At 47.2% G+C, this 57,671-nt stretch carries 57 protein-coding genes and 4 pseudogenes (1 of these 61 running past the window's edge); 27 read left to right on the top strand and 34 right to left on the bottom strand.

What is annotated here, in order from left to right; translation table 11 throughout:
* The 5 genes in view from R2Q26_RS05900 to R2Q26_RS05880 are tightly spaced (at most 15 nt apart) and all read left to right on the top strand, a layout consistent with a single transcriptional unit that may run on beyond the window.
* A protein-coding gene (locus tag R2Q26_RS05900) for a F0F1 ATP synthase subunit A (protein ID WP_090572065.1) crosses the window boundary here: on the top strand, window positions 1-112 show its 3' end. The gene continues 560 nt to the left of window position 1, outside the view; the window shows 112 of its 672 coding nt (coding positions 561-672); the start codon falls outside the window, past its left edge; the stop codon is at window positions 110-112.
* The gene (gene atpE, locus R2Q26_RS05895; protein ID WP_317535429.1) at window positions 109-378 is read left to right on the top strand and encodes an ATP synthase F0 subunit C; all 270 of its coding nucleotides are present in this window, start codon (window positions 109-111) and stop codon (window positions 376-378) included. The genes R2Q26_RS05900 and atpE overlap by 4 nt, the downstream gene beginning before the upstream one ends.
* A 15-nt stretch (window positions 379-393) precedes the next feature.
* Entirely contained in the window at window positions 394-1,155 is a 762-nt protein-coding gene (locus R2Q26_RS05890; RefSeq protein ID WP_317535428.1) for a F0F1 ATP synthase subunit delta, read from the top strand.
* Window positions 1,133-2,635, top strand: a complete 1,503-nt coding sequence (locus tag R2Q26_RS05885) for a F0F1 ATP synthase subunit alpha (protein ID WP_317535427.1) — start codon at window positions 1,133-1,135, stop codon at window positions 2,633-2,635. The genes R2Q26_RS05890 and R2Q26_RS05885 overlap by 23 nt, the downstream gene beginning before the upstream one ends.
* The gene (locus R2Q26_RS05880; protein ID WP_317535426.1) at window positions 2,632-3,492 is read left to right on the top strand and encodes a FoF1 ATP synthase subunit gamma; all 861 of its coding nucleotides are present in this window, start codon (window positions 2,632-2,634) and stop codon (window positions 3,490-3,492) included. Before R2Q26_RS05885 ends, R2Q26_RS05880 begins: the two co-directional genes overlap by 4 nt.
* A gap of 87 nt (window positions 3,493-3,579) precedes the next feature.
* Here the strand turns inward: R2Q26_RS05880 and R2Q26_RS05875 are convergent, their stop codons facing one another.
* From R2Q26_RS05875 to R2Q26_RS05815, 13 genes are all read right to left on the bottom strand, one after another.
* Window positions 3,580-4,983, bottom strand: coding sequence for an NADH-quinone oxidoreductase subunit N (locus R2Q26_RS05875; RefSeq protein WP_317535425.1), 1,404 nt, complete (start codon window positions 4,981-4,983; stop codon window positions 3,580-3,582).
* Complete coding sequence (locus tag R2Q26_RS05870) at window positions 4,970-6,469, bottom strand: NADH-quinone oxidoreductase subunit M (protein ID WP_317535424.1); 1,500 nt, start codon at window positions 6,467-6,469, stop codon at window positions 4,970-4,972. Before R2Q26_RS05870 ends, R2Q26_RS05875 begins: the two co-directional genes overlap by 14 nt.
* A 10-nt stretch (window positions 6,470-6,479) precedes the next feature.
* Window positions 6,480-8,489 carry an NADH-quinone oxidoreductase subunit L gene (gene nuoL / locus R2Q26_RS05865; RefSeq protein WP_317535423.1) on the bottom strand — a complete coding sequence of 670 codons (2,010 nt, stop codon included), beginning with the start codon at window positions 8,487-8,489 and terminating at the stop codon, window positions 6,480-6,482.
* A complete protein-coding gene (gene nuoK, locus R2Q26_RS05860) occupies window positions 8,486-8,809 on the bottom strand; it encodes an NADH-quinone oxidoreductase subunit NuoK (RefSeq protein WP_317535422.1) in 324 nt (107 codons plus the stop codon). The genes nuoL and nuoK overlap by 4 nt, the downstream gene beginning before the upstream one ends.
* Window positions 8,806-9,297, bottom strand: a complete 492-nt coding sequence (locus R2Q26_RS05855; RefSeq protein ID WP_317535421.1) for an NADH-quinone oxidoreductase subunit J — start codon at window positions 9,295-9,297, stop codon at window positions 8,806-8,808. The genes nuoK and R2Q26_RS05855 overlap by 4 nt, the downstream gene beginning before the upstream one ends.
* A 108-nt stretch (window positions 9,298-9,405) precedes the next feature.
* On the bottom strand, window positions 9,406-9,945 hold the full coding sequence (gene nuoI / locus R2Q26_RS05850; protein ID WP_317535420.1) for an NADH-quinone oxidoreductase subunit NuoI: 540 nt from the start codon (window positions 9,943-9,945) through the stop codon (window positions 9,406-9,408).
* 36 nt (window positions 9,946-9,981) lie between these two features.
* The gene (nuoH, locus tag R2Q26_RS05845; RefSeq protein WP_317535419.1) at window positions 9,982-10,944 is read right to left on the bottom strand and encodes an NADH-quinone oxidoreductase subunit NuoH; all 963 of its coding nucleotides are present in this window, start codon (window positions 10,942-10,944) and stop codon (window positions 9,982-9,984) included.
* Window positions 10,941-13,250, bottom strand: coding sequence for an NADH-quinone oxidoreductase subunit NuoG (gene nuoG, locus R2Q26_RS05840; RefSeq protein ID WP_317535418.1), 2,310 nt, complete (start codon window positions 13,248-13,250; stop codon window positions 10,941-10,943). The genes nuoH and nuoG overlap by 4 nt, the downstream gene beginning before the upstream one ends.
* Before the next feature lie 2 nt (window positions 13,251-13,252).
* Window positions 13,253-14,533, bottom strand: a complete 1,281-nt coding sequence (locus tag R2Q26_RS05835; RefSeq protein WP_317535417.1) for an NADH-quinone oxidoreductase subunit F — start codon at window positions 14,531-14,533, stop codon at window positions 13,253-13,255.
* A gap of 4 nt (window positions 14,534-14,537) precedes the next feature.
* Window positions 14,538-15,023, bottom strand: coding sequence for an NADH-quinone oxidoreductase subunit NuoE (gene nuoE / locus R2Q26_RS05830; RefSeq protein ID WP_317535416.1), 486 nt, complete (start codon window positions 15,021-15,023; stop codon window positions 14,538-14,540).
* Between the two features lie 8 nt (window positions 15,024-15,031).
* Entirely contained in the window at window positions 15,032-16,750 is a 1,719-nt protein-coding gene (gene nuoD / locus R2Q26_RS05825; RefSeq protein WP_317535415.1) for an NADH dehydrogenase (quinone) subunit D, read from the bottom strand.
* A 3-nt stretch (window positions 16,751-16,753) separates the two neighbouring features.
* The gene (locus tag R2Q26_RS05820) at window positions 16,754-17,272 is read right to left on the bottom strand and encodes an NADH-quinone oxidoreductase subunit B (RefSeq protein WP_090571824.1); all 519 of its coding nucleotides are present in this window, start codon (window positions 17,270-17,272) and stop codon (window positions 16,754-16,756) included.
* Complete coding sequence (locus R2Q26_RS05815; protein WP_317535414.1) at window positions 17,218-17,604, bottom strand: NADH-quinone oxidoreductase subunit A; 387 nt, start codon at window positions 17,602-17,604, stop codon at window positions 17,218-17,220. The genes R2Q26_RS05820 and R2Q26_RS05815 overlap by 55 nt, the downstream gene beginning before the upstream one ends.
* A 639-nt stretch (window positions 17,605-18,243) precedes the next feature.
* Here R2Q26_RS05815 and R2Q26_RS05810 point away from each other — a divergent pair.
* From R2Q26_RS05810 to R2Q26_RS05780, 7 genes and pseudogenes are all read left to right on the top strand, one after another.
* On the top strand, window positions 18,244-19,608 hold the full coding sequence (locus tag R2Q26_RS05810) for an NAD-dependent succinate-semialdehyde dehydrogenase (protein ID WP_317535413.1): 1,365 nt from the start codon (window positions 18,244-18,246) through the stop codon (window positions 19,606-19,608).
* Window positions 19,609-19,733: 125 nt separating this feature from the next.
* Entirely contained in the window at window positions 19,734-20,636 is a 903-nt protein-coding gene (locus R2Q26_RS05805) for an HlyD family efflux transporter periplasmic adaptor subunit (RefSeq protein ID WP_317535412.1), read from the top strand.
* A complete protein-coding gene (gene devC, locus R2Q26_RS05800; RefSeq protein ID WP_317535411.1) occupies window positions 20,633-21,802 on the top strand; it encodes an ABC transporter permease DevC in 1,170 nt (389 codons plus the stop codon). Before R2Q26_RS05805 ends, devC begins: the two co-directional genes overlap by 4 nt.
* Entirely contained in the window at window positions 21,802-22,479 is a 678-nt protein-coding gene (locus tag R2Q26_RS05795) for an ATP-binding cassette domain-containing protein (protein ID WP_317535410.1), read from the top strand. The genes devC and R2Q26_RS05795 overlap by 1 nt, the downstream gene beginning before the upstream one ends.
* A gap of 74 nt (window positions 22,480-22,553) precedes the next feature.
* Window positions 22,554-22,751: a hypothetical protein gene (locus R2Q26_RS05790; protein WP_317535409.1), complete on the top strand. Its 198-nt coding sequence runs from the start codon at window positions 22,554-22,556 to the stop codon at window positions 22,749-22,751.
* Between the two features lie 387 nt (window positions 22,752-23,138).
* Window positions 23,139-23,275: pseudogene (locus R2Q26_RS05785) on the top strand (IS481 family transposase); the annotation flags it as partial.
* 517 nt (window positions 23,276-23,792) lie between these two features.
* Window positions 23,793-24,005 (top strand): hypothetical protein, encoded by a 213-nt coding sequence (locus tag R2Q26_RS05780; protein WP_317535408.1) that lies wholly within the window; start codon window positions 23,793-23,795, stop codon window positions 24,003-24,005.
* Between the two features lie 375 nt (window positions 24,006-24,380).
* Here R2Q26_RS05780 and cas1 read toward each other — a convergent pair whose 3' ends face one another.
* Window positions 24,381-25,469 (bottom strand): CRISPR-associated endonuclease Cas1, encoded by a 1,089-nt coding sequence (gene cas1 / locus R2Q26_RS05775; RefSeq protein WP_317535407.1) that lies wholly within the window; start codon window positions 25,467-25,469, stop codon window positions 24,381-24,383.
* On the bottom strand, window positions 25,462-26,379 hold the full coding sequence (locus R2Q26_RS05770; protein ID WP_317535406.1) for a hypothetical protein: 918 nt from the start codon (window positions 26,377-26,379) through the stop codon (window positions 25,462-25,464). The genes cas1 and R2Q26_RS05770 overlap by 8 nt, the downstream gene beginning before the upstream one ends.
* A gap of 239 nt (window positions 26,380-26,618) precedes the next feature.
* On the opposite strand from R2Q26_RS05770, the gene R2Q26_RS05765 reads away from it, so the two are divergent.
* Both R2Q26_RS05765 and R2Q26_RS15495 read left to right on the top strand, forming a co-directional pair.
* The gene (locus R2Q26_RS05765; protein ID WP_317535405.1) at window positions 26,619-27,224 is read left to right on the top strand and encodes a TIR domain-containing protein; all 606 of its coding nucleotides are present in this window, start codon (window positions 26,619-26,621) and stop codon (window positions 27,222-27,224) included.
* Window positions 27,143-27,415: a TIR domain-containing protein gene (locus R2Q26_RS15495; protein WP_411182323.1), complete on the top strand. Its 273-nt coding sequence runs from the start codon at window positions 27,143-27,145 to the stop codon at window positions 27,413-27,415. The genes R2Q26_RS05765 and R2Q26_RS15495 overlap by 82 nt, the downstream gene beginning before the upstream one ends.
* Before the next feature lie 39 nt (window positions 27,416-27,454).
* Here R2Q26_RS15495 and R2Q26_RS05760 read toward each other — a convergent pair whose 3' ends face one another.
* The 8 genes and pseudogenes from R2Q26_RS05760 to R2Q26_RS15485 all read right to left on the bottom strand — a co-directional run.
* The gene (locus R2Q26_RS05760; RefSeq protein ID WP_317535404.1) at window positions 27,455-27,949 is read right to left on the bottom strand and encodes a hypothetical protein; all 495 of its coding nucleotides are present in this window, start codon (window positions 27,947-27,949) and stop codon (window positions 27,455-27,457) included.
* A 362-nt stretch (window positions 27,950-28,311) separates the two neighbouring features.
* A complete protein-coding gene (locus tag R2Q26_RS05755; protein WP_317535403.1) occupies window positions 28,312-30,003 on the bottom strand; it encodes a DUF262 domain-containing HNH endonuclease family protein in 1,692 nt (563 codons plus the stop codon).
* 385 nt (window positions 30,004-30,388) lie between these two features.
* The gene (locus tag R2Q26_RS05750; protein WP_317535402.1) at window positions 30,389-31,312 is read right to left on the bottom strand and encodes a phage exclusion protein Lit family protein; all 924 of its coding nucleotides are present in this window, start codon (window positions 31,310-31,312) and stop codon (window positions 30,389-30,391) included.
* 169 nt (window positions 31,313-31,481) lie between these two features.
* A complete protein-coding gene (locus tag R2Q26_RS05745; protein ID WP_317535401.1) occupies window positions 31,482-31,874 on the bottom strand; it encodes a hypothetical protein in 393 nt (130 codons plus the stop codon).
* Window positions 31,875-32,031: 157 nt separating this feature from the next.
* The gene (locus tag R2Q26_RS15490; RefSeq protein WP_411182324.1) at window positions 32,032-32,229 is read right to left on the bottom strand and encodes an HNH endonuclease; all 198 of its coding nucleotides are present in this window, start codon (window positions 32,227-32,229) and stop codon (window positions 32,032-32,034) included.
* 52 nt (window positions 32,230-32,281) lie between these two features.
* Window positions 32,282-32,563 carry a hypothetical protein gene (locus tag R2Q26_RS05740; protein WP_317535400.1) on the bottom strand — a complete coding sequence of 94 codons (282 nt, stop codon included), beginning with the start codon at window positions 32,561-32,563 and terminating at the stop codon, window positions 32,282-32,284.
* Between the two features lie 177 nt (window positions 32,564-32,740).
* The gene (locus R2Q26_RS05735; RefSeq protein WP_317535479.1) at window positions 32,741-33,070 is read right to left on the bottom strand and encodes an IS5 family transposase; all 330 of its coding nucleotides are present in this window, start codon (window positions 33,068-33,070) and stop codon (window positions 32,741-32,743) included.
* A gap of 31 nt (window positions 33,071-33,101) precedes the next feature.
* Window positions 33,102-33,413 (bottom strand): annotated as a pseudogene (locus tag R2Q26_RS15485) (IS5 family transposase); the annotation flags it as partial.
* A 565-nt stretch (window positions 33,414-33,978) separates the two neighbouring features.
* Here R2Q26_RS15485 and R2Q26_RS05730 point away from each other — a divergent pair.
* Window positions 33,979-34,221 (top strand): OST-HTH/LOTUS domain-containing protein, encoded by a 243-nt coding sequence (locus R2Q26_RS05730; protein WP_317535478.1) that lies wholly within the window; start codon window positions 33,979-33,981, stop codon window positions 34,219-34,221.
* Between the two features lie 178 nt (window positions 34,222-34,399).
* Window positions 34,400-34,699 (top strand): hypothetical protein, encoded by a 300-nt coding sequence (locus R2Q26_RS05725; protein WP_317535399.1) that lies wholly within the window; start codon window positions 34,400-34,402, stop codon window positions 34,697-34,699.
* A gap of 70 nt (window positions 34,700-34,769) precedes the next feature.
* Here R2Q26_RS05725 and R2Q26_RS05720 read toward each other — a convergent pair whose 3' ends face one another.
* The 5 genes from R2Q26_RS05720 to R2Q26_RS05700 form a co-directional block, all read right to left on the bottom strand.
* The gene (locus R2Q26_RS05720) at window positions 34,770-36,272 is read right to left on the bottom strand and encodes an aldehyde dehydrogenase family protein (protein ID WP_317535398.1); all 1,503 of its coding nucleotides are present in this window, start codon (window positions 36,270-36,272) and stop codon (window positions 34,770-34,772) included.
* 62 nt (window positions 36,273-36,334) lie between these two features.
* Window positions 36,335-37,444 (bottom strand): NAD(P)-dependent alcohol dehydrogenase, encoded by a 1,110-nt coding sequence (locus R2Q26_RS05715; protein ID WP_317535397.1) that lies wholly within the window; start codon window positions 37,442-37,444, stop codon window positions 36,335-36,337.
* Between the two features lie 50 nt (window positions 37,445-37,494).
* On the bottom strand, window positions 37,495-39,039 hold the full coding sequence (locus R2Q26_RS05710; RefSeq protein ID WP_317535396.1) for an FAD-binding oxidoreductase: 1,545 nt from the start codon (window positions 39,037-39,039) through the stop codon (window positions 37,495-37,497).
* Between the two features lie 12 nt (window positions 39,040-39,051).
* The gene (locus R2Q26_RS05705; protein WP_317535395.1) at window positions 39,052-39,999 is read right to left on the bottom strand and encodes a hypothetical protein; all 948 of its coding nucleotides are present in this window, start codon (window positions 39,997-39,999) and stop codon (window positions 39,052-39,054) included.
* 14 nt (window positions 40,000-40,013) lie between these two features.
* On the bottom strand, window positions 40,014-40,352 hold the full coding sequence (locus tag R2Q26_RS05700) for a c-type cytochrome (protein ID WP_090572081.1): 339 nt from the start codon (window positions 40,350-40,352) through the stop codon (window positions 40,014-40,016).
* Window positions 40,353-40,581: 229 nt separating this feature from the next.
* Here R2Q26_RS05700 and R2Q26_RS05695 point away from each other — a divergent pair.
* Window positions 40,582-40,689: pseudogene (locus tag R2Q26_RS05695) on the top strand (IS5/IS1182 family transposase); the annotation flags it as partial.
* A 199-nt stretch (window positions 40,690-40,888) separates the two neighbouring features.
* Here the strand turns inward: R2Q26_RS05695 and R2Q26_RS05690 are convergent.
* Together R2Q26_RS05690 and R2Q26_RS05685 are read right to left on the bottom strand one after the other, a co-directional pair.
* Window positions 40,889-41,326 (bottom strand): DUF4142 domain-containing protein, encoded by a 438-nt coding sequence (locus R2Q26_RS05690; protein WP_317535394.1) that lies wholly within the window; start codon window positions 41,324-41,326, stop codon window positions 40,889-40,891.
* A 126-nt stretch (window positions 41,327-41,452) separates the two neighbouring features.
* Window positions 41,453-42,417, bottom strand: a pseudogene (locus tag R2Q26_RS05685) (IS481 family transposase).
* A 138-nt stretch (window positions 42,418-42,555) separates the two neighbouring features.
* Here R2Q26_RS05685 and R2Q26_RS05680 point away from each other — a divergent pair.
* Entirely contained in the window at window positions 42,556-43,932 is a 1,377-nt protein-coding gene (locus R2Q26_RS05680) for an SLC13 family permease (protein ID WP_317535393.1), read from the top strand.
* Window positions 43,933-44,050: 118 nt separating this feature from the next.
* Here R2Q26_RS05680 and R2Q26_RS05675 read toward each other — a convergent pair whose 3' ends face one another.
* Entirely contained in the window at window positions 44,051-45,943 is a 1,893-nt protein-coding gene (locus R2Q26_RS05675; RefSeq protein WP_317535392.1) for a potassium transporter Kup, read from the bottom strand.
* 240 nt (window positions 45,944-46,183) lie between these two features.
* Between R2Q26_RS05675 and R2Q26_RS05670 the strand changes: the two genes are divergently transcribed.
* Both R2Q26_RS05670 and R2Q26_RS05665 read left to right on the top strand, forming a co-directional pair.
* Window positions 46,184-47,458, top strand: coding sequence for an MFS transporter (locus R2Q26_RS05670; protein ID WP_317535391.1), 1,275 nt, complete (start codon window positions 46,184-46,186; stop codon window positions 47,456-47,458).
* Window positions 47,459-47,689: 231 nt separating this feature from the next.
* Complete coding sequence (locus R2Q26_RS05665) at window positions 47,690-48,334, top strand: DUF6629 family protein (RefSeq protein WP_317535390.1); 645 nt, start codon at window positions 47,690-47,692, stop codon at window positions 48,332-48,334.
* Window positions 48,335-48,456: 122 nt separating this feature from the next.
* Here the strand turns inward: R2Q26_RS05665 and R2Q26_RS05660 are convergent, their stop codons facing one another.
* Window positions 48,457-51,123 carry a cation-transporting P-type ATPase gene (locus R2Q26_RS05660; RefSeq protein WP_317535389.1) on the bottom strand — a complete coding sequence of 889 codons (2,667 nt, stop codon included), beginning with the start codon at window positions 51,121-51,123 and terminating at the stop codon, window positions 48,457-48,459.
* Window positions 51,124-51,536: 413 nt separating this feature from the next.
* Here R2Q26_RS05660 and R2Q26_RS05655 point away from each other — a divergent pair, with 413 nt between their 5' ends.
* Window positions 51,537-52,178, top strand: a complete 642-nt coding sequence (locus R2Q26_RS05655; RefSeq protein ID WP_317535388.1) for a hypothetical protein — start codon at window positions 51,537-51,539, stop codon at window positions 52,176-52,178.
* 65 nt (window positions 52,179-52,243) lie between these two features.
* A complete protein-coding gene (locus R2Q26_RS05650; protein ID WP_317535387.1) occupies window positions 52,244-53,776 on the top strand; it encodes a hypothetical protein in 1,533 nt (510 codons plus the stop codon).
* A 15-nt stretch (window positions 53,777-53,791) separates the two neighbouring features.
* On the opposite strand, the gene R2Q26_RS05645 is transcribed toward R2Q26_RS05650, so the two are convergent.
* Both R2Q26_RS05645 and R2Q26_RS15480 read right to left on the bottom strand, forming a co-directional pair.
* Window positions 53,792-54,007: a hypothetical protein gene (locus tag R2Q26_RS05645; RefSeq protein ID WP_317535386.1), complete on the bottom strand. Its 216-nt coding sequence runs from the start codon at window positions 54,005-54,007 to the stop codon at window positions 53,792-53,794.
* A gap of 136 nt (window positions 54,008-54,143) precedes the next feature.
* A complete protein-coding gene (locus tag R2Q26_RS15480) occupies window positions 54,144-54,362 on the bottom strand; it encodes a hypothetical protein (protein WP_411182322.1) in 219 nt (72 codons plus the stop codon).
* A 306-nt stretch (window positions 54,363-54,668) separates the two neighbouring features.
* Between R2Q26_RS15480 and smbP (R2Q26_RS05640) the strand changes: the two genes are divergently transcribed.
* The 5 genes from smbP (R2Q26_RS05640) (at window position 54,669) to R2Q26_RS05620 (ending at window position 57,575) form a co-directional block, all read left to right on the top strand.
* Entirely contained in the window at window positions 54,669-55,040 is a 372-nt protein-coding gene (smbP, locus tag R2Q26_RS05640; protein ID WP_317535385.1) for a small metal-binding protein SmbP, read from the top strand.
* A 412-nt stretch (window positions 55,041-55,452) separates the two neighbouring features.
* Window positions 55,453-55,803 carry a small metal-binding protein SmbP gene (gene smbP, locus R2Q26_RS05635; RefSeq protein WP_317535384.1) on the top strand — a complete coding sequence of 117 codons (351 nt, stop codon included), beginning with the start codon at window positions 55,453-55,455 and terminating at the stop codon, window positions 55,801-55,803.
* Between the two features lie 372 nt (window positions 55,804-56,175).
* On the top strand, window positions 56,176-56,991 hold the full coding sequence (locus R2Q26_RS05630; protein WP_317535383.1) for an integrase core domain-containing protein: 816 nt from the start codon (window positions 56,176-56,178) through the stop codon (window positions 56,989-56,991).
* Entirely contained in the window at window positions 56,942-57,292 is a 351-nt protein-coding gene (smbP, locus tag R2Q26_RS05625; RefSeq protein ID WP_317535382.1) for a small metal-binding protein SmbP, read from the top strand. The genes R2Q26_RS05630 and smbP (R2Q26_RS05625) overlap by 50 nt, the downstream gene beginning before the upstream one ends.
* A 103-nt stretch (window positions 57,293-57,395) precedes the next feature.
* Entirely contained in the window at window positions 57,396-57,575 is a 180-nt protein-coding gene (locus R2Q26_RS05620) for a hypothetical protein (protein WP_317535381.1), read from the top strand.
* The last annotated feature ends 96 nt before the right edge of the window (window positions 57,576-57,671 follow it).

Below are 57,671 nucleotides of genomic sequence, written 5' to 3'. Positions count from 1 at the left end.
GTTGCATATCGTCGAGGCATTGGTTCAGGCCTATATTTTTGGTATGTTAGCCCTGATTTATGTTGCCGGCGCCATGCAATCTCAACAAAATGAAAAAGGAGCTAGCTTGTGAATGATTTGTCCTGGTTTACGATACTTTCTACTGTCAGCGCAGTATTAGGTGTCGCTATTGGCATGATGGGCCCAGCGATGGCGATGGGGCGGGCAATCAGCCAGGCGATAGATTCACTTGCTCGTCAACCGGAAGCAGAAAAATCTATTATGCGCACTTTATTTATAGGCCTGGCGATGATTGAGTCACTTGCTATTTATGTGCTGGTAATTGTGCTCATCATTCTGTTTCGTAACCCACTGCTGGAATATCTGATTAACCGATGAGTATCAGGTGAATTCGTGAATTTTGACTGGACAACCTTCATCCTTGAAATCATCAACTTTCTGGTACTTATCTGGATCTTAAAGCATTTTTTGTATCAACCTATACTGGATATTATTGCCAGACGTCGCGCCGATATCGAAAAGACTCTGGCTGATGCGCACCAAACCAAAGCTGAGGCAGATAAGCTTAAGCAGCAGCATGAAAAATTTCTGGCTGAATGGGAAAAGGAAAAAGAAGATGCCCAGGTACGCCTGATGGCTAAGCTGGCGGCAATGCGTGAAAATAAACTGGCTGAATTGAATGCCAAAATCAATGAAGAAGCAGAACGGCGCAAGGTGCTGGATGAGCGCGCCAAACGTGAATTTGAGCGCAGAATGGAAGAACAAGGAATTGCCCAAGGTATCGCATTTACTACTAAATTATTCTCCCGCCTTGCCTCACCTCAATTGGAAGCAGGTCTTTATGCATTGCTACTAGAAGATTTACACGGTCTGAGCAAAGAAAATAAACGCGTCATTACAGAAGCCACAGCAGTACCAGAGTTGCAGATAAAAGTTCAAAGTGCATTTCCACTGGATGAAAATAAACAAAATGAACTAACGCATCATTTATCAGATGTCGCTGGCAGAATGCTGCCAATCGAATTTCAGGTAAATCCTGATCTGATCGCAGGATTTCAGATAGTGATAGGCTCGTGGATCCTGCATGCTAATTTACGTGACGAATTAAAATTTTTTAGTGGATCTTTGCAGCATGCTACAGCGGGAAGCCAGTAGTGCCAATTCTTCGAGTAATTCTCTTGCTGACAGCCAGACCGACTGGTTAGCACGCTACCAATATGGTCTCCGTTTGTCAGAGCAAGGCAATGTGGTATCTGTCGGTGATGGCATTGCCTGGATTAGTGGATTGCCTTCTGCGCGTATGGAGGATGTGGTCTATCTGGAAGATGGCAGCAGTGCCTTAGTGTTTCATCTTGCCCGTGATCGGGTGGGTGCTATCCTGCTACGACAGACCAGCCAATTGACAGCGGGTGCCTCTGTTTTTCTGACAGGAAAACGTTTGACTATTGGGGTGAGTCGTGCCCTGCTTGGTCGAGTGATCGATCCGTTGGGTGTTCCGCTTGATGATGCCGGTCCGATTCAATTCGATACCTATCGTTTGCTGGATGTGCGCTCTCCCCCAATTATTGCACGTGATTTTGTGTCGCAACCGCTGTATACCGGCAACAAAATTATCGATACCATGATTCCGATTGGCAAAGGGCAGCGACAATTGATCATCGGGGATAATGGCACCGGTAAAAGCTCGCTCGCCATTGATACGGTTATTAATCAGCGTGACAAGAATGTTTATTGTGTTTATGTTTTAATCGGTCAGAAACGTTCCACCGTTGTGAATACAATCGAGATTCTGCGGCGCAATCAAGCATTGAGTAATACTGCCTTGGTAGTTGCAGAAGCAACTGCCATGCCTGGCTTAAAATATCTGGCACCTTTTGCAGGTTGTGCTGTGGCTGAGGCCTGGATGGCAGAAGGTTATGATACGCTCGTGGTTTATGATGACCTAAGCACGCATGCAAGGAGTTATCGCGAACTTTCTTTGCTGCTGCGCAGACCACCCGGCCGTGAAGCTTATCCGGGTGATATTTTCTTTTTACATTCTCGCCTGCTGGAGCGTTCTACCCGTTTGTCGGCCAAACAGGGAGGTGGCAGTATGACCGCATTGCCGATTATAGAGACAGAACAGGGTGAAATCGCCTCATATATTCCCACCAATCTGATTTCCATTACGGATGGACAGATTTATCTTGATCAACAGTTATTTGTGCGTGGTTTCCTGCCGGCAATTGATGTAACACGCTCGGTGTCGCGTATTGGGGGAAATGCGCAGCATCCCAACATTAAAAAGGAAGCCGGGCGAATGAAGCTGGATTATTTGCAGTTTCTTGAACTCGAAGTATTCACTCGCTTTGGCTCACGACTCGAACCCTCCATGGAGGCACGTATACGACGTGGTCAGATATTACGAGAGATACTCAAGCAAGAGCCGCTTACTCCGTTAACCATTGAATTCCAGATGGCCTGGCTTGTTGCCTATAACGAAGGGATGTTTGATCACCTTGAGCTGGATCAGGTAAAACCGCACCTGCAATTTCTGCAAGAGCAAATAGCACGTACCAGGTTGAGTATTGAGGAAGGTCACGATCAGTGGAAAATCCTGATTCATACCTGGCTGAATGAAATGGGTATGGAATGAGTAAGCGACGTGAGGTAAAAGAGCGGCTGGCGACGCTGGACGAGATCTGCGGCATCATGAAAACGATGAAAAACCTTGCTCTACTTGAAATCCGCAAACTGGAAATGTTTCTCGATACGCAGCGCCGTGTTACCGCTAGCATTGAAATGACGGCACAGGATTTCCTGTATTTTTACCCCCAGATCCAGGCCTATTCAGATAGTCAGCAACTATTGATTATTATTGGTTCAGAGCGGGGTTTTTGCGGTGATTATAATGATTCGTTAGTTGCGTTCCTAAACAGCCAGGAACTGCAAAGAGAAACTTTGCTGATAGCCGTTGGACGCAAGCTTGAAAGCAAATTATTTGAGAACCTTCGTATTGCCGCTTTTATTGAAAGCCATAGCGTGGCAGAAGAGGTACCGATTACGTTGCTGCGATTGATTGATGTGCTGAACAGATTGCAGCAGGCTGCGTCAGCAAAAATAGGGCGGATCAGCGTACTTTACTATGACGATGAAAGTGAGAGAATCAGGCTACGCCAATTATTACCCCTGTCATTACCTGAAACAAAATTGACTTATTCTCATCCCCCTCTGTTGAATCTGGAGCCGACACAATTTTTAACTAAACTGACTGATCAGTATCTTTATGTGCTGTTACATGAAGTATTTTATTCATCATTCATGAGGGAAAATCGTAAGCGACTGGCTCATATGGATAGCGCTATTCAACATCTGGAGAAGGATACTGCAGGATTGCGGATGAGGGCTAACAGATTGCGTCAGGAGGAGATTATCAATGAGATCGAAATTATTATGCTCAGTACAGAGGTATTATCGGATAATGACAAATTACAATCGAAATCGATTTCATAGAAGCTCTGCCGTTACGTCTATTTCCTTGTAATAATTACGATTATGCATAGATATTTCGGCGACAATTTTCTTGAAAAATCCCGTACTTCAAGGCAATTTAAGAGACCCCAATAGCCACTCCGGGAAAATGCCAAGTCCGATAATCAAGAGAATGGTAATGATTATGACAATCAATGTGCCCTGTGTCGGCGGGATGGTGTCTAAGGTTGTCTCTTGCTCACTATAAAATACCATCATTACCCGTAAGTAATAAAAAAAAGAGAGCGCCGTGTTGATTACTGCCACGATCGCTAACATGACATTGCCGACCTCAATAGCTGCGCCAAAGGCGAGTAGCTTGGCCATAAAGCCAGCTGTCGGCGGAAGGCCAGCGAGGGCTAGCAGGTAGATTCCCATAGCAAGTCCCAGCATCGGATATCGACGCCCCAGTCCGCGATAATCTATCAGGTTTTCGCGATCTTGATCACGGCGTGTCAACGCAACGATGACAGCAAATGCACCCACGTTCATAATTGCTAAGGTAACAGCATAATAGATAGCGGCATCGCGGCCTTGAGCAGTACCCGCTGACAGCGCTACCAGGATATAACCGAGATGGGCGACAGAGGAATAGGCGAGTAGCCTTTTCAAATTCTGCTGATTCAGCGCCAATAGGTTACCTACTACCATACTGATTAACGCAAGTCCCCACAATAACGGAAGCAGCATCTCCCATAGAGAAGGTAATTGCAAGCACAATAACCGGATCAGAAATACCATTGTCGCAGCTTTGCTGAAACTCGCGAATAGAGCTGTTATCGGTGAAGGGGCGGCCTGGTAGATATCAGGAGCCCACATATGAAACGGTACCAAGGCCACCTTGAATCCTATCCCGACTAGGATCAGGGTAATGGCGACTGGCAGTAAGGATTCATCGCTAGCAACTGTATTCAGCTCAGTCAGGTCCAATGTGCCGCTGCTGGCATAGGCCAGGGCAACGCCATAAAGAAAAAATGCAGTTGCAAAGCCAGCGAGCACAGCATATTTTATCCCGCCTTCGATCGCGCCATATCTTGTTGGTTGCCAGGCGATAAGGGCATAGAGCGGTACAGCCAGGATTTCTAGGCCGACAAAAGCGCTGATAAGATTGTTTGAGCTTACAAGCAATGCCATTCCTAATGTGGCAAAGAGGATTAGGCTCAAGTATTCCTCTTGGAGTTCATTGCGGATGGGAGCGTGGCCAAAGGATAGCATGACGATGGCTGCAGCACCGAATATAAAAAATAGAGTAAACAGGCGGCTTATGTCGTCGATTACCAGCATACTACCTACTGCACCAGGTATTTGCCACAGTGAGGTAGCGGCAGCACCTAGCAGTAGGAAAGCCAGCGTAGCAGTCGATAATAATCGGATCGAAACACGCTTTGGCCAGATACCCAGCGTTAATATGGCTAGGCCGCCCGTTGTTAGCAACAAGTAAGGGATGAGGTTGATCAGGTCAGCGGAGGGCATCAATCGATCCGGTAGGCACAGAGCTTTTCGATTCGATGATAGCAGCCACGGGGATTTGCAGACTGTCAAGGAAGGGGGCAGGATACAGACCCAGCCATAGTACCGCAAATGCTAAAAGTCCCAGCGACACAGTTTCGCGACGGTTGAGGTCGGTCCATGCTCGTTTAATGGTTATCTCCCCCAGCATGGCGCGCTGGTACATCCACAGCAGGTAAACGACTCCAGCAATAATGCCCAGGGCACCTGCTACGGCAAGCCCAGCTGAGACCTGGAATACGCCGGCAAGGACCAGGAATTCACCGACGAAGTTGGCCAGCCCTGGCATACTCATCGCAGAGAGTGTAAAGAGCAGCAACAGGGAAGCCAGACGGGGTAGTGGCGATAATAGTCCCCCCAGTTGCGCTAGTAAACGGGTGCCGGAACGTTCTTCCAACATGCCGACCATGGCAAACATCGCGCCCGTTGTCACTCCGTGGGCTAGCATCAAGAGCACAGCGCCGTTCAAACTTTCCTCATTCCAGGCATAGATGCCAAACACCACAAAACCCAGGTGGCTGATAGAAGAATAAGCAATGAGTCGCTTCATATCCTCCTGGACCAAGGCCAACAAAGCACCATAGAGGATACCGATCATCCCTAGAGTCATACCAACGGGCGCAAAGTCTGCGGAGGCCTCAGGAAACAGTGGCAGACAGAAACGCAACAAGCCGTAAGCACCGGTTTTCAGTAATAAGCCTGCGAGGAAGATGCTGCCTGCTGTGGGTGCTTCGGTGTGAGCGTCAGGCAGCCAACTGTGTATTGGAAACAGCGGAATCTTGACAGCGAAAGCCACAAAAAAGCCGAGCATCAGCCACATCTCGCTGTTGCCTGGCAGATTGATCTGTAACAACTCGAAGTAATCGAACGTGTAAATACCGGTTTGCTTGCCATGAGTGAAGTACAATCCGAGGATTGCTACTAGCATCAACAGTGAACCGGTAATCGTGAAAAGGAAAAACTTGTAGGCGGCATAGAGCCTCCGCTCGTGCCCCCACAACCCAATCAGAAAATACATCGGCACTAACATCAGCTCCCAGAACACATAGAACAACACCAGATCCAGCGACAGGAAGACCCCCATGATTCCTGCTTCGGTAGCGAGGAGGAGGGCGGCAAAAGCGGGCCAATTGCGTTGTACTGCATTCCACGAGACAAGGACTACCACAGGGCCCAGCAGTGCGGTCAGAAGTACCAGCAACAGACTGATACCATCCATACCCAATAAAAATTGAATCCCCATGGCGGGTACCCAGGGAGCACGCATGATGTAAAAATAACCCTCTTCATTGGGGACTGCACCCCACCACAGGCAAAGCGAGATCAACAGCTCTGTACTGGTAACCGCTAGCGCAGCCCAACGTGCAAAAGCTGTTTTGTTACGCCCTGTCAAACTGATCCAGAGTCCGCCAAACAGGGGTAGAAATATCAGCACGCTCAACCAGTCCATAATACTCTCCTCACCATAACCAATATCCCAGGAAGAACACGGCCCCTGTGCTTATCACCAGGGCATAGCGGCTCAGAAAACCGTTTTGGGTAGTGCTCAGTATCGTATAGCTGAAGCGCAGCGCCGCCACCAGGCTAGTGATGCCGGCTTCTAACGTCTTATATTCCACACCTTTGCGGCAGAAGGTGGCAAAGGCCAAAAATCCACGCGTTATTCTGGTTAGTGCTCCCTCAATCAGAAGAGTTTCCACAGCATCTGACACTCCTCTGGCAAGAGCGCGGTAAGGACGTACCACGATATATGTGATGCCTTCCTTACTTTCACCAGCTTGCAGTATCCTTGCCAGAGCAAGGTAGGGACGTACCAGCGTGGCATGGTAGAAAGCATCAAAACCCCAACCGCTGCGCAAAAAATTTGCCAAAGGAAGTGATTGATATGCTTGCTCGCGCTGGATCAACCACAAGGCCAAGCCAAAACCTGCTAATGGCAACAACGCAGTAATGAATTGGAGAGTATAAGTAATGGTTGGCGGAGGGAAGGTTGCTACAGCAAGCTCATCTGCCAGCCATAGACTCCAAAGATGAGGACCAGGCCAGCCTTCCGGTAATTCAATGAAGCCACTAACGATGCTGAGCAACGCCAAAATGAGTAACGGTAATGACATGAAATAGGGAAGGGATATAGTCGAGGTTCTGGGGCCTGAACCATGGAAGACAAGAAAATAGACGCGAAAGATATAGATCGCAGTCAGCAGGGCGCCGAAAGCAGCGAAGGCCCACAATAGCGGGCCAGCAGGTGCCGACCATGCAGTGACAAGAATGGCATCTTTGCTATAAAAGCCAGCGGTGATGAAAGGCACACCAGCCAGTGAGGCAGCGCCAATCAGGAATGTCCAGCGAGCTATGGATGGATGGTTACCTATTTTGCCTAGACTGTTTATATCGTGTTCATCTCCACTGGCACGGATCACTGCTCCTGCAGATAGGAACAGCAAAGCCTTGAAGAAAGCATGAGTGGTAAGATGAAAGAGCGCTATGGTATAGGCTCCGCAGCCAAGGGCTAGAAACATGTAGCCTATCTGACTGATGGTCGAGTAAGCTAATACTTTCTTGAAATCGCTTTGCGCCACTGCAGCGCTGGCGCCATAGACGATGGTCAGCGCACCGATGGCTGCCACGAGCCATTGCGTATGGGGTGCCAACTCAAATAAGGGGTGAGTGCGCGCGATTAAATAAACTCCTGCCGTGACCATGGTGGCGGCGTGGATCAATGCAGAAACAGGACTGGGGCCGAGCATGGCATCAGGTAGCCAGACTTGTAATGGTAATTGTGCTGACTTACCCACAGCTCCGCCCAGGATTAACAGCGTCGCCAGAGTAGCCAATGTTGAGCCTTTTTCCCACTGGACGGTAGCACTCGTGAGCAGCGCGGATAGCGATAATTCGTGAAATTGGCTGAATAGGAGGAAGATGCCGAGTGCCAGCGCTGTATCGCCAATGCGGGTGACAATAAAGGCCTTGCGCCCAGCATTGCTTGGTAGCGGGTCTCGGTACCAGAAACCAATCAGGGCATAGGAGCACAGTCCGACCAGTTCCCACCCCAGATAGAGAAACAGCAGATTGTCAGCTAGCACCAGTAACAGCATGCCGGCTAAAAACAGGTTGAGAAAAAAATAATAACGACGCTGATCGGCCTCTTCAGCCATAAAGGGTACCGAGTAAAGATGGACCAATAAACCCACACTGCTGACTATGCTCACCATTACCAAAGCAAGGCGATCAAGTGTGAAACCGAACATCGGTCGCCACTCGCCCACTGCTACCCAGGTATAGAGGGTTTGCTGTAACGGCTGGCTGGTGGCTTCGGTCAGCCATGCGAGCACCACCACCAAAAAAGCAGCAGCTGAGGCACAACAAGCTACCATGGCAAGGTGTTTTCGTCGCAGCAGACTCCCCAGGAAGAGGATGATGAGCGATCCAAGCAAGGGGGTGCCGGGAATCAGCCATAGCCACTGGCTCACGATGTACTCCTGTCAGTATCATCCCTGAGGTGGGTGAGCGTTTCCACGCGGACTGCCTTGTAGTGATCAAAAGCTAGCCATACCAGGATCAGTGCCACCACTACTTCTGCAGCAGTTACCGTCAACAGCATGATAACCAGTACCTGGCCATCGGCATTGCCCCAGTATTGGCCTGCTGCTATTGCCGTTAAGGCAACGCCATTGAGCATCACTTCCAGTCCTATCAATATGAACAACAGCTCTCGCCGTAATAACACTACGGCGAGACCCAGTACGAATAATAGAGCAGCGATAGCCAGGCTGTGACTAAGTGGGATCACCGTTTTCCCCTTCGACTGAGATAGAGGGCTGCCACCAATGCTGCCAGCAACAAAATCGCAGCAGCTTCGACCACCACCAGGTATGGACCAAACAAAGCGCTTCCCACTTCCTTAGGTTCGATCACCGTGATGCTGCCTGCCTCATGTAATGACGATCTACTAAGTAACAGCAAGAGTACCAACCACAGAAGTAGAGCCAGTAATGCTATTCCTCCCCAACTGCCAGGGAGTAACAGTGGCAGATTTCGTTCGGTGCGTAAATTCATCACCATCATCATGAACAGGAACAATACCATGATTGCACCAGCGTATAGCATGACCTGGAGTGCTGCCAGCAGTGGTGCACCTAGCAGGAAGAACAGCAATGCTAAAGCCAGCAATGATACGATCAGGTAAAGGGCAGCATGAACCGGATGACGCACTACCAAGATCGCGCCTGCAGCAACCACTGCAATGGCGGAAGAAAGATAAAAAATGAACTCATACATGGGCTGACCCTGTTGAACGGGTTGTTCTGTTCATCATTGTTGCTTTCCTTTATCTTTGTGCAGGGTAAATCGATGCATCCTCCCATAAGACGAACTGTTCTCCGTCTGCTAGGGCAGATTGGTATCATGATCCACCGGCGGTGTATCTCGGACACCCTCGCCAATAGCCTTGCCGAAGATTGCGATGCCAGCATGGCGGTAAAAATTGTAGCCGACGTGCTTGCCCTGACCGTCGATCAGCAGTTGCTCTTTCTCGTACACCAGCTCATTATGACTCCGCTCGCACATCTCGAAATCTGGCGTAAGCTGTATTGCCAGTGTTGGGCAGGACTCTTCACAAAAGCCACAAAAGATGCAACGGCTGAAATCGATGCGAAATGTTTCCGGATAACGCCGACCGTCGGCTCGCTGCGTAGATTGCAAGTGGATGCAGTCCACCGGGCATACCGCTGAGCATAAATAACAGGCCACACACCGTTCTTCGCCATCAGGATCGCGGGTAAGCACGATGCGGCCACGCCAGCGCCCGGGCAGGGGGCGCTTGATCTCCGGGTAAGACACTGTCTCACGCTTTGCCCAGGCATGGCGCAGGGTCGTCCACAGCGAACGCCACAGCCTGATCAGTAGAGTTGGAGTCTGTTTATTCATTTGTTTAGCTATCCTCCAGTGTTAATCTTCCAAAGTTTAATTTTCCATCCAGAACAATCCTAGCCCAGCGGTCATCAGCAGGTTAATCAAGGAGGCTGGCAGCATTACTTTCCAGCCGAAATCCATCAGCTGGTCATAGCGCAGCCGTGGCAGGCTAGTCCGCAACCAAAAGAATAGGAATATCAGTGCCAGCGTCTTAAGGGAAAACCAGACTACACCAGGCAGCCAGGGTCCATGCCAACCACCCAGAAACAGCAGCGTTACCAGTGTCGCGATGAGGAGTATCCCTAAGTATTCACCGAGATAGAAGAAGGCGAATTGGATACCGCCGTATTCAGTGTTGTAACCCGCGGCGAGCTCGTTTTCCGCCTCAGGAAGATCAAAGGGCAGGCGGTTGGTTTCGGCGATGCCGCACACCAGAAAAATGATAAATCCCAACGGTTGAAGCACGATAAAGGGCAGCGTCTGGGCGGCGACGATCTCTTTCAGGCTGAAGGAACCGCTCAACATCACCACTCCCACCAGCGCGAGTCCCATCGGTAACTCGTAACTGATCATCTGCGCAGCGGAGCGTAGGCCACCGAGCAGCGGGTATTTACTGTTAGAGGACCAGCCGCCGAGTATGAGGCCGTAAACCCGCAGCGAGGAGAGCGCCAACACATAGAGCAAAGCGATGTTGAGATCGGCCAACCACCAATCCTCGCTTACCGGTACTACGATAAAACTGAGCAACACGGTCAGCGGGACGATGATCGGGGCGATGGTATAGACCATGCGATCGGCAAAAGGGGGTACGAAGGTTTCCTTGCTTATCAGTTTCAGGATATCGGCAATAGGTTGCAGCAGACCGAAGGGACCGGCACGGTTGGGGCCGAGGCGATCCTGCAGCAGCGCAAGAATACGGCGCTCACCATAGATCATAAAGGCTGCGACAAGCACCAGCCCCAGCAGCACCAATCCCAGGCTTGCAAGGGTGAGCAGCCATTGGGCGACGTTCATGATACCTTCTCCAGTTCGAGTGGATCACCATGGCCGACCCCTAATTGAGCAAGCACCACTCGGGCGAGGGCAATCGTGCCGGCAGCCACGTTGTTATCAAGCTGAACAGGTAGCACCATGGTTTCGACTGGACCCTGCAGTCTGACCCGTTCTCCCTCCGCGATCCCTTCACTCAAGGCTGTTGCTGGATTGATAAGCGCCGCGGCTGCCGGAGCTAGCTTCAATAAAGCCGGAGCGAATCCGGCAAGAGGCTCATCACCATACCAGCTGGCCAGTGCGGCCTGCCAGCGTCCGGGATGGAGTCTCCAAGCCAGGCGGATGGTTGTATCGATCTGCACAGGTAGGGGAAGCGCAGCTAGAGGTGACCCCAGTGTGCCGGGGACGGGCGCCTGGTAGCCAGGGAAAGCATCACTCAGCACTACCGCGGCATCCGGCAAGGCGAGCGCAAGGCACTGCGCCAAATCTGCGATGACTTCTGCTGTACTGAGCAGAGGTTCTGAACGTTGGAAGACAGAGGCGAAGCCTTGGGCGCGGCCTTCGTAATTGACAAAGGTACCGCTACGCTCCGCCCACGCCGCTACTGGTAGCAAGATATCTGCTGCCTCGGCAGTGGCGGTAGCGACACAATCGAGCACGATAAGGGTGCTGAGGCGTTGGCATGCCACACGCCAGCGAGCACCTAAGCGGGCATCGCCGAGGGGATCATTGCCTGCCACGATCAGAGTTTGGATCTGACCCGACTCGATCGCCTCTAACATCGCAGTAGTGCTACTTGCCGGGGTAAGCAACGCCGCTCCGTAAGCGTTGGCCCCTGGCAAAGCATAGGCAAGTCTAGCACGAGGTCCCAACGCAGTGGCCAGTTGTGCCAGGACGACAATCTCTGGCGCGACCATGGTCTCGATTACGCCTACCAACAGCGGTTGATGGGCCGCCGTCAGGTATGTTGCAATATCCGTTAGTTCTTTCTCCTGCTTATTGTGAGCAGCAGAGGGGGCAGCTACCCGTTCATTCAAACGCAAAAGATGCGCGCCTATTTCGTGTGGTGAGATTGTCAGTGTCGTGGCCGCGAAGCGAACTAATGGGGTAGGTCCACTATGCAGCAGGGCCAGCTTGGCACCGTTCCGGTAAGCCTGACGTAAGGCCAGATCGATCATTGGCGCATGCGCGGTAAGGTCACCGACGATCAGTGCTGCGTCAGCCTGCTCCATTTCGGCCAGGGACGGCGCTCTAGTGGTGTTTTGGAGCTGGGCGACGGCGGTAGCCGTTGCTACCTCGAGCTGGGGATCGCTGAAGGTAGCGAAGACTCCACTCAGGTCATACAGCAAGGCTCGTAACATGGCATTGCCTTCCAAGTCTTCCCGTACTGAGCCGAGACCACCTATTTTATCCCTGGCAGCTTTGATTTGTTCCGCAGCGGCGGTGAGCGCCTGACGATAGCTTACCTTTACGTCCTCTACGCGGGGGGTCAGCGGTCGAGCAGGGTGTTCGCTGTACTGATGACCGTAACGGCCGCGGTCACAGATGAACCAGCGGTTGAGTTCGGCATGAAAGCGATTGCGTACCCGACGTAAGGTGCCGTCCCGTGCTCCGGGCAGGGTGTTGCAGCCGACGCTACAGTGAGGACAGACGGAAGGGGCTGTCTTCAGATCCCAGACCCGCGCAAAATGCTGTCGGAACACAGCATCGGTGAAGACGCCGGTAGGACAGACCTCGACTAGGTTGCCGGCGAAGGGACTTGCTAACGGACCGTCCTGAAAGCGCCCGAAATAGACCTCATTGCGCAGGCGCATCGCCCCGAGATCATCACCGAGGGCATACTCCTGGTAAAAGCGGGTGCAGCGATAGCAGGTGATGCAGCGGTTCATCTCATGATGAACCAACGGACCGAGATCCTGATTGGTGAAAGTGCGCTTACGGCCGCGATAGCGGCGATAGGGAGGACCGCAGGCAACAGTCATATCCTGCAGGTGACACTCTCCACCCTCGTCGCAGACCGGGCAGTCATGAGGGTGATTGATCATCAAAAATTCGATTACCCCTTGGCGAACTTGTCGTGCGGCTAACGCTGAGACGGAAACCTCAAGTCCGTCTCTGGCTGGTTCAAGACAGGCCATCACCACCTGAGGAGCTTTGGTAGGATCCTTTGGCGTAATCTCTACGGCGCATAGCCTACAGGCGCCAAGACTGCCAAGGGCAGCGTGGTAACAGAAATAGGGAATCTCTATACCAACCGCTAACGCGGCCTTGAGGACGTTGTCGCCCTCCTTAAAAGGGATTTCACAGCCGTCGATACGGATCGTCCCCATGATTAAGCTCCGCTCTTATTGGTTGCATCAAACGGGCAGCGACCTGTGGCGATATGGTTTTCATAATGCTCGCGAAAGCATTGCAGGCTGCTGACGAGTGGTTCCACTCCCCCGGGTGCGAAGGCGCAGAAGGAGTGTGAGGCGATGATACCGCACAGTTCCTCCAGCAAGATTAAGTCTTCTGCCTGACCTTCTCCGGCGGCGATAGCTGTCAGGATTTGCGCCAGATAGGGCATACCATCACGGCAGGGAGTACAGAAGCCACAGGATTCACGAGCGAAGAAGCGCGTCAGGTTCAGCGTGGCCTGCACCGGACAGGTGGTGTCATCGAGGACGATGATGCTGCCAGTGCCGAGCCGTGAACCTGCTTTGGCGACGGGATCGAAATCCATCGGAACATCGAGGTGTTCGGGCAGCAGGAAGGCCGTCGAAGCCCCACCGGGTATGAAGCCGAGCAGAGTGCGTCCTTCGGCAAGGCCGCCAGCATGTTCGAAAATCAATTCTCGTGCCGGAGTGCCGCAGGGGAGTTCGAACAGGCCAGGGCGTTGCACCATGCCACTAACACAGAATAATTTGGGTCCGCAACCGCCATTGACCCCCACATCACGAAACCAGTTGGCGCCATTTAGCAGGATATGCGGCACATTGACCAGAGTCTCGACGTTATTGCTGGTGGTGGGTTGATCCCATAGGCCCTTGACGCTTTGCCGTGGTATTTTGGGGCGCGGATTGGGGCGTCGCCCCTCAATGGCATTAGTCATGGCTGTTTCTTCGCCGCAGATGTAGCGTCCGGAACTGAGGTGTACCTTGATCTTTAGACTGAAACCGCTGCCCCTGATATTGGATCCCACCAGTCCTGCCTTCTCAGCCTCTTCGATGGCGCGCTTCAAGCCATTGCCACCCTTGGCATACTCGCCCCGGACAAAAATCACAACCTGTTCAGCCTGCAGCGCATAGGCGGAGACGATGGCCGCTTCGATGATCTGGTGAGGACCGCCATAGAGCAGATAGCGATCCTTGAAAGTGCCAGGCTCAGATTCATCCAGATTACAAAGCAGATAACGGGGATGCGGCGCGTCTGCACCCCGCAGGCGCCACTTCAGACCGCAGGGAAAACCTGCCCCACCGCGCCCGCGTAGATTGGCCGCTTCTACAATCTCAATGATTTCCTCGGGTTTGCGATCAAAGGCGGCATCCAGGCTACGGTAACCACCGACGGCTTGGTAAGCCTGCAAACCCAAGGGAGCGTTGAGATCGAGGTGGCGGGTCAGCACGGCTTCCATACGCTTAGCCCTCCACTTGTAGGCGTTGCAGCAGTGCTTGCAGAGCAGCTTCGTCCAATGGTCCCACTGCCTCACCGTCAACAAGCGCTGCGGGCGCTTGGTCGCACAGCCCCAGACAAATGCTGGGCAAGACGCTAAAGGCTCCATCCGGAGTGACTTTTCCCAATGGCACGCCACTGTATTTTTCGGCAGCTACCAGCAACTGATCCGCTCCACGTAGACTGCAACAGACACTGTCGCAGACCCGAAGGACATGCCGGCCAACCGGACGACGATAGATCAGGCTATAGAAAGTAGCTAATTCCTCAACCTCGGTAGTCGATAGACCGGTGAAATGGGCGACTTCTTCAACTGCTGCATCATCGAGGTAACCGTGTTCGATCTGTAAGGCCTGCATCATAGGCAGGATCGCCGCACGACGTTCTGGATGAGTGACGGGGAGTTGGGCCAGATGTTTTTGCAGTACTTGCCGGTTTAGCTTGTCGTTCATATTTCCTCCTATCTGTCTATATCCGCCAAGACGTAGTCGAGGGAGCCGAGGATGGGAATCAGATCCGCCAAGAGGTGGCCGCGGGCAAGTAACGCCAGAGCCTGGATATGGGGAAAAGATGGGGTGCGGATACGCAGGCGGTAGGGATTTTCCGAACCGTCGCTGACGACAAAGTAGCCGTTCATTCCCTTAGGCGCCTCGGTTACAAAGAGGCTTTCCCCGGCTGGGAAACGCATACCCCGGCTCACTGCGATGAAATGGTGGATCAGGGTTTCGATGTCTTGCAGCGTTGCCTCCTTACGTGGAAAGGCATAGCGCGCCTCTGCGGAGAGGACCGGCCCGGCCGGCATGTTCTGCATGGCCTGCTCGACGATGCGGAGACTCTGGCGCATTTCTTCCAGGCGCACCTCGGTGCGGGCCAGGGCATCGCCCTCGGTAGCGGTAGGAATCTCGAAGTCGTAGTGCTCGTAGCCGCTGTAAGGACGTCTTTTGCGCAGATCCCATTCCAGGCCGCAAGCCCGTAGATTGGGTCCGCTCACTCCCCAGTCGATAGCTTCTGCTATGGACAATACCCCGATACCACGGGTGCGGCCACGCAATATGGGGTTGTTCGGGAGCAGTGCCTGGTATTCATCGATAGCAGCCGGCATGCGCTTCAAGAAACCTTGCACCGCCTCGTGCCATCCCTCAGGCAGATCCAAGGCCACGCCGCCGATGCGGAAAAAGCTTGGATGCATGCGCCCACCCGTGATGAGTTCCATCACATCGTACAGGTATTCACGCTCACGGAAGGCATAGAAAGGTGGCGCTAACGCCCCCGTGTCATGCGCATAGCTGGCCACCCAGACCAGATGACTGGCAACACGGCAAAGTTCGCAGAGCATCACCCGGATCACCTGAGCACGTGGCGGCACGGTAATTCCGGCGAGCTGTTCCACTGCAAGCACATAGGGTAGTTCGTTTTGAACACCAGCCAGATAATCGATGCGGTCGGTGTAAGGGATGTAGCTATGGTAAGTTTGACGTTCGGCCATTTTCTCCGCGCCGCGATGATGAAAACCGATATCTGGCTTCACATCGCGTATCTCCTCACCCAGCAACCGCACTACCAAACGCAATAGACCGTGGGTACCGGGGTGTGTGGGGCCGATGTTGAGGATCATTTCTTCATTACTCATCCCCGGTTCGTGATAATCCTCGGCACGGTAACTTTCCATGATACTGCGATAGCGAGCTTCGGGCAGTTGGTAGGGTGGCATCTCGGTGGCACGATTGGGATGTGTTTTGCGCAAAGGATGACCTTCCCAGTATTCGGGCATCAGGATACGCCTCAGATCGGGATGACCGTCTATGTGGATGCCGAACATGTCATAAAGCTCGCGTTCATACCAATTGGCAGCTGACCATACGGTGCAGACGCTGGGTAATACCGGCGCTTCTGCAGACAAACTCACCTTGAGGCGCAGGTCGGCATTGCCGGAGAGGGATAGCAACTGATAAAACACGGTCAATCCACCATCTCGCTCCGTCTCGTCAATGGCGGACAGGTCGAAGAGCATCTCAAAACGGGGCTCTGCCTTGTGTTTAAGGAAGGTTAGCGTTTCGGTGAGACGTTCAGCTGGGATCAACAGGGTGTTGATTCTGTCGTGAGGCAGTTCGCTAGGAATAGCGTTGAACTGTGTCTGCAATTGGGTGGTGAGCGCTCGCTGTCTGTCTCTATCTGCCATCTGCTATCCCTCTACTCTGTGACCGAGTGGTCGACGCTCTTTGCCTACTGACTCTTGCAATAATACTAGTCCCTGCAACAGCGCCTCAGGCCGCGGCGGGCAGCCGGGCACGTAGACATCCACCGGCAGGATCTGGTCTATCCCTTGCACAACGCTGTAGATATCGTACATACCACCTGAATTGGCGCAGGACCCCATGGAAATAACCCACTTGGGTTCGAGCATCTGGTGGTAGAGACGCAGAATCATCGGCGCCATTTTAATGAATACGGTTCCCGAGATGATCAACAGATCCGCCTGACGCGGTGAGCCACGCATGATTTCGGCACCAAAGCGAGCGATATCATAGCGCGGCGTGAACGTCGCCATCATTTCGACGAAGCAGCAGGAGAGGCCAAAATTGAATGGCCAGAGTGAATACTTACGCCCCCAAGACACCGCATCTTCTAGTTTGCCGAAAACGGCTGTTAGAGGTCCCTGGTTGTTTTGTCTGGACTCCATGACAACCCTCCTTTGCACCATTCATAGGCCAAGCCAAGCAACAGAATCAATATAAAAACAATGGCACCAATTACACCTGGCAGGCCCAATTCCCAATAGGCTGCTGCCCAGACAAACAGAAACATTGCTTCAATATCGAATATCAGGAAGGATACGGCGATCACATAGAAGCGCACTGGAATCTGAGGACGTGCATCGCCGGTAGGAGGGACACCGCACTCAAAAGGTTGTTCCTTATCCCACTGCGGCCGATAGCCACCAAGCCAGCGTGATAGACTCAACAAACAGAGTAGTGCGACCAGTACGAGTAGGGCAAATAGACCAATAACGGCAGCGGATTCCGAGTCTTGCATTTGGTCCCTCCTTCAACTTTAAGGCTAGTTGTTATGATTGAGTCGTTTAGTATTTTTTCCTTTGAAAATTGAAACTCATTAGCAAAGTGCTATTCAGGCAGATAGCTGGTGCGGAAAAAATCCAGCTTAATTCGCTTTTGTTACAAAAGGATGCTAAGGGATAACAAATAGCCAAGCAATAATGCAATTGCATACATAATCCTAAAAACTGCTTTTAGGATAATTTATTCTTTGGTAGCAGGAAACTCTCAAGCTCACCCTCTGCTTGAGGATTAGTTGAAGAAAAATAGAATGAGCAGGGAGGTGGGGTAAAAGAGCGATCGACCCATACGATCGTGCTATCCAACAGAGCTGGCAAGGGGTCTAACAAGATTGTTTTTGTGTATCAGAAATTACGTCAGGGGATCATCAATTAAACCTAGTGTTTAATTGCAAAAATAAGTTATTTTATTATCTTAGTTAACCAGTTGTTTTTTATAGATATAAACCTCAGAAAGCTTGTAATGAATTAATGCAATTAAACACTAGATTCCTCATGTCCAATTGAGGAATCTAGGTTAAATTGAAATTATTATGCTCAGCGCAGAAGTATTATCTGATAATGATAAATGAAATTCATTTTTAAAGGGTGCTAACACAATGTCCATGCTTTCAATCAATCCCGTTACAGGGCAAACGATACAATCCTTTCCCGTTTGGCAGGCCGATACCATTGACACCGTTTTGAGTGAGGTTGAATCAGCGCAGGAAGGCTGGGCCTTGCTTAGCATTGAGCAGCGATCTGTTTATATGCGTAAGCTGGCACAGGTTTTTCGTCAGCGTCGCGATGACTACGCTAATCTGATCAGTGAAGAAATGGGAAAATTACTGAAAGAAGCCAGAGCCGAGATCGACAAATGCGCACTGGGTTGTGACCATTTCGCAGAGCATGCTGGAACTTATCTGGCTGATGAAATTATTGCGTCTGATGCCAGCCGCAGCCTTGTCGTTTACCAGCCCTTGGGTACTTTATTGTGCATCATGCCGTGGAATTTTCCTTTCTGGCAATTGATACGTGCTGCTGCCCCTGCGATGATGGCGGGCAATACCGTGGTACTGAAACATGCTTCCAATGTGCCCCGTTGTGCGCTTGCGCTGGAAGAGGCATTTCGCGAAGCAGGATTTCCTGCCAATACTTTTCGCACATTGATGATCACGGCAAGCCAGGTTGAAACAGTCATTACCGATAAACGCATTGTTGCTGTAACCTTGACCGGTAGCAATGCTGCCGGACGCAAAGTTGCTGCCATTGCAGGTCAGCATTTGAAAAAATGTGTACTGGAACTAGGTGGGTCGGATCCCTTTATCGTACTCGATGATGCCGATCTTGAATTTACGGTAGCACAAGCGGTTACTGCTCGTTTCCAGAATATGGGGCAAAGTTGTATTGCCGCCAAACGCTTTATTCTCGTGGATGCCATTGCGGATTCATTCGTACAACGCTTTAAAATATTGATAAATGAATTACGCAGCGGTGATCCCAAGATAGAAACGACTACTCTTGCGCCGATGGCGCGTACCGATTTACGGGATGTTCTGCATGCGCAAGTTGAGCGTAGCCTTGCCATGGGCGCTACCCTCGTGACTGGCGGAGAATTTGTCGGTACCCAAGGCGTTTATTACGCACCAACTATCCTGGATCAGGTATGTCCTGGCATGCCTGCTTTTGATGAAGAATTGTTTGGCCCGGTAGCGGTAATGGTACGGGTTAAAAATACTGAAGAAGCCATTCGCTTGGCTAATGAATCGCCATTTGGCCTGGGTGGAAGCGTATGGACACGTGATGTGGCACGAGGTGAGTTTATCACTCGCCAAATCCAGGCTGGCAGCGTTTTCGTCAATGGCATCGTTAAAAGTGATCCGCGTTTACCGATTGGCGGTATAAAAGAGTCTGGGTTTGGACGGGAGTTATCCTGTCATGGCATTCGTGAATTCGTGAACATCAAAACCATCTGGGTGAGATAGCAGCGTCGTCTATGGTGTCGGGTATCATTTAAGAGTAGGAGATAGTCAGATAACCCATCTAAATTCTCTGATTTTCCTATCTGTATCTCCTTTAGCCTCTTTAACCCAATATCGCATAATGATTCATGTTCCAGAAAGTAAGTAATTGTTTTTTTATCATCGTTGCTTTTATTCTCGCGAGCTCCAGCGTATTGGCCGAGATGCAATGTTTGCTTGGTAATAACAATCCAGGAATTGGTGCTTTAGGCCGCATCGAGCCCCGCTCCCGCGTGATCAAGGTTTCCCATAATGCCGGTCCGGAAGGTGCCAGAGTAGAGCAGCTTTTTTTTCAGGAAGCAGATCGGGTTAAGTCGGGTGACAAGCTAGCGGTGCTTTCGGATCATAGTAAGAAAAAGGCTGAAGTGGAAGCAGCCAGTGCACGCGTCAAGTCGCTGGAAGCACAACGGATCGTCGAGCAGGTCGCGTTGACTTTCAATAAGAAGGAACATCTGCGTTATCAATCGCTTGAGCAAGAATCTGCTGCCAGCGTCTCTCTTGCTGATGCCAAACGTTTGGCATTTGAGCAATCCGAAGCTAATCTTAAACGCTTGACGGCCGAAATAGCCAATGCTCAAGCCGAACAAAAAGTCTCTGAAGCAGAACTTGAAAATACGCTTATTTATGCCCCCATTTCCGGCATTATTTTAAAGATTCATACCTGGCCTACTGAACGAATCGGAGATAATGGGTTGTTGGAAATGGCGGATTTAACCCAGCTCGATGTCGTTGCAGAAGTCTATGAAACAGATCTGCTTCGTGTCCAAGTAGGACAAAAAGGCTGCATCAATGCTTCTGGTTTCAAGCGGAGTTATCACGCCCAGGTCAGAGAATTGGGTTTTCTCGTCAGAAAGAACGATTTAAATGACACGGATCCACTGGCAGACCGGGATAATCGCATCATTGAAGTGCGCCTGACACTCGAACCCGAAGCAATTGCTGAGTTACAGCATCAGATTTTCCGGCAGGTTTGGGTTCGAATTGCACGATGAATCTCGTTGCCTGGATTTATTTCCCTGCCCGTTTAGCCTGGCGGCAATTGATCTTTGATCGTACCAAATTGGTTGCAGCTACGTGTGGGGTGTTATTCGCCTGTGTGCTGGTGTTTATGCAACAGGGATTCAGGGACGCGCTTTATGCTAGCGCTGCTTCTGCACCGGTAAAGTTGAATGGCGATTTGTTTCTGATACATAAGCAAAGTGAAGCGATGTGGCGTCCAGTCCACTTCACTCGCAGTGAGCTTATGCGTACGTTGGGGAACCCAGCAGTTGCCGAGGTTTATCCACTTTATCTAGGGCTAGCTCCTTTCAAGAACATCGAAACCCGGACTAAAAGAACGTTGATGGTTTACGGCTTTGATCCGGATTCCGTAATCTTTGATATCGAAGATATTATAAATATGCGAACTGCATTGCGGCTCAAGGATACGGTGCTGTTTGACGAATATTCCCGCCCCGAATTTGGACCAGTTCGCCAATTGTTGGAAGCAGGCCGGAATGTGACAGAAATTAAGGATTATAAAATCACCGTCATCGGACTTTTTCGGTTGGGCGTATCATTTGCTGCTGATGGCAATATAATCACGAGTGATCTGAATTTTATGCGTATCTTTCCGGACAGAAATCTCGACGCTATCGATTTGGGTGTCATCAGGCTTCATCCTGACGCATCGATAAAACAGGTACAAGCCGAGCTTAGCAGTCAGCTTAATGAGTTCGTCAATATTTTTACTTACGATGAGTTACTGCAATATGAAAAAGATTACTGGGCAAATATAGCGCCCATTGGATTCATTTTTGGCTTTGGCACGGTGATGGGACTGGTGGTGGGCCTGGTAATCGTATATCAGATTTTGTTTACTGATATTACCAATCATCGTCATGAGTTCGCAACGCTAAAAGCCATGGGCTATGAACATAGTTATTTTATTCGCGTGGTATTTGCGTCTGCCTTCTTTCTGGCAATTTTGGGTTTTATTCCTGGCTATCTTTTTTCTCTCGGCCTATATCACCTGGCTGAATCACAAATATTCATGCCAATGCCGATGACTTTCAGCAAGGCCATGACTGTATTTCTGTTTATTCTTTCCATGTGCATGACAGCAGGATTTCTGGCAATACATAAGTTGAAAGCTGCCAATCCAGCCGATATGTTCTGATGTCTCTCGTCATCGATGTCAATAACCTGAATTTCAATTTCGGCAGCGGCGCGCTCACGCAGCCTGTTCTGAAAAATGTCACGATTTCAATTCATAAAGGCGAGATCGTGTTGATGACAGGTCCTTCCGGTTCAGGTAAAACCACATTCTTAACCATTATCGGTGGGCTGCGCCAGGCTCTTCACGGCAGTGTGATGGTGCTCGATCAGCAATTAATTAACAGTAGCGAGCAGGTTAAAGTTACTGTTCGTCAACAGATCGGTTATATTTTTCAGCAGCATAATCTGCTTAAATCGCTTACTGCGTTGCAAAATGTCAGCATGACTTTAGAGATGCAAGATAGGATGACTGAGCAGCAGAGACTTGATCGCGCAGCAGAAATGCTGAAAGCTGTGGGGCTGGGTGACCGACTCAATTACAAACCAGATCAGCTCTCTGCGGGGCAGTGTCAGCGTATTTCCATTGCAAGGGCTCTAGTGGGGCAACCTAAAATCGTTCTGGCCGATGAACCAACGGCCTCTCTGGATAAGCAAAGTGGTCATGAGGCTGTCACGATTCTTGAGCGATTAGCCAAGGAGTCGCAGACCACAATTCTGCTGGTGACGCATGATTATCGTATTCTGGATATTGCCGATCGGGTGGTGGAGTTAGAAGATGGAATGATCAAAGAAAGATAATAAAGCGATTCTATCAGGAAGTCATACTTAAACCTAAAAACCGCAGTTGACCGCTTGATTGGAGAGTTAAGTCCATGACATATAGAGGCATTCCTGGAATTTTCTCATTCACCAGAATGGTGAGGCCGCTACGAGGAGCATCATGTGTCGCTCCAGGCACGAATGCGGCGTTGCTCTTCGTTGCAGGGAACGGCCCTGCGGCCTCATCGCGCCTTGCCTCGCATCTGGACCACCACACGCTTCACCCCGTCCAACTGCGGTTTTTAGGTTAAATTGACCTAGCAGGCCGTTGAAAAACGTATTCAAGGTAGTCAGTAATAGGCAAAAACAGGCGAAGAAAGCGGAGTGTATACCTGATAAATGAGCATTTTGAGACTGCTTTTAATACCGCAGCGGCAACGTAGAAAGTTTTTCAATAGCTTGTGCTAGATAGGAGATAAAGAGTGTCTGGATACCCTAATGGAGAGTTGATTTAAGGATATCGACCAGGAAGGGTACGTTTCATCACTCTAGCTCAAGTAATGTGTTCTCTTTTTCCTAAAAGCTAAATGAGTACTGTGAGTATTGCAATCACTAACCTAATTATGGTTACTACAGCCTAGTTGTTTAGCCCCGCAGTATGATGTTGTAATATACAACCAGCTACTGAAGGAGGAATTATGGGACAGATACTGCATGGAAGCGCCCGTACGACAGAGGCGACCTGTCGAGCGATAAACATAGTCAAGAGAGCCTGAACGTTCTGGCGGAGTGTCACGGGATTAATCCGAAGACGGTGGCGAAGTGGAAGAAGCGGATGGCGATGCGGCGGAAGTCTTTTATTCTGCGGGGGGGAGTATAGTCGAAAGGCAAAATCACCGAACAATTTGTCACATTATACGATAAAACAATAACTTACCCACACAAACTACTTAGAAATTAGCCAAGCCCTTCAAAACTGCCCAATATACCCCTGTTAGGTATATGCACACCCAAGAAATAGTCAACCACTCCCAGAACTATTCAATATACCTATACTAGGTATATGTCCATCCTCCAAACATAGCACAACTTTTCTCTCTGCCTCGCACCTCTCCACCTAGCAAAAAAAATTTCTCTACCCAGCCCCTTACTATTGCCCAGCGTCTAATAACCGATTCTAGCCAGCTCGCTCCACACCGGCCACCCATCAAAGGCTATCCAACATTGGATCAATTACTTACATACAACATAAAAATATTTGCTGAATAGATTCAATCGCACGCTATAAGGTCATTTTCTGCAAACCCGGGTTGATATAGTCAATTTATGATCAACGCACCAGAAACCAGACCATGAACGAGAAGCAAGTGATCCTCACCTGTGACATACCCTGCGAGTTAAACAACATTCTTACCCGGTACGCATACTCAATCACCACAGACAAGACCGCCATTATTCTTGATGCACTGGCACGTAACAGCCAGCATGCTTTGGTGTGTCTAGCAATGAAGGATAGAGCCTATATGCCGACATTGAAGGGAATTAGCGCTTGGAGAGTGATATAAATGGGTGTTGCTGGCATATACCGTTATTATCAAACATCAGGCCACCCGCTAGAATATGCAACGTGCGATTGTGGCGAAAGTCGCTCTGCCGCCCTGCGTAAAAAGCTGGTGAATGGTCGGGTAAAATGTCGTAATTGCACCTCACCCAGAACAAATAAGGCGTTCTGCGTTATCTGTGAGCAAACCGCCCCCTTAGAACGACACCACGTAGCTGGACACGCCCACAAGATGACGGTAACAATCTGTATCAACTGTCACGCATGTATCAGCTTTACACAACTACAACATGATGAAAATCAAAACACTAGCCTTTTTTATGGCTGGTTATACATCATTGTTGAATTTATACGATGTGCCATATTACGAAACGATGAATTACAAACGTAATAAAAACAGCGTGTAATCTTTAACTATCCGCTCTACTGACGATTGCAACGTACTCACCTTTTCCACGACCACTCGCCGCAAATTGGTATCCAAGCTGACAACACCACGCTCAGACGTTAAAAAATCGGTACGCCTCCACTTAACTGACTTCATCCAAGTTAGAAGTAATTTATCGATATCTGCACGTATCAATTCCAACAAATCCCACACTAAGGAATCACGCCGATCATTATCAGCATGCAGGCTCCCAACAGCAGTATCTAATCCCAACAATGCACAATGTCTCTTAACTATCCCAGCTACTACTGTATAAGCGTAATTCAGAATAGCGTTAACCGGGTGTGTGGCGTGTCTGTTTCCAGTGTTACCGATTCCACTACTACGGCGGTCAAATTCACTCCACCAAGGTGGAAATTTTGCATAATGGTTTAAAGTAAAAGTGTGGTGTTTCCAGTATGCACCAGCAATCCGTCCTTCAACTAATCTGAGATCATTGACGCTGACAAGCTGACTCAGGGTATCCCCATGAAGTAACTCGTGTAATTCCTGCGCGTTTGGTAAATCCGGGAACGCGTCTAAACATGCCGCCAGCTTGCCACGCAACACCCAACGTGCAATGACTACCACATTACCCGAGTATTGCGCCCGACGTAATGAAACAATTGGTTTATCCACATGCTGCAACAATACCGAGGTATTGCCACCGGAACACATCATTAACCCTATACGCTGCGATTCTAGCCAGTGTAACGCATCAATGGTTACAAACCCATTGGGTGAATCAATCACCACCCATGCAAGCCTATGTACCCCTCTCGGATATCTAGTGGTAGGGGGTGCCATATCCGCCAAGGTTGCACCCTGCTTTATAACTAAACTATCGTTATCCACGCTAACAGATGGGCTGATACCTGTAAGCGTTATCACCGTGGATGTTCTTAAACGCTTTAACCAGTAGTTTGAAGATGCTCGCAATTCCCTCATGGGCAAGAAATGCTGAACCGATTCTCCACCATCTTCACGTGTAAATCGTTTTGGTCTGCAATCTAATGGTTCTTTAAACTGCCGTTTACTCATGATTAAAAAGGGCCTGTGTAAATTCAATACTATCCGTTTTAGACTGTGTAGTCTGTTCAATACCCATATGCGCTCCCACATACACTAAAACTTTAGGAAGCAATTCAATGATTCTTGCCCGGTGTGTAACCACAGTTAAACATCCAGCCACGCACAACAATCTAACTATGAAGTCAAACTCATGGCGGTCTATTTTTAGATTTGGCGACACATTGAAATTTATAAATTCAGCAATAGTGCGGTTTTTGTTTATCGGTGAGTATCCATTGATACTGCATAAGCCCCCTAGGATAGGGGATACCGCATCAAACACGCTTGCACTATCTTCAAATGCTGATTGCAGCGTATCATCAGAAGCCGCCGCAAGGTCTCGCTCAAATTGATAAATAGAGAATAGCTCTAACAAATCCTGTAATGGGCTTCGAGGTTGTTCTGATACAGCGATATGCTTACTAAGCAATTCGAAATACTTGTCGAAGACCGGCCTTGGAGAAACTAAGCATGTTTGTATCAGGTTTCTAACATTTTCATTGAACAACACCGAAGGTTTCCTAGAAGCGATAAACTGAGAATCTTTTACAAATCGTTTGGGGTTATTGTGGGTGTTGTGTATAGAATCGATCACATCTAACAACTCAACACGCAAACCAGCGACCCCAATAAAGAACCCAGAAGCCAGCAATGCACGCCTAGCACGCACCTTATCGATACGCTTGGTAGTAACGCTCTTCATTATGCGGATTCTATCAACGCTATCGGGTGCCCATTCGTTATTTACCCCATCTTTGAACCCCAGCCCAACACGGGTTGGGGTGGTCAAGAATCCTTCCTTAACCCAATCCCTAAGCGTTTTAGGGGTTAAGTCTGGGAACTCGCCTTTAATTGCCTGCAATAACTCGCTTGTTTGCATATTAACACCCATATCAATAGAACGTAATATAAAGTATGTTAACTATATTTTTCATATAATAATGTGTCAATCAAACGTTATTAATTTTTGCTGCATCGTTAGATATATTCTAAAAACATATATCATATTACAATTGCGTAATGCATAAACTGTGCTTGGCCACGCCCAGTTAGCTTTACATTAGGCTCTCAAACGAACACTATAAATAGGAAAGGACTTAAAATTTGAGCATTAAATTCTTGGAGAATGATTTCGATAAGGTAAGCTATTTGGTAAACCTATTGACTTCGAGAGCAACGGGGTTAGCCGCTGATTCGCGGGAATTTGAAACATTGCGCAACGAGTTATTAAGCAATTCAAATATTTCGTCTCTTCTACCGCAGTGGTTAAAACAACATCCTAATCTCGATACATTCTGGGGGTTCATCAAGCAAAAGTTCGGAACCTATGCCGAGCGAAGAACCTTTATATCTGAAGAGTTCACTCCAATCCTTGATGCTCTTGAGTTCGGACAACCTATTCAGCAACCTTTGCCGACCAACACATTCCCAAATATGGCTCAGAGTCAACCTCAGGTTGTCGCAAGAAATAAGCGAAAGGTATTTATCGTACATGGGCGTGATAATGAGGCAAAGCAAGAGGCCAGCCGCTTTATCGAAAAACTCGGTTTAGAAGCAATTATTTTGCACGAACAAGCTAGCGCTGGCATGACTATAATTGAAAAAATAGAGCACACTATTCAAATGACGCAGATTTTGCCCTTGTGCTCTATACGGCTTGTGATCATGGACGTGGAGTTCATGAATCGAAAATTCCTCCAAAAAATAGAGCACGTCAAAATGTAGTCTTTGAGCACGGCTATCTTATGGCGAAGCTAGGCAGGAAAAACGTATGCTCGTTGGTAAAAGGTGACATTGAAACACCAAATGATATCAGCGGTGTTGTGTACGTATCTCTAGATCAGTACGGCGCTTGGAAGAATGCGGTCGCTAAAGAGCTAAAGGCTTGTGGGTATGCAATTAATAGCTATTTATAATCATTAATAAAGTAATAGCTCAAACTTGATCTGGAAGCTTCAATAATTAGCCTGCATTAAATCTGACATTATAGAAGGGTTAGGCGTTGCCAGCGAGGACAGGATAAGTGACCAATCATCTGTAGATACCTCAATAGGAACAAAGACAGTAGTTCCAGTGATGTTCATTGCTGCGGAAACACCACCTGGACCAATATCTTTCAGCAGGGGCCACTGAGATTTAGCCTCATTAGAATGGACTCGACGTGCTGGAGTGCCTAAAGGATGAATCTTGAATGGAAGCCGCCACTTCTCGGGCCAGATGTCCGTCACCTCACTATCGGGATCTGGCTCTAAGTAGACCAAGAAAGGCGTAGTAAAGGAATGAATTTCGTTGCAATAGAGAAGCCCAGCCGCCCCAACCTTCATGCGTTTTGATTTTGTAATTCTTCCCTTCATGTCTTTCGATGAAGTTTCATTGACTGCCCACATCTGAGCGCCGATCCCGGCCCAAATGTTCGTCAAGTTCTTCGATGCAAAGCAGAATAATTCCACGTGACTCCTCCCAGCACTCAAACCGCCTTCAGCGGCCTTGCAAGTAAATATAAAGTATCGATATATTTTCTATGCTTTTATCATTACTGGCAATAAAATTGTTACGTTTTGTCAAGTTTAATAAATGTATATCATCCTTATAAATGGAATGATATACAGCTCTGGAGATCTTGATTGTACTGGCTACCCCATATTATGAGGCCAGCTTATCGGAAATCTGACATTAATTGATTGAAGTCGGCCCCTAGTAGACATTTAAAGTGAGTAGTATTTTTTCTGTCCTTTTTTAGAGCCCTAACTCCAACTCCGCTGAATAGCACGAAAAACATATGCCCATCTCGGTGTATGGGTTTTATTGGTAATTAGCTTAGTTGATCTTTAAAAAAACTAATGAGATTAGACTTAAAATTAGCTTCTTTCAATTCGATATCATCTTTTACCCAATCATTTTTATGATACTTACTTAAATCCAATACACAAGCAATTTTAGATGAGCTGTATTTTTGCTTTTTAATTCCAAAATATCCATTGCCAGCTTGAATATTTAGCTTCTTTTCAAAAACAATTTTATTTCCAAAACGATCAAGATATAAAGCCGCATCGCTTATATTCCACCCATTATAATTTGTATCTTGCCATTTTTTTGGGAAGATATGTTCTATATCAAAGGTATCAGGAATAAGCTCTGATTGATTAGGATGCAGGTACGCATATAATAGCAAAAGTGCTCTTGATAATTTGGATGATGAATGACTATCAATTTGTTGGTTTAATAGTTCTTCATTGAGTGTGATTTTAAACTGTAACTGATTTTGGTTTTGTAATGAAATGCAGCTTGTATAAATATCGTCTTTTATAGCATTAACTGATGGTGCTTCTATGAATTTTGCAAATAGAAAAGCAACTAATTTTTGAAGCATTTTGCAAAAATCAATATCAAATGTTTCACTATCTTTATTTTTTAGAAAAAATACACTTGTAGCATATTTCCAAAATTCATTTGGATAGCAAGTGAGGCAATGAAGATATTTTCGAGTATCTTTGGAAAACTCATATTTAACCTCATCTTCTGGTACTTTATTTACGTTAATGTAACGCCAAAAATTAGCTAATTCCATAATTTCAGAGATAAGATTTTCAACTTTAAGCCTGCTATATTTGTTTTCAGCATAAAATTTACGTAATCCAACTTCTTTTGATTTATCATTGTTTCTTGCTCTCAATATGTGAGTGTAATATCTAAACACATCATCTATAGAAATTTTGGCATCTTTACAAATTTGTGTAAGGTCTTTCCAAGTATTTGTAAACTCCTGACGCTTGTGTTCTGTTTCAAGATAACGATAAATTTGAGCTTTAAAAATATCGGAGTCAGCTAATGGCAAGCCTCTGTCATTAAGAGTTGAAAAAATTGTTAATGCAGTTTCTGTTGTGTCACACTCGATAGGCAAAATAATACATTTCTGAAGAATTGTGATACACAGTCGTTTCCACTGCATTGGGTTGGTTTCTGCATATTCATCACATTGCTTTTTAAAGAAGCGATAGTTAATAGAATAATTATCAGTAGCAGAGTCTATAGTTGACCCTGTTTCAAGAATTTTATGAAAAGTATCATTGTCTTCTTCTGTGGCTACTAATGATTCAATATGAATTTTTGTTTTCTCTGATACTTTTTGAGAAATAGGATTAATATCCCAAATACAAGGTGCTATCTGATTTTTAAGCCCTACTACATCTTCATCCTCAATCATATTTTCCAATTTTCTATAAAAGGCCCTTAACAATAAAAAAAAGGATGTGACACGTTGCTGCCCATCTATAATTTCTAAGTTTTTTTCTTTATTGATGTAAGAAACAATAGTGCCCAAAAAATAGTCTGAATTTGTCTTTGCATCAGTTACAGTGAAGTTTTCAACATCGTTCCACAGCGTTTCACATTTCTCAACATCCCATTTGTAAGGGCGTTGAAAATCAGGAATAATAAATTTTCTATCTTGCATTTCGCTGAATAGCTTACTAATACTTTTTTTACTTACGTGTAATTCCGCCATGTTTATTATTAATATGTTTGTTATTAGTTATTGATTATATATTTGTAAATTTACATTTTTTGTCGAGGACTGTAAGCTGGATTGAGTAACGCGAAACTCAGCCAAAACTTGAATTTTCTAAATTGATTTGCATTTAATTTGATCTATAGATTCCTAAACTTTATGTTGACGCTTGGGTTTTATTTTCGTCCCTGCAAAATATCAAGCGATTGTGGAAAATACAAGTCCAATGACTGAAACTGGCTGATTTTTGCCGGGTATAGCCGTCGCAGTTTGACCCAAACCAGATAGTGAGACAGTACAAAACTCAGTTTTAACGAAGATAACGCCTTGTTCACCGGAAAATTAGGAGTGTAGTGAGTAATTTTCCCAAGTACACTATTTGTTAGATGCTACTTTCTAATGCATCAATTGCTGATATTGCAAGCTGCCTATAGCTAGTTACAGGCACTGAGGGGAAATTAATCTCTTTATACTTTAAGAGCGCAATGGCAAGTGAGGCAAAATATAGCCAGTAGAAGTCATTCTCCTCCAAAGTAATACCCCCAAGAGTTGCTGACCAGCGCTCATATACCGGAGGATGAGTGTCTGTACCGGCAATCTTATCTTTAGGTGTAGCAACAGCTAAAAATGCGTTTCCAAGTGCTATACCCATAGATCGCTTCATGCGGACTTTATCTTCTGGATATCCGCTCAAAATGGAATATTTATCAATTTGGGATAACATCATTTCAGAGGCGAAAGTATCACATTTCATTTCTTCCTCTAATGGGTTTGATGGGGCATTACCCTCCGATTCAAAAATCACATGTTTCAGTTCGTGAAGAAACACATATGCGGTTGCCATGAGGATAAGATCGAATACTGCTGCCTGTTCAATATTTTTTGGCTTGCCATTTTCAGGCTTAGGAATTCCTTGAGGCCAAGTGAAGTCATGCTCACTTGCAACACCACTTAGCTCTCCAATAATCTCGATGATCTTTGAAAACCGCTCATTCTCTTCCTTCTGATCTGGGAGCCCATCAATTTCATCAAGATCAAATTTTAAGCCATAGCACTTTGCCAAGACTGCTACTGCAGAATAACAGTGCAGCGCATAAAGCCCGGAAAAACCAAAGAGCCACAATTGCTCTAAAGATCGTTGTGTAAACTGAATAGCACCAAAAGCGCCGGCATCAAGATTAAACCCTACTTTATCGCCAATTCTTCGGAATTTGGCTGAATGTGTTTCCACTAGATCTAGAACCTCATCTAGTCTCTCAGGCACAACACCTTCAAATAGCTTTTGTAACTCTTGATTCTCGTTCATATTCGGCCTTGGCATCTAATTCCACTTCAAAATCAAACATGATGCGAAGGCGAGCCGCAGATAGTATAAATAATACGGAAAGAAGTAGCCGGCAAAATCAAGTTTGATTTAGAAATGTAATAACGTTGGAATTCAGCGGCCGCCGAAGGCGGTCCGCTGGAATGACGGGTTAGACATCATCGTCGAGAATGCAGATTTCGTAGAGTTCTGGGCTAAGGGAGTCAATATCTAAGCTTTCCAGAGTAAGGTTGTCTGGAATTGTGAACCCAAGTCCACGCAAGTACTCAGCATGGTTTGCGGGAATGACGGCACCAGATGATCCATCGTGCCCTGAACCGTCTAAGTTCACGGAGTAAAGTTGCTTCCCGCCACCATTTGGCTTGGCATATACGTGTGCATGTCGCTGGGTCAATGTATTTGTGTTCTGTGAATCAACACGCAACGAATTCCGAGTGTTTGGTATGTTCTTATACGTGTGGTGTTCGAGCGCAAGAAAAAGCTCACAGAGCTTTTTCTCCCTCTCATCCCGTTTTTCCCTCAAGAAATCTTTGAATCGTTTCATCTCATTACCCAATGATGTCTAACGCCCGCGTTAACAGGCGTCTATCAGCGAAGCTGGTAGACGCCTGTTGAACAACCAGTTAGGCTGCGAGGAGCGTAGGCACGGCTTTTCGGTTGAAATGGCGCTTGCGCTATTGATGGCCGTGCCACATGAATGCTCATTTTCCGCCCTTGCCGAAAGTTGTTATTTTATTTTCCTTCTTTTTTATGTTTATACGATTATCTCTGTGAACCATTCTCTGGTGGCAGTCCAAGCACAATGAGATCATTCCTTCAATCGTGGATGGGCCGCCTTTTGCGTATTCAAATATATGGTGCGACTGGACATTTTCGGTTGATGCGCAAAACTGACACATTCCCAAGTCGACTACACGTCTCTGTGCTTGGGCCTTCCTATGGTCGGCCGGCCTATTCATCGTCATCACCATTACCATTGCAACCTTTCTCCAACTGTTTACTCTCTGCACGACTCTGAGTCAACTGCTGGGTTGAATTGGCCTGCAATGCCAAGTTTTCGTTTCTTCTTTTTAACATTAGCTGGAGAGATTCAAACGGCCCATCAATGCCAGTCAGGTCATCTATCTCGCCCTTTTGCTCAAGTTCGTCAACATAATCTAGTATCTTTAGGTGGAGAAGTGCGAAGTGGGAAGGAAATGTTGTGCTGTGTTTAGATGGTGGGGGTATACCCACTATAGGTATGTTGAGTAGTTTTAAGGGTTATTGGTTATTTTTGTGCGAGCATATACCTAGTTGGGGTATATTTGGCAGTTTTGGAAGTTTTAGCGAATTTTTAGTTGGCTTTTTGATATAACTATTTGTTATATATGTGAATGTGACAAATTGTTCGGCGATTTTGCCTTTCGACTATCACCCCCCGTCTTTTATTCTGCCGAACGTGCGCTCAATGACATTGCGCTGTTTATAGACGGCCTTGTCGTATTCGTACTGGACCTTCCTGTTTCTGCGGGGCGGGATGACAGGCGTTGTTCCCCTTTGCGCAAGCCACTCTCGTAACGCTTTGCTGTCATATCCTTTGTCGGCCAGCAACTCCTTCGACGGCGGCATGGCAGCAAGACAGGCTTGGGCAGCTTTGTGGTCGCTGACCTGGCCGGGGGTAAGAAGCATCACGCGCGGACGCCCCTTGCCGTCGGTCACGAGGTGGATTTTGGTTGTTCGTCCACCCTTGCTGCGACCAATAGCATGTAAGAAGGCCCCCTTTTCCGCTACCAGAACAACGGTGGTTCTTGATATAAGTGCTGTCGATCATCAGTCGGTCCGGCTGTCCTTCCGCTCCGGCCAGCACGGAGAATATCTTTTCCCACACGCCGCGCTCTGCCCACCGGATGAAACGATTGTAGAGAGTTTTCTTCGGACCGTATTCCCGCGGTGCATCCACCCATCTGCCACCGCTCTTCAGAATATGCACAATCCCGCTTAAAACCCTTCGGTCGTCAACGCGCTTCAGACCCCGCGTGTTCTGCGGCAATAGCGGTTCAATTCGCGCCCACTGCTCATCCGTAAACCAGAATAATCCGTCCATGATCCAATCCCTCCCTCTGAGCATTGAATTATGCTTGTCTTTCAATGGGAATCTTGAAATTATTCGTAATCAAAGAGTCTGAGCCCTAGTCTATGGTTTTGGCCAGAAAAAACACCAGAATCATTGCAAGCGGCCTACAACGAATTCAACCTAAAATCCTCAGTTGCAATTTATGATAAAAACGGCTAGAACCTAATACTGCTAACGGTTTGCGGTTAAAAATATAAGCTGTTCCTCAGTTGTCATAAACAAGCTGAAAGCAAGGTATGGCAACACTTTCAGCTGATTTTAACTGTTTTATTAAAATTTCACCCAACTGGTGATGATAAGAATCTTCCAAAACACCTTAATTTATAGGATTCTAAAGCAATTAAAAGACTTTAACCGGGGAAAATAGGTTCAAATACTCCGAAATCCTCTCGCAAAATAAGCAGGTCGACAGTGAAAACAGTCTTTCTGTAAAAATGGAAGACGCTTCCGGCAAACCTAAAGCGAGTTCGGAAAAGAAAACCCAAAAATCTGAGATACCTTCGAGCGAAGCTGCAACCATACCCGGCACTAAAAAATCTCCAAGGAACTGGCGAGAGACACCAAACTGGTTTCACTGATCCGCTCCGCAATTGAAGCACTTTCTGATGAAAATGGCTTTGCTCACATGGGCGAAGTGAAAAAACATATCGTGAAGAATTTCTCGGCGTTCGATTCACGCAATTACGGTTACGCAAAATTCAGCGAACTTATCAGGACCATTGGTTTGTTCGAAGTAGACACTCAGAATCAACGTATCAAGGATAAAAGGAAAAAATGAGCGAGGTATGTGTTCATATAGCTGACGAAATGTTATCTCGTCTTGCGGCGACAGATTAACTCCGCCAATCCTAATTCAGATCAAACGCCGTAGGGGACGTAAGTTGGTCACGTTGCCAAATGGCGAAACTGCAAAGACTCAGCCTTAGGACACGGCGACAACATTTCTGCAATTGGCTTTGGCCAGAGGTCACCGCTGGCTCGCCCTGCTGGAATCTAGTGAAGCTAAGTCACTTAGAGAGATCGCTGCCCGCAAAGGAATCGATAGCAGCTACGTAAGCCGGATACTCAATCTGACTACGCATGCGCCGGATATTGTGACAGCTATTTTGGACGATGCGCTGCCGAACCACATAGCGTTGTTTGATCTGGCGGTCGATCCACCATTGTTGTGGGAGGAGCAGAGGGCGAGGCTTAGCCACAGTCTGGACGCCAAAGCTAGAATCCCTTTAAATATCCACCTTACCTACACATATTAAAAAAATGAAAGCAAATTAAGGATAATCTCAGCCATTTTGCTGCTGAACTACCGCATTGTTTCTCAACTCATCAATCAATGGTTCGTGCATCGAAAGGATAGTGACGCGGCTTGTGTTGAATACTGATCCATTGATCAGTAGTAAAAGCTGCGACGGCCCATGCTCCATTGAAACGACCGACTCCTGAATTCTTTTCACCACCGAATGGGTTGTAAGGTAAATCGTTGATCGGTTGATCATTGATATGCGCCATGCCTGATTCGAGTTGTTGTGCGAACCGAAGGCCGCGCTCGGCGTCTTGTGTAAACACAGCGGCAGCAAGTCCAAGATCAGTGTCGTTGGCGATTTTCAGCGCATCGACTTCATCGTGTGCACGTATGAGCGGCGCAATGGGGCCGAATGATTCCGTTTGTGCCAACTGCATTCCATTGGTAACTTGGGAGAATACATGGGGTGGAAGTACCAAACCTTGTGCGTCACCACCCAACATTTGTCGGGCTCCCGATGAAATGGCATCGTGAATCCGTTGCTGCAGACCGTTTAACTGGGATTCATTGATAATGGGGCCGATCATTGTATCAGGGGCATTTGGGTCACCTGCTTTCAGTTGACGCACTCGATCCACAAAGCGTTCTACAAAATCATCGTGAATCCGATCATCAATAATGAAGCGATTAATACTCATGCAGGTTTGGCCCTGGTGTAGAAATTTACCAAACACGGCAGCTTCCACAGCTTGTGCCAAGTCGGCATCACTCAATACCACAAATGGGCCATTACCGCCTAATTCCAGTTCGAGCCTTTTTAGTATTGGTCCCTCGGCAGCCAATCTGGCTATATTGCGGCCAACCGGTGTTGACCCGGTAAATGATATGACACGAGGAATGGGGTGGGTGACAAATGCATCGCCAATCTCGCTGCCTGCACCTACGATAACGCTGAGTACACCCGGAGGCAATCCCGCCTCTTCAAGGATTTTTGCAAGCAGCAATCCGCCCGTTACGGGAGTATCACTGGCTGGCTTGACCACGACAGCATTCCCAACAGCAAGCGCGGGTGCTGCAGAACGAGCAGTGAGCTGGAATGGCCAATTCCAAGGGCTGATCACACTAACGACCCCAACGGGTTTACGATACATGCGGCTTTCCTTGCCGGGAATGTCCGCCGGAAGAATCCGACCTTCCACCAAATAAGGCAGCGTGGTTGCCTCGAGCAGCACGCCATGTACGGCATTCCATTCCAGATTGGCTTTGATGCGTGTACTACCGGACTCTTGAATAATCCATGTGACAATCTCTTCACGTCGCGCTTCCATGATCTGTGCCGCACGGCGCATGATTGCCGCCCGCTCACCCGGTAATAATGCCGCCCATTCAAGTTGCACCTTGGCGGCACCACGATAGGCTTCGTCCATGTCATCGCGATTGGCATGCGGTATTTCGACAAGAACTTTACCATCATAAGGATTAAAGTCGTTTAAAACCTTTGCTCCCTTGCCGTGGCGCCACTGGCCGTTGATCAGTAACTGATCGAAATTTGAATAGGGCTGTGGAGATTCTTTTTTCTTTTCCATAATGCATTCCTCATGCGTGTTTTCGTAGAAAATCCACTCAAAGTGTAGTACAAAAATTTGTACTACAGCCGAATGATCGGTTTAATCGTGACACCTTTCTCACTATTTTCAGCGGCCTGATTGATTTGATCGAAGGAATAAAACTTCACCAACTTGTCAAAAGGAAATTTTCCCTGTTTATATAGCTCAACGAGTGCCGGAATAAAAAGATCCGGTTTGCTGTCGCCTTCGATGATTCCGATGATACGTTTTCCTGTCGTCATCACACCGTTGACATCGAAGCTCGCTTCAGTACCCAAGGCAGGGGCGCCGACAATACCGCATGTTCCCCGGATAGCCAGTGCATCAATGGCTTGACGCAATACGGCAGGGCGTCCACTTGATTCCAATGTGAAATCTGAACCTCCTCCGGTAATTTTGCGAACTGCTTCGACCGGATCAGTTTCTCGGCTGTTAATAGTATGGGTTGCACCGAGTTCCATCGCCAAGGCTAGGCGCGAAGGAATTACGTCTGCCGAGATGATTGTAGTAGCGCCCGCAGCATGTGCTGCCATCACGGCACTGAGTCCCACTGCACCGCCACCAAAAGCTGCAAAACTGCTGCCCGGACTGACTTTGAGTGCGTTCATGACGGCTCCCGCGCCGGTCTGAATGCCGCAACCCAGCGGACCCAGTAGCTCCAAGGGCGCATCTTTGGGCACTTTGATCACGTTACGTTCATGCACGAGTGCAAAAGTACCAAACGACGATTGCCCGAAGAAATGGTCATGAATCGGTTTTTGTGCATTGCCTGTTGCAAAGGTTGACGTGCTGCCATCTTCGCGTGCGCCACCGAAATTCAATGCATAAAAATGCTCGCAGTAGGTCAGGTCGCCACGTAAACAAGGTTTGCAGTGGCCGCACCACATATAGGTCAGCACCACATGGTCACCAACAGAGACTTTCTTCACATGACTGCCAATCTGTTCGACTACTCCCGAGCCTTCATGCCCCAACACCACCGGCAAAGGCACTTTGTAGAACTGATCACGCGCAACCATATCGGTATGACACATTCCCGTTGCTACGATCCGGACGCGCACTTCATCGGAGCGTGGATCATCCTGTATCACGTCTTCAATCTCAAATGGTCCACCTTTTTGACGGACAACGGCTGCCTTGATTTTATTCACGTGTACCTCCGCTTTGGAATGGTTATTTCCTACTCAAAATCAAAATGAGACTAGCGAATGCCTGATTTCCCCGGAGCAAGAATTCCATTGGGATCCAGTGCTTTTTTAAGTGTTTTGTGAACATTTCTCTGCACCGGGCCATAGGTTTCAGCGACTTTATCCATGAATGCTGTATTGACGCGATAAGTTCCATACCCCCGCGCAGAGAATTCAGTCAGCAATTCATCAAAACACTGGTAGGCTGCTTTCGTCTGCTCCGGGTCGGTCTTATCGTACAGTACGTCGACAATATGATGCATATCACGCATCCCGACGATGAATTCACCGGAATAATCCAGGCCGTATTTGGCAAGAATCTGCTTGGTCAGGGCCATCTGCTTGAGAGTTTCGCTTCCTCGTGCCTGGGAAACAGGTGCGAACCACATCGACCCGCCACCTCCGCGCCAGTTATATAACGAAAATTCCGTAAGCGTCATTTCTCCGCGCATGAGCTTAGCGCGATAAACAAATGCGGGATCATCTGCCGCTTCCTGCTCCGTCAGGATTTTTGCCTTGCCGGATCGAGCGAATGCCTGTCTCACGATGTTCCAATTTACATCAATCTGTTCCTGCGTGCCATAGAGCGCGGCGTACACATTCCAGATTCCCAGTTTATGATCTTTCATAATTCGATACACTGCTTCATCCGGAATCGAGCCAGGTCCGCTCACGTAGTCACTACGCCGAGCCTTCACAGGCGCTTCATACAGCGCATGGGCGATGACCACCGCATTGGGAATAACACCGCTGATGCGTAGCGGGCGAATCGTTTCCACGATCTCCACGATATCTTCTTCATGCTGGTATTGGATGACAAACGGCTTGAATGCCGGTGGTTCAGGCATTAACCAGAAACCGAATTTGGTGACAATGCCATAGTTGGATTGCGTAAAAATGCCATCCAGATAAGGACCATACCCCCATTTGAATACCTGCCAGGTGTTGGAGTTCGGCATTGAACCCATGCCGGTGCGCAATACTTCGCCATTTGCAAGTACAACTTCCATGCCGCAAGCGAACAGGAATTGCTCACCATAGGGCGTATAGCCAACACCACGATCCAGTGTATTACCAACCGGTCCCGCAATGGCGGAAGGGGCGGGCATGGATAACCATAAGCCCAGTTTGTGTTCTTTGATGTAGTCATAGAGCTGCTGATAGGTTACACCCGGCTCAACCAAAGCAAAGGCTAAGTCCTTATCTACTTCGAGGATGCGATTCATACGCTTGAGATCAAGCACTACCTGACCACGCTCTGCCGGAGCTGCCGAGCCATAGCCCAGATTCTTGCCAGTGGAAATGATCCAGATCGGTACTTTGTATTGATTGCAAATTGCAACGATTTTCTGGATTTGCTCGACGGTTGTCGCGAGCAATGCGGCAGAAGGTGTATGCTCAGCATCAGGAACCGGCATCATTGTCTTGATGTAGGGTGCAAGCTGTTCCGCGCTGATGAGCACAGAGTCATCGCCCAGTACCTTGCGAAAATCGCTGATAGCTGCATCGAAGTTTTTTTCCGATACGCCTTTTGGCAATGCGATATATTTACTAGTCATGCTGTGTTCTCCCTACACGTCGATTACAAACGAGACAAAATGTTTTTCCGATAATCCATGATGATCCGGATAGCGCTGATCCAATCGATGCACGAATGCGCGACTGGAACAAGGTTCCTGATTTATCCCCATACCTAATGCGGTCGCTACCACCCCATAACCGGTAGCTTCAATCCAATTGCCAAATTGCGGATGTTCAATTGCTGTACCTGTTGCCGTTTTGTGTTGGCCAATGGAAGATTCATCGACCCGAGAGGATACGGGTTCCCAATTTTCTGATACCCTCCAGCCAATCAGTTGACTGGCTTCCTGCGGAAGTACTCCGACACAATGTAAACGAGTTGCGGACTGATCAGCCAACTGATAGGACGAAAATTCAGATAGGGATGCCTCTTTTCCTGCACTATCTCCCAGCGATGGTGCAAGAAAATTTTCGACAATAGAAAAACTGCGCCGGTTTTGAATCAGCATGGATGCCAGCAATCCCCCAGCACTGTATGCCGGTGACGCGGTAGTCCACCTATGACGCAACGGGAGGGCCGCGTTATCGCTGGATACGGAAGTGTGCGAGCCTAATGCCAGCAGGCGCCTTTCAAAATTTCTCACCAGTTCAGTAAATATGGCCGCATTGGCATCATCCATGACGGCAACCCAGCGCATATTCCGTGTTTGCGTCAATAAATCCACTATGTGTAGAGGGTTGGTTAATAGCTGATCCTCTAATTGGAATGCTGGTAATGCGCCTTGATGGTAACTGCTGTAGCTGGTGTAAGCAGTCTCAGCGCCTTTGGCAAATGCTTCGTCTATAGGTGTATTTCCCAGCAATAGTCGGCAATTTCGCGTACTACCGGCAAGCGTTTGGCTGATAGGTACTGCTTCAGCTATTCGGGGTATACCGAAGGCCAATAAGGTTCCTCCAGTAAGCATGCCCTTGATGAGGCTACGTCGGGTTTCATCCATGGAATGTGACCTCCTTAATGCTGAGATTCTTTTTGTGAAATGAAATCCACCAGTTTTGCCAGTGATTCATCGTCAATCTCGGAAGAACGAAAGGCGGGCATGGCCCGGTTACCGTTACGAACGATTGTGCGGATATAGGTTGCGGGAAGTTCACGATTGCGGATTTGCGGTCCGACATCGGCTTCATGACAATAAGCGCAAATTTTGGCATAAATTTCTGCACCATCATTCCACGCAAAACCAGTGCTGGACTTTTCTTCTTGCGCTGACCATGCGCTGTTTATAGCAATGAAGATGATTACAAACATCAAGCAGAATACTACGACTACGCTTCCCAATCTTGTTTCTTTCATACTGATCCTCCGAAGAATTTCAGTGAGATGTTTGATGGGTGGTGCTACGTATTTATTCAGAAGAGTTAATAAAGTTTTTTCTGCTACTCCCACAGAAAGCTAGTAACCTTCTTACCCATGATTTCCTGATTAAACACAACTTTAGCTATCGGTGTGCCGGTACAGGCAATACCGTAACATACATGTAACGGTAATAGGTGGTCCTCTGCGGAACATCATCTAGCGCACATTTGGCAGAATGAAAGATTTTCGACGTATCGCCATCCGCTTCGACCGCAACGTCAAAAACTTCCTTTCGGCCATCTGCATCGCGGCTACCGTCATATGGTGGATTTAAAGAGTCCAAACCATAGTACTTGCTAGCTTATTCATTGCTTACGAATAAAGAACAAGCTAGCAAATATTATTCAGGTTTTTACATTTTACCTAACCACCTAACGATTTCTGGATTATTTGAGCATGCTCAAGATGGCCTGCAACCCATGACCGTATGACTGCCAACAAATGTTTCAATTCTTCATTTTTAGCGCTCGGAATCAGCTTATTGTCGAATAAGCTAAATCGAATGCTGGACCCCGCAAACCCTTGAGCTTCTCAAGATGCTTTTCTTCATTGGTTTTTAAGCTTTCACTGGTCTCAGAGTTTTCTGGTGAAATTTTCTCCTTTTGCACCAAATCATTAATTAACCAATTGGCACCATAATGCTCTCCAACCATCCGATGACCAAATCTCCTGGTTTCGGAGTGATTTGAAGTGGATCTAGCAAGATCGCCTGCACCGATTTCAGCTTTATTGAAGGCCTGAACGATAGCAACGATTTGCTCATCATTGAACATTCCAGCAAAAGCATTAAAAGCAGGAAGAATTAGAGCAATAGCATATATATATATTTCTTCATAAGAACCCTCCATTTTATGTGAAATTAAAAGAGTTTTATGAAAATCCCAGTTTTTTTCTTTCTTGAATTCCTTCAATTTACTCTAAAAATAAAGTGTAATTTTATAAATCAATATGAATCAATGGAATGAACTTCATTGACTTATATTGATTTGTAAACCATTATTTTCTATCTTTATGGCCATTGCAATACGTGCAAATACTTAGGTGTTTAGTCCCACGGTATGCTGGAAAGGATCAACGTTAAATCGTTCTGGCTCTTTTGTCCATATTTTGCAAATGTATTCGTAAGGCGTGAGGCCCTTGAGGGTTTTCAGTCGTCTGGCGAAGTTATATGCCATCAAAAAAGTATGTAGGTGAGCCTTCAACTGGCCATGTGAATCATAGTAATAGCGTTTCACAGTCGCTTCCTTGATTGTTCTATTCATGCGCTCAACCTGTCCGTTCGTCCAGGGATGTTTTGGTTTTGTGAGCCGGTGTTCGATGCCATGTTCATGACAGCACAGATCGAACATATGCGTGATCCACTGCGCTGTCGGCCCGTTGCGGTAGCGAGGCGGATGACAAAACTGGCTGCCGTTGTCGGTCAGGATCGTATGGATCTTGTAAGGAACGACCTTGATCAGGTTGCGCAGAAAGGCCGTCGATATTTCCCTGTCCGATTTGTCGTGCAACTCGGTATAGGCGAACTTACTGGTGCGGTCGATGGCGACGAACAGATAGAGCTTGCCTTCCTCGGTTCGCACTTCAGCGATGTCGATATGAAAGTATCCAATGGGATACTTCTTGAACTTCTTTTTCGCGGGTTTATCGCCATCTACATCCGACAACCGACTGATGCCGTGGTGTTGATAGCAGCGATGCAGGGATGAGCGGGACAGGTGCGGGATCGTGGATTGCAAGGCATACAGGCTGTCATCCAAAAGAGTAGCGTATGCTGGCGGAAAGCCACGCACATGGCTTCCTGCTCCTTCGTCAGAACGGTCGACGCAGGTTCCTTCGGTCCCAGCGGCGCATCGTGAACGAAGTCCCGCTTCTTCCACTTCGCCACCGTCTTCGGATTAATCCCGTGACGCTCCGCCAGAACGTTCAGGCTCTCTTGACTATGTTGTATCGCTCGACGGGTCGCCTCTGTCGTACGGGCGCTTCCATGCAGTATCTGTCCCATAATTCCTCCTTCAGTAGCTGGTTGTATATTACAACATCATACTGCGGGACTAAACACCTGGCATACAAAAAAGTTAAGTAATAGAATTCCAGCTTTTTCCTAGATCTCTATACATCTCATCGTAGTGAATTAATCATTATGCATATATTTCGTAAATGGGCATTAATCACAGGTCCTCTGCTTGCAGCAGGGTTTGCCGCAAGCATGAGTTTCTACGGCTGGGATGTCAAAGCCTGCTGGACAGGTGCAGTGGTAATGTTTTGCGTCATCTGGTGGATTTTTGAACCTATTCCGATACCGGTTACCTCTCTCATTCCGTTAGCAGTTTTTCCACTAGTTGGCGTTTTGTCAAAAGAAGAAATCGCAAAAGCCTACGGAAACGACATGATTTTACTGATGCTCGGTGGATTCATGATTTCTGCCGCAATGGCGCATTCTGGAACACATCACCGCCTTGCCCTGGGGTTAGTAAGGCTAGTTGGGGGAAATAGCAGCCGACGTATCGTATTAGGTTTCATGTGCGCGACTGCTTTGCTGAGCATGTGGATCTCCAATACGTCAACGACATTGATGATGCTGCCACTTGCACTTGCTGTTATCGATCAGAGTAGTGATAAAAAACTCGCTTTGCCTCTTCTGCTATCCATCGCCTATGGCAGTAGCATTGGCGGTTTGGGTTCTCCCATTGGTACCGCTCCAAATCTGATTTTCATGCAGGAGTACCAGAATTTCACTGGAACAGCCGTGAGCTTTACGCAGTGGATGAGTTGGGGAGTGCCCATCGTTCTGTTAATGGCGCCGCTGGCAGGTATGTGGTTGACACGCAACCTGACTTATGTCGGTGAGCTTTCCTTGCCACAGCCTGGTCCATGGCGGCCAGAAGAGCGGCGTATTCTGATTATTTTTGGTTTTACTGTTTTAGCCTGGGTGACTCGTACCGAGCCATTTGGGGGCTGGAGTGCCTGGTTGGGTGTGAAGGGAGCAACAGATGCGACTGTTGCTCTGATTGCTATCATCACCATGTTTCTGATTCCCAATGGACGAGATGGAAAGTTGCTGGATTGGGAGACTGCGGTGAAAGTACCTTGGGGTATTCTCATTCTCTTCGCAGGAGGTATCGCCATTGCCCAAGCATTTGTTGAATCGGGATTATCCAAATCTATAGCTGAACAACTGACAGTACTATCCAATCTGCACCCGTTGGTCATCATTGCTACTATTGCACTGGCAGTAACCTTTCTTACTGAAATTACTAGCAATACAGCAATTGTTGTCTTGTTGATGCCGATTCTTGGTCCAGCAGGACTAGCCGCAGGCATCGATCCAGCGTTATTGATGGTGCCTGCCGCAATGAGTGCGAGTTATGGATTTATGTTACCAGTGGGAACTCCACCCAACGCCATTGCCTTTGGAACTGGCATGATTCCAATTGACCGTATGGTACGTGAAGGCTTGGTACTTAATTTTATAGGGATATTAGTCATTACCTTAGTATGTTATACATTGGTTACGTAGTGAGTTTTTCAGCGTATACGTTTTCTTCCAGAATTACTTTTAGTTAGTCAAATTAAATTTCATTAGTCTGGTGAGTATTGTTGTCGAGAATATACTCTAGAGAGCGAAAGTGGCTGGCTCACAACTCAACTTGTGTTCCCAGTTCAATTACACGGTTAGCTGGAATTTTGAACAGCGTCATAGCGCTGGAGGCGTTGCGAGCCATCGTAATAAAAAGCTTCTCGCGCCACGGTGCCATACCTGGAAAAGGGGTAGAAATGAGGGTTTCCCGGCTGAGAAAGAAGGAAGTCTCAAGCATATTGAATTTCAGTCCTAACAGTTCACATTGTGCCAGAGTTGCTGGAACATCAGGCTCATCCATGTAGCCGAAGTGGAAGAGTGCGCGATAGAAACCGTTCCCCAGTGATTTAATCTCAATGCGCTCATCTGCCGGTATAAATGGTACATCAGCGGTGACTACCGTCAGCAGCACTACTTGCTCATGTAGCACCTTATTGTGCGCGAGGTTATGAAGCAGGGCGTGAGGCACACCCGTGTAACTGGCGGTCAGGAATACTGCTGTACCCGGTACTCTGGTCGGTGGCCCCTTTTCAATGCTGGTAAGAAAAAAGTCGATATCTATTGCATCAGCCTGAAGGCGTTGAATCAGAATGTTGCGTCCTTTCTTCCAGGTAGTTAGAAGAGTAAGGATAACTGTGGCGATGAGCAGCGGGAACCAGCCACCGTGAATTACTTTCGTAAGATTGGCACTGACAAAAGCAAAATCAATTACTAGAAATAAGATAATGATGACGATTGCTGCTGACCAATGCCAGCGCCACAGACCATAAATCACAAAAAAGACCAGCAGTGTGTCAATGGCCATAGTGCCGGTTACAGCGATACCGTAAGCTGCCGCTAGATTACTTGAGGAGCCAAACCCAACTATCAGTGCCACCACACCCAGCATTAGAAACCAGTTTACAAACGGGATGTAAATTTGTCCTATCTCGCGCTCTGAAGTATGTAGCATCTGCATCCGAGGAATATAACCAAGCTGGATAGCCTGCCGAGTGACCGAGAAGGCGCCCGTGATGACTGCCTGCGAAGCGATTACCGTTGCAGCTGTAGCAAGAGCAATCAGAGGATAAAGTGCCCAAGAGGGAGCCATCAGATAGAACGGGCTGCGCCCTGCCGTTGGATCGCTCATCAGCAGCGCCCCTTGCCCAAAATAATTTAACAGTAGCGCTGGCCAGACAAACCCAAACCAGGCGAACTGGATCGGTCTCCGACCAAAATGCCCCATGTCGGCATAGAGCGCTTCAGCACCAGTGATCGCGAGTACCACAGTGCCTAACACCAAAAATCCAAACCATCCATGCTGTAACAGCAGATCAAGACCATAGATTGGGTTTATCGCCTTGAGCACAAAGGGATGCTGAATGATGTTGATTATCCCCAGGAGCGCTAATGCCAGAAACCAAGCTGCCATGACTGGACCAAACAATTTTCCCACTCCAGCAGTGCCGCGTGGTTGAAACAGAAACAGCAGTACCAAAATAACTACTGCAAAAGGAATGATCCAGGATTCCAGTGCTGGAGTGGTAACTGCTATCCCTTCCACAGCGCTAAGCACCGAGATGGCCGGAGTAATCATCCCGTCACCGTAAAAGAGTGCCGCTCCAAACAACCCAAGTGAAGCGAGTAGCCAGCGTAATCGTGAATTTTCTTTCCCCACCCGTTGCGTCAATGCAATCAGTGCCATGATGCCACCTTCACCCTTATTATCAGCGCGCATCATGAAAAGTACATACTTGACAGATACCACAATAGTAAGTGCCCAGAAAACCAGCGAGAGAAAACCAAGTATGTTCTGTGGCTCTGGTGAAAGAGCATGTGTCCCACTGAAAGCCTCTTTCATAGCATAAAGCGGACTGGTGCCAATGTCACCGTACACTACACCGATAGCTCCCACCATGAGTGTAAGCATTCCATTGTTGCCAGAAGTTTGAGGAGAGTGGGATATTGTCATGATAGAAATTGAATCAGTTTTTTGGGTCTCCGGTTTTATTTAACTTCTAACTTTAACCCTTGAAACGATGCTGATTTTGTCTTGTCATAGGGAATGTTATCACGGAAGTGCCGTAAACAGTTTTTATTGGGAAGAAAACACCTCACGAGTATTTAACCGAAAAAATGTAATAATAATTTTTCTAATTAATTGAGGTTGTTTTTATCATACCAAAGGTAACACCTTTCAAAAGTAACATTCATGGAAAATACTCCTCCTCTTGCAAGCCAGGAATCGATTAACAATCCTTATGTTAATCATCTTATTTTTCTCTTTGGCATTGTCTATTTCGCCCAAGGTATTGCTCAATCAGGAGGCCTCATAAGCCTGCCTCTGAACTATTATCTTAAGGAAGTAATGCAGTTGAACGAAGTAGGTGCTACTAATTACCTGACTATTCTAACTATTCCTTGGGCTATTAAGCCCCTATATGGCTTGGTTAGCGATTTTATTTCTCTGTTTGGATATCGTCGTAAGTCTTGGCTTTTAGTTTTGAACATACTTACCTGTATTGGCTATCTTTGGTTAGCTGAAATAGCAGATGGCGATCAATTAATCATGGCGCTTCTGCTAACTGCTATAGGAACAGCCGCCTCAGATGTCATTATTGATGCTTTAATGGTAGAAAATGGCCGGAAATTCAATATGATTGTTCAATTTCAGGCTGTACAGTGGTTCTGGTTTTATGTTGCTCAAATAGTTACCTCAATATTGGGTGGATGGCTAGCGGAAATGGCTGATCCTAATACAGGTTTGCGTACAGCCGCCATAATCACCATGGTCGCTCCAGCAATAATAGCAATTCTTAGCTGGCTAATAGTAAAAGAAGAAAAAACCACAATGGATCTCGTTTCATTAAAAGCCACAGTAACGGGTTTACGTGAAACTTTTCAAAGTCGATTACTCTGGGCCACTATGTTATTTTTAATCTTGTGGAATTTTAGCCCAGGCTTTGGTATTCCAATCTACTACCATATGACCGACACACTCAAATTTTCTCAATCGTTCATCGGCCATCTGGGGGCTATAGGCTCAACGGGTTCAATTCTCGGAGCCTGGCTCTATGGTAAATACATCAGTAATCGCAGTATTGATTTTCAACTTGTTTTTAGCATCATTACAAGCGCCCTGAGCACTTTCTCCTACCTAGGAGCGATTACGCCGACCCCTTATAGTGGTGAACTGTTTATTGCATTGTCCTTCTTCTTTGGCATAACCAGCATGATCGCCCTTCTAGCTATTCTTACGCTTGCCGGCAAAGCCTGCCCTGAAAGGGCAGAAGGTTTTACTTTTGCAGTATTGATGTCGGTAATAAATGGCTTTGCTCAGTTGTCCGCTGTGATGGGCTCTTGGATGTTGGTTAACTGGTTTGAGGGATATTTGCCTCCACTCATTATTCTTTCTGGTGCGGCTACTTTATTTTGTTTATTCCTTCTTCCTAATCTGAAGGTTAAAAGGGTTGAGGTAAGTCAGTGAGCATAGAGGCTGTATCACTCGAATCATTTTTGTCTCATGGCCTAAACATTAAGTTAGTTGCAAAAACAGGGGCTGCATGAGCATATTTCATCTGCCTTTCCTTTCCTTTCTTTTGCTTGCCTGATTTAAGGCATTTCCAGCTATTGCGCAGCCATATACAATAACAATACGTCTCTTCCGAGTATTTCGGTAATCTATCTACCTATTAATTTTTAGGATAGTCATTACACGATGTGTTTTTCAGCAGAAGCCAGCTTTATCGTCAGCGGCGCGCTTTCGATTGTCAGTGTGAACGCAATCAGAAAGGTTAAGAATAGCAAAGATATCTTCATCGCATTCATTCCACTGATATTTGCGCTTCAGCAGTTTACAGAAGGATTGCTATGGGTTGCGCTGGAAAATGGGGAGATGCCAGGGGCACAATTTTGGTTGGCCAATTTATACGGGATTTTTATTGGTGTGATATGGCCTTTTTATGCGCCGCTCGCCCTTTATCAAGGGGAGACAGAGAGCCGCACCGGAAAAGTAATGATTTCCATGATAGGAGTGGGCTTCGGGCTGGCAGCCTATACCATCATTGGCCTGATCAGCGAACCAATCGTAGCTTATATTGTTAATGACAATATCCGTTATGGGCATGAGGTGGAAGGCCAGCAATTTGTGCGGGCTATGTATCTGTTTGCCACCTGCGTGCCTTTCATCCTGGCAAGCGATCGGTTCTTGAACATCACCGGTATCCTGATCACGCTGGGTTTCCTGGTAGCTTTTTATGCCTATAGGGAGACGTTTGCTTCGGTATGGTGCTTCTTTGCAGCCGCAGCGAGTGCATTGATTTATGTTTATGTGATCAATCAGAATAAAAAAAGAGAGAAATGAGCTTATTCCATTTCCAAATCAAACCTGATTTTGTCGGCTCTTCTTGCCGTATTATTTATACTGTCTGCGACTCGCCTTCGCGTCAGGTTTGATTTGGAAATGGAATAAGAGCTTGGGCGGATTTAACGGTTCTGTTTGTTAAAATAGCGCAGCAAGGCCTTGCGCAGCTCTTCCAGCATCAACATGGCCAAACCAAAGGGAATGGCATATAACCAGACATCGATACTGATGGGTGCAGTACCGAACAGATTGTTACCCCATGGCGTATAAACGATCAGCAGGATCAAGCTAATCTCCACTGCTACACCCAGCAGTAGTAAGCGGTTACCAAACCACGCAAAGCGAAAGGCAGATTCCGTCGGATGACGACAGATGAAGACATTCATGACCTGCATAACGATGATAGTTGATAAACAGGCAGTGGTAGCCTGCAAGTAGAGCGGATGATCGGCAGACAGTACTTGTCCATATTGCCAACCGCCATTATTCAGAACATAAAAGAACATCGCCATGGCAGCTATCGCTTCCATCACACCCAGAAAAAGATAAGCGCGCCCCAATAAGGGCCAGTGGAGTAATCGTTCATTGCGTGCCCGCGGCGGTTTTTGCATGACGTCACTGCACGGTGCCTCCGCACCCAGCGCCAGCGCTGGAAGAATGTCGGTCCCCAGATCCACTGCAAGAATTTGCACGATGGGTAGCGGCAGCGGAATCTTGAATAGCGCAAATGCAAGATAGGGAACGAGCTCGGGAGTAATGTGGGTAAGAATATATGTCATGAATTTACGGATATTTTCGAAAACCGTCCGCCCCTCCTCGATAGCCGACACGATATGGGCAAAATTATCATCGAGCAAAATGATATCGGCAGATTCCTTGGCGACATCTGTTCCAGAAATGCCCATGCTGATGCCAATGTCCGCGGCTTTCAGCGCAGGAGCATCGTTGACGCCGTCACCAGTGACTGCCACGATTTCCCCTTTTTTCTTCAGTGCCTGCACGATGCGCATTTTCTGATCAGCCCCCACACGGGCAAAGATGATTTCCTCGGCATCCAATGCCAGTTGCAGTTGAATTTGCGACAGGTGGCGTAATTCATCACCCTCGATGATCAGCGGGTTCTGTGCCAGGCCGATTTCCCTAGCGATCGCCCGGGCGGTATGGGGATGATCACCCGTAACCATGATCACTTTGATGCCTGCCGAGCGGCATTGAGCAATAGCCGCGGGAACTTCTACCCGAGGCGGATCTTCTATTCCCACCAAACCACATAAGGTGAGCTTTTCTTCCAGATGCTCAAGCTCGGTCTTCGGAGGGCAGCAGCGAAAAGCCAGTGCAAGCACGCGCAGCCCTTGTTCTGCCATATATTCTTGCGCATCAAGCAACTGCTGGCGCTGGGCTTCATCCAGAGGTTGGGTTGTACCCTCCAGATAAATGTCGTGGCAGAGTGGCAATACTGTTTCCAGCGCACCTTTGCAATACAGCTTGTCATCCTCGGCTGTTCGGTATACCAGTGAGAGGCGCTTACGGTCGGTATCGAAAGGAATCTCGGCTATCTGTGTGTGATCAGGGTATGCCGTCATAGCCGTCTGTGCCAGCTCAAACAATGCAATTTCCATCGGATCACCCAGTAAAGTTTGTTTGCCTTCGATCTCTCCTTGCTTGAGGTTATGGCAATATCTGGCAACAGCTAATAACGGGTGATTTCGCAATCGGTCAACTTCTACGGGGAGGCAGAATTCCCCCGACAGAAACAATTGCTTCACCGTCATACGGTTTTGCGTCAGTGTGCCGGTTTTGTCCGTGCAAATAACCGTGGTGGAACCCAGTGTTTCCACTGCGGGAAGATGGCGCACCAATGCATTTTTCTTTGCCATGCGCTGAGTAGCCATTGCTAATGCAAGCGTCACCGTCGGCAGCAATCCTTCTGGCACATTGGCAACGATAATGCCAATAGCAAAAATTAGGTTAGTCCAGAAAGGCAGCCCCAGCCACAAACCAAGCAAGAAAAACACGGCACCAAAGCATACTGAGAGCATGGCAATGAGGTGGCTTAATCGTTTGATTTCAAGCTGTAGCGGCGACAGGGTTGTCCCAGCTATTTGAGTCAGGTGTGCAATTTTGCCAAATTCGCTGTGCATTCCTGTTGCGTAGACCAGTGCCTTGGCTTCCCCAGAAACCATGATGGTACCAGCAAGCAATACATTGTGGCTGTTCTGTGCTTCATCTTCACTAGAGCGACCGGTGCTGCATGCTTTAGAGAGAGATTCCCCCGTAATCGTGGCATTATTGACGCGTACGCCAAAGGCTTCGAGCAAACGGCAATCAGCCGGTACGATATCACCATCGGTTAGGTGAATGACATCTCCCGGCACTAACCCCTCGGCTGGAATTTGTCTGATGGTGCCATCACGCATGGCTTTAACCTGATGGGGCAGTAGATTGCGCAATGCTGCGACTGCTGCCTGGGCACGATATTCTTGCCAAAAGGAAAACAGACCGTTGATGATAATGACTCCGATAATGGCGTAGCCCAGCATTGCCATGCCCTGGCCTGGCTCATTCCACTCAGCAATGAAAGCCAGTATGGCAGCCAGCCATAAGATTAATGCAAAGAAATGAGTGAATTCCTGAATAAAGCTGGGTAACAGGCGCTTTTCTTCGACTTCTTCCACGCGATTCGCACCATATTCCAGCAGTCGCCGGTGGGCCTCTTGTTCTGACAAGCCATTGGGATTACTGCGTAAACTAGTATAGGCCTGCTCTTCAGTTAACTGATGGATTTTCATAATATTCGATACCCATCCTCTTAACGTGGTGTTGGCAATACTCTGCCATGTTGTTACCAAAACGTCCAGCGCTGAAAATTAGATATGAGAAAAAATGTTTTCTGCTGAGCAGTTTTTGGAAATAGCTAGAAAGTAATTATGGAAGCCCTAGCAGGCTGTAGAAAAACGTATTCGAGGCAGTCGATGATAGGCAAAAGCAGGCGAAAAAAGCGGAGTTTATACCTGATAAATGAGCATTTTCAGCCTGTTTTTAGCACCGCAGCGGCAATGTAGATAGTTTTTCAACAGCCTGTTAATGCAAATTTATCTTTGTGATGTCCTTTTCCTTCAGGTATTTTCACTCAAAGCCAGTGATGATATGCAACTTCCGCTAGAGATATTGATTCAATAAATATCCAAGGTGGAGGGTTGGTATGGTGAAAAAAAATATTAAAGGAGTTTTTGGGATACTTTGCTTGATCTCTACGCTGTCCTTTGCTGTCACACCCGATTTCGGCTCTGATGGTCTCAAAGATCTGAACACCGAACAAAAACAACGACTAATTAATGGCGAGATTGTTTTTACTGTTACTGATTTAGCCAGGCAAGAACACTCTGGATTGATCCAGGCCGCTGTTATCTTTAATCAACTCCCTGAAAAGACGTGGAACCTGCTAAATCGCATTGAAGACCAAGTTAAATATCTCGAAGAGCTCGAAGAGATCAAGGTCATCGCCAAGAGTCCTCAGCAAGAAACGGTTGAGTTCAAAGCTAGATATGCTTTTTTGACCTTTAATTACCGCGTGAACCTTACCTTTGATAAGGAGGGTCTTAGTTTATTTTGGAGGCTCGATCCAAAGTTCAATAACGACCTTCTGGAACTGCGTGGCTTCTGGCGCTTCTATCCGTTTGGCCAAGGTAAAACACTGGGACGCTACGGCTGCATAATATCAGTGAAGGGTATCCCGACCTTTATTGAAGATATATTCAAGAAAGACCTGATAGCCCGCTCGTTGGCCAGCATGAAAAAGTATGTCGATTCAGGGGGTATGGAAGGTAAAGTTGACCCCTTTTAGTGCAGCAATATTTCATAGGCACTGATAGCAAGTGACGTTCAATAGCCCACGAGGAGGGAAGTATTATGGATAATTCCAACAATTCAGGCCGCATTATGTTGAGTTGGGTAAAAATAATTCTTATCGCCAGCTTTCTATTCCTGACCGGTTGCATGGCGGTAAGAACTAAACCGACTGCACCGATAGATCTTGCCGAGACGACTTGCCGAGCTTTATATCAAGAAATTGACACTGTGATTGACAATGCGGGTGTACGCGATTACGGTTCATCGCCGGTTGAGGGTTTTTCATACCTCCGCACGACACGTCTATTGGCCTCGTTCAGTCATGAATTAAACGATGAATCACTTCAGTGGTCAGCATGGATCGGTCATATGGCTAATCTTGACGCCCAGGCGCGTGCATCAGAGTTGCGCAATCTTCCTTCCTCAGTGACGGAGGAGCGAAAAGAAGCTTTGCTTCAAGAACTCAATAGTTGTCGGGATCGATTAATAAAGACCGATCTCACGAAGCCAAAACAGCGCGCTCGGCTGCGCGAGAGGGTTCATGTTCCAGATGATTATGTCACCTGGTGGCAGGTGGTCGGTCTTTATCCGCTGACAGCACCTATTGTTGGAGTCGGAATATCTAGATGGCATCGCAAAACACATGATGTCTTCGCTACGCCGCTGGCATTGCTGCCTGTTGAAGGTAAGTTGGTTCGTTGGGCACCGCTATCCCTCGCCATACCTAATGCGACGGATGCCTGGTTATCTGATAAATCTCCCAATACTCACCAGATCAGCGAAATTCTGCATCGTTCGCTTGATCCGCTTGGGATCCCGTTGCCAACCGCTGATGAACTTAACCAGCTTTTCGATACGTTTGCTCCGATATGGGAAGTGGATGTAGTGGATGAAAATGATCGCATTGGCATGATGCGCTGGCAAAATGGACCAATAGTAGATACAGCACGCCCGATACTCTATCGCAGGGTTTCCCACACCCGTTTCGGCAACCAGGTGCTGCTCCAGCTTAATTACATCGTCTGGTTTCGAGCGCGTCCAGGGAATGACATTTATGCCGGCCTACTTGACGGCATCAACTGGCGCGTCACTTTAGGATCTGATGGCAAGCCGTTGCTTTACGATGCTATCCATAACTGCGGTTGCTACCACAAATTTTTCCTGAGTGATCAGCTGCGTTTGCGTAAAGATTTGCCCTTCTTCTATTTTGAGTCGCCACTACTGCCGCAGCCGGCACCTGAACAACTGCCGCTGGTGCTGCGTATCGCTCACCAGACCCATTTTATCCAAAGGGTTTACCATGATAGCGTATTTAATGGTCAATCATCTGCGGGACCGGCAAGCCAATCAATGATGTGGGAGGATTATGATGTATTGCGTTCTCTGCCTTCCGATGAAGGATATCATAGCTTGTTCAGTACCTATGGACTGATTGCCGGAACGGAACGATTTGAACGTTTTATTCTATGGCCAATGGGTGTTCGCTCGCCTGGTGGAATGCGTCAATGGGGACGTCATGCCACTGCTTTTAACGGACGTCGGCATTTTGACGATGCTTTTCTCATCGAATCGCTATTTGAGAAGGTACCATAGAGTGTAAAGAGATATTTAACCCAGATTTGCTATTAAACCTAAAAACCGCAGTTGGACGGGGTGGAGCGTGTGGTGATCCAGGTGCGAGGCAAGGCGCGATGAGGCCGCAGGGCCGTCCCCTGCAACGAAGAGCAACGCCGCATTCGTGCCTGGAGCGACACATGATGCTCCTCGTAGCGGCCTCACCATTCTGGTGAATGAGAAAATTTCGGGAATGCCTCTATATGTCATGGACTTAACTCTCCAATCAAGCGGTCAACTGCGGTTTTTAGGTTAAATAATTTCCCTAGCGGAAAATCTGGGTGTGCCTGAAGCGGGATCTAGGTTAAATTTTCGGGAAACTAAGCAGAGGTGTTGAATTTGTTTTTTATGAACCTCGTACTTCTGAATAGAAATCGTGGGGGAGGGGGCGTTCTGCGATTGATAGCCCATGATATAGGCAAAATAATAATCCAACAGGAAACCGCCCCCATGACAACAAGGGCATGATTGAATATTGCACAATAAAGCCGACTGACATTGCTTCCGGCATGTGTGCGATCCTGCGAAAGCCATCAAAGGTCAAAGTCAATCTTATGCCCAGCATGACAATAGAATTGTTATTAAAAATTGATCATGCCGTCAGCATACAGATTTTTTTCTCAAATCTCAGGAGATAAACAACAAAGAAGCCTGTAAAGATGGCGTTCTGCATTTTGTCAGACGATACGATTGCTTCCAGCAGATTACCAAACTACCTAAGCAATATTGTTTTCTTGCAATTTATGCTGTAAGAGAAATATTACGTGCTATTAAGTCTGAGGAGAAATGTATGCAATTGCATTATTGCTCCCCTTATTTGTTATCACTTAGCATTCATGACTGATCTTTAATCAAATAAGGAATAATTGTCATGAAAGTAATATCAACTACTATAATATCAACTACTATTACTATTACTATTGCAATTGGAATATTTCCTTTTTTCCTAAATACTCAAGTTTATGCAGAAGATACTGATCATAGAGCAGAAGCCATACAACATGCTGAGGAAGCAGTGAGACAAGGAAAAATGGGGCATGCTGAAGAATTGCTTATTCATGCCAAGGAAAGTATGGAGCATGCTCAAGCGGTAAGCAATTCTGGCGCTGATAGTCATATGAAACAAGCTATTAAGCATTTAGAAGGAGCCATCAGGCATGCTGAGATGCATCGTGCCGGTGCAGCAACCAATCATACTGAAACTGCAATGAGTCTTATGCAAGAATCTGAATCTACTCATTGAGTGTAACAAAAAGTACACGCATCCCGCCGTCTGGGAGATAAACGAGATGAGAGCAAGTATTCTTTCGCAATCATCTATAGAATAAAAAATTAGGGTATTTCCTTAATTAGTTCGCTATCAAGAGCATTAACCAAATAATTATCTCGCGTAGCATAATAACTAACGGTTAATTTCGTTGGTAAGCATGACCGATAATCTAGCCTGATTATTATCAGATTTTTTATAAATTACTTGGCCGTATGAACAATACTGTTTTCTTAAAATATATGTTATAAAGAAAATACGTGCTATTAAGTCTGAGAGAAATACCCAGCAGACTGACTCTTTTCCTGAAGTTGTGGAGTTGGATGGCACGATCGTTGCGAGAGTGTTTTGACATGATTAATCTTTAACCAAATAAGGAGTAATTGTCATGAAAGCGATATCAACTATTTTTGCAATTGCAATGTTGGCATTTTTCTTGAGCACCCCAACCTATGCAACGGATACAAAAGAGAAGATGGAAGCAACAAAGCATGCTGAGGAAGCCATAAAGCATGGAAAAATGGGGCATGCCAAAGATCTGTCCGAGCATGCGAAGGTAAGCTTGGAACATGCCAAAGCATCAAAGCAATTGGGTGCTGATGCTCATATGGATATGGCTATTGAGCATTTAGAACAAGCCATCAAACACGCTGACATGGGTCATGCTGATGTAGGAACCAAACATGCCGAAGAAGCTTTGAGTCATATGCATGAATCTGGTGTCAGAGAAATGCATTAATCGTTACAGAAAGCATTCACCCCCAGCCATGCTGGGGGTTGATGATGACCATTCTTTTCCCAACCATCCTTTGAACAAAAAATAATTCCTTAACTACCGTGTGAGGGGCATTAATAAATCACTTATCTCGGTATCTCGCTTTAATACAAGCAGCAAGGCTGGATTCTTTGTAGGCGTAACTATTGATTTAGACAGAATGTTGTTGGCTTTTCTCTAAAATGTTTAGGCGTCATTAATCTTAAGCAAAACAAGGAGTAATTGTCATGAAAGTGATATCAACTACGATTGCGATTGGAATGGTGGTGATTGTCTTAAATACCCAAGTTGTAAGAATTTCTAGCGTTGTTTACAGTATTCTGGAGAATACTGTAAATGAACATGCACAAACATATAAGACTTACGCCACTTGACCGTCAGGAGCTGTGGCAGCTTTACCAGACTCGCTGCTGGAAAGTGTCTCAACTTGCCGAACGCTTTCGCGTCTCAAGACCCACGATTTACGCCGTTCTCAAGCGGGCAAGGCTCAAGGAGTTTTTTCCTCGCGACAGTACCAATCAACGTTTTAAAACAATCCAATACGGCCTCAAACGCTTAGCCAAAGTCGAGCAGTCCATCCAGGAGCGCTTGAAACGCGAAGCAAAGCGTTATAACAAGTCTTATCCCGGCGAACTCGTGCATTTCGATACTAAGGCCTGTCTTTGCTCAAAGGCCAATCACCTACCCAACCCAGGGAATACCTGTTTGTCGCGGTTGATGACTTCTCCCGAGAACTCTTATGCAGCCATCTTGCCCGATAAAACCCAGAATAGCGCAGCCTGGTTCCTCACCGAAACCGTCATCGCCCAATGCCCTTACCAGATCGATTACGTTTATTCTGATAATGGCAAAGAATATAAAGGCACTGACAGTCATGCTTTTGTTAAAACCTGCAAAATGCACGGCATCGGCCAGAAATTCACTCAAATCAATCGATCTCAAACCAACGGTAAAGCCGAACGTGTTATCCGCACCCTCATGCAGATGTGGCATAGCCACACCAACTTTAAAGACTGCACCGACCGGCAAATTCAACTCGGCCGCTTTATTAATTTTTATAACACTGTCAAACCACACAAGAGTTTGAATAACTCAACTCCTTATGAAATACTCCAACAGTATTTCAATCAACCTCTCTGTAAACAACCCTGAGATTTCTTACACCCAAGTCTATGCATCTGCTGTCAGCCATGCGTCAGAAGCGATGGAACATGCTGGAAAAGCGCAGGCGCATGGTGAATCAGGTCATTCTAAAGAAGCACTTCAGCATGCAAAAGAAAGTCTGGAACATGCTAAATTGGCAAGAAATGAGCATGCTGAAGCCCAAAAGCATATGGACGAGGCTATTAAATTCCTCGAAGAAGCTATCAAATATGCTGGAGTGAATGAGCCCGATATTGCAGCCAGAAATACTGAAGAAGCTATCAAACATATACGGGATTCTTGTCGTTAATCGTCGCAAAAAGGATGTGCTCCCAGCATGGGCGAGAGGATAAAGTATAGCTATCTCTTTTAAAACCATTCAACTTGGATTTCTCAGTTGGGCGGAATAGAGTATGTGTTTTTTGCGGGTGCAGGGCCAGGCGCAACGACGCGAAATGGCCGTTCCATTCCAAGGAGTTGCAAGGCAGCCATGTGCTTGCAAAATTGCGCAATCTGTACCAGAGCGAGAACACTCAGAAGGTGAGAAGGAAATTACAGGACAGATCAACATCATCACTATTATTATTGATTAGAGATGTGACCAATAATCCAGCTAGAGCATTCTGCATTTAAGTACGTCCATACCCTGAATTCAGGAAGTAATTTCTGCATTCATATGCTGAGAAGAG

The organism is Nitrosomonas sp. Is37 (genome assembly GCF_033063275.1).
Classification (GTDB): domain Bacteria; phylum Pseudomonadota; class Gammaproteobacteria; order Burkholderiales; family Nitrosomonadaceae; genus Nitrosomonas.
The sequence above is the reverse complement of the archived record's forward strand: the minus strand, read 5'-3'. Positions and strand labels throughout refer to the sequence as shown.

Bases quoted from the DNA above. Each gene is read 5' to 3' on its own strand.
- R2Q26_RS05885 (WP_317535427.1), top strand. From the start codon at position 1,133: ATGCTACAGCGGGAAGCCAGTAGTGCCAATTCTTCGAGTAATTCTCTT.
- R2Q26_RS05880 (WP_317535426.1), top strand. From the start codon at position 2,632: ATGAGTAAGCGACGTGAGGTAAAAGAGCGGCTGGCGACGCTGGACGAG.
- R2Q26_RS05875 (WP_317535425.1), bottom strand. From the start codon at position 4,983: ATGCCCTCCGCTGACCTGATCAACCTCATCCCTTACTTGTTGCTAACA.
- R2Q26_RS05870 (WP_317535424.1), bottom strand. From the start codon at position 6,469: ATGGACTGGTTGAGCGTGCTGATATTTCTACCCCTGTTTGGCGGACTC.
- R2Q26_RS05855 (WP_317535421.1), bottom strand. From the start codon at position 9,297: ATGTATGAGTTCATTTTTTATCTTTCTTCCGCCATTGCAGTGGTTGCT.
- nuoI (WP_317535420.1), bottom strand. From the start codon at position 9,945: ATGAATAAACAGACTCCAACTCTACTGATCAGGCTGTGGCGTTCGCTG.
- nuoH (WP_317535419.1), bottom strand. From the start codon at position 10,944: ATGAACGTCGCCCAATGGCTGCTCACCCTTGCAAGCCTGGGATTGGTG.
- nuoG (WP_317535418.1), bottom strand. From the start codon at position 13,250: ATGGGGACGATCCGTATCGACGGCTGTGAAATCCCTTTTAAGGAGGGC.
- R2Q26_RS05835 (WP_317535417.1), bottom strand. From the start codon at position 14,533: ATGGAAGCCGTGCTGACCCGCCACCTCGATCTCAACGCTCCCTTGGGT.
- nuoE (WP_317535416.1), bottom strand. From the start codon at position 15,023: ATGAACGACAAGCTAAACCGGCAAGTACTGCAAAAACATCTGGCCCAA.
- nuoD (WP_317535415.1), bottom strand. From the start codon at position 16,750: ATGGCAGATAGAGACAGACAGCGAGCGCTCACCACCCAATTGCAGACA.
- R2Q26_RS05820 (WP_090571824.1), bottom strand. From the start codon at position 17,272: ATGGTGCAAAGGAGGGTTGTCATGGAGTCCAGACAAAACAACCAGGGA.
- R2Q26_RS05815 (WP_317535414.1), bottom strand. From the start codon at position 17,604: ATGCAAGACTCGGAATCCGCTGCCGTTATTGGTCTATTTGCCCTACTC.
- R2Q26_RS05810 (WP_317535413.1), top strand. From the start codon at position 18,244: ATGTCCATGCTTTCAATCAATCCCGTTACAGGGCAAACGATACAATCC.
- R2Q26_RS05805 (WP_317535412.1), top strand. From the start codon at position 19,734: ATGTTCCAGAAAGTAAGTAATTGTTTTTTTATCATCGTTGCTTTTATT.
- devC (WP_317535411.1), top strand. From the start codon at position 20,633: ATGAATCTCGTTGCCTGGATTTATTTCCCTGCCCGTTTAGCCTGGCGG.
- R2Q26_RS05795 (WP_317535410.1), top strand. From the start codon at position 21,802: ATGTCTCTCGTCATCGATGTCAATAACCTGAATTTCAATTTCGGCAGC.
- R2Q26_RS05790 (WP_317535409.1), top strand. From the start codon at position 22,554: ATGACATATAGAGGCATTCCTGGAATTTTCTCATTCACCAGAATGGTG.
- R2Q26_RS05780 (WP_317535408.1), top strand. From the start codon at position 23,793: ATGAACGAGAAGCAAGTGATCCTCACCTGTGACATACCCTGCGAGTTA.
- cas1 (WP_317535407.1), bottom strand. From the start codon at position 25,469: ATGAGTAAACGGCAGTTTAAAGAACCATTAGATTGCAGACCAAAACGA.
- R2Q26_RS05770 (WP_317535406.1), bottom strand. From the start codon at position 26,379: ATGCAAACAAGCGAGTTATTGCAGGCAATTAAAGGCGAGTTCCCAGAC.
- R2Q26_RS05755 (WP_317535403.1), bottom strand. From the start codon at position 30,003: ATGGCGGAATTACACGTAAGTAAAAAAAGTATTAGTAAGCTATTCAGC.
- R2Q26_RS05750 (WP_317535402.1), bottom strand. From the start codon at position 31,312: ATGAACGAGAATCAAGAGTTACAAAAGCTATTTGAAGGTGTTGTGCCT.
- R2Q26_RS05745 (WP_317535401.1), bottom strand. From the start codon at position 31,874: ATGAAACGATTCAAAGATTTCTTGAGGGAAAAACGGGATGAGAGGGAG.
- R2Q26_RS15490 (WP_411182324.1), bottom strand. From the start codon at position 32,229: ATGTGTCAGTTTTGCGCATCAACCGAAAATGTCCAGTCGCACCATATA.
- R2Q26_RS05720 (WP_317535398.1), bottom strand. From the start codon at position 36,272: ATGGAAAAGAAAAAAGAATCTCCACAGCCCTATTCAAATTTCGATCAG.
- R2Q26_RS05710 (WP_317535396.1), bottom strand. From the start codon at position 39,039: ATGACTAGTAAATATATCGCATTGCCAAAAGGCGTATCGGAAAAAAAC.
- R2Q26_RS05705 (WP_317535395.1), bottom strand. From the start codon at position 39,999: ATGGATGAAACCCGACGTAGCCTCATCAAGGGCATGCTTACTGGAGGA.
- R2Q26_RS05700 (WP_090572081.1), bottom strand. From the start codon at position 40,352: ATGAAAGAAACAAGATTGGGAAGCGTAGTCGTAGTATTCTGCTTGATG.
- R2Q26_RS05680 (WP_317535393.1), top strand. From the start codon at position 42,556: ATGCATATATTTCGTAAATGGGCATTAATCACAGGTCCTCTGCTTGCA.
- R2Q26_RS05675 (WP_317535392.1), bottom strand. From the start codon at position 45,943: ATGACAATATCCCACTCTCCTCAAACTTCTGGCAACAATGGAATGCTT.
- R2Q26_RS05670 (WP_317535391.1), top strand. From the start codon at position 46,184: ATGGAAAATACTCCTCCTCTTGCAAGCCAGGAATCGATTAACAATCCT.
- R2Q26_RS05665 (WP_317535390.1), top strand. From the start codon at position 47,690: ATGTGTTTTTCAGCAGAAGCCAGCTTTATCGTCAGCGGCGCGCTTTCG.
- R2Q26_RS05660 (WP_317535389.1), bottom strand. From the start codon at position 51,123: ATGAAAATCCATCAGTTAACTGAAGAGCAGGCCTATACTAGTTTACGC.
- R2Q26_RS05655 (WP_317535388.1), top strand. From the start codon at position 51,537: ATGGTGAAAAAAAATATTAAAGGAGTTTTTGGGATACTTTGCTTGATC.
- R2Q26_RS05650 (WP_317535387.1), top strand. From the start codon at position 52,244: ATGGATAATTCCAACAATTCAGGCCGCATTATGTTGAGTTGGGTAAAA.
- R2Q26_RS05645 (WP_317535386.1), bottom strand. From the start codon at position 54,007: ATGACATATAGAGGCATTCCCGAAATTTTCTCATTCACCAGAATGGTG.
- R2Q26_RS15480 (WP_411182322.1), bottom strand. From the start codon at position 54,362: ATGCTGGGCATAAGATTGACTTTGACCTTTGATGGCTTTCGCAGGATC.
- smbP (WP_317535385.1), top strand. From the start codon at position 54,669: ATGAAAGTAATATCAACTACTATAATATCAACTACTATTACTATTACT.
- smbP (WP_317535384.1), top strand. From the start codon at position 55,453: ATGAAAGCGATATCAACTATTTTTGCAATTGCAATGTTGGCATTTTTC.
- R2Q26_RS05630 (WP_317535383.1), top strand. From the start codon at position 56,176: ATGAACATGCACAAACATATAAGACTTACGCCACTTGACCGTCAGGAG.
- smbP (WP_317535382.1), top strand. From the start codon at position 56,942: ATGAAATACTCCAACAGTATTTCAATCAACCTCTCTGTAAACAACCCT.
- R2Q26_RS05620 (WP_317535381.1), top strand. From the start codon at position 57,396: ATGTGTTTTTTGCGGGTGCAGGGCCAGGCGCAACGACGCGAAATGGCC.